Source organism: Neobacillus thermocopriae (assembly GCF_010975035.1).
GTDB lineage: Bacteria > Bacillota > Bacilli > Bacillales > Cytobacillaceae > Neobacillus > Neobacillus thermocopriae.
Genome location: NZ_JAAIUV010000002.1, coordinates 115,343 through 173,013 on the forward strand (window position 1 = coordinate 115,343; position 57,671 = coordinate 173,013).

56 protein-coding genes (2 of these 56 running past the window's edge) are annotated in these 57,671 nt (G+C 37.8%); all 56 read left to right on the plus strand.

Going from position 1 to position 57,671, the window contains the following annotated elements:
• Positions 1–380 carry the 3' portion of an L-serine ammonia-lyase, iron-sulfur-dependent subunit beta gene (gene sdaAB, locus G4Z05_RS01955; RefSeq protein ID WP_163250225.1) on the plus strand. Its footprint begins 283 nt before the window's first position, so only the last 380 of its 663 coding nucleotides appear in the window; its start codon lies off the left edge, out of view; its stop codon occupies positions 378–380.
• A 27-nt stretch (positions 381–407) separates the two neighbouring features.
• Positions 408–1,292, plus strand: coding sequence for an L-serine ammonia-lyase, iron-sulfur-dependent, subunit alpha (sdaAA, locus tag G4Z05_RS01960; RefSeq protein ID WP_163250226.1), 885 nt, complete (start codon positions 408–410; stop codon positions 1,290–1,292).
• Entirely contained in the window at positions 1,289–3,337 is a 2,049-nt protein-coding gene (recG, locus tag G4Z05_RS01965) for an ATP-dependent DNA helicase RecG (RefSeq protein ID WP_163250227.1), read from the plus strand. Before sdaAA ends, recG begins: the two co-directional genes overlap by 4 nt.
• A 107-nt stretch (positions 3,338–3,444) precedes the next feature.
• On the plus strand, positions 3,445–4,041 hold the full coding sequence (fapR, locus tag G4Z05_RS01970; protein WP_038541044.1) for a transcription factor FapR: 597 nt from the start codon (positions 3,445–3,447) through the stop codon (positions 4,039–4,041).
• A complete protein-coding gene (plsX, locus tag G4Z05_RS01975) occupies positions 4,025–5,029 on the plus strand; it encodes a phosphate acyltransferase PlsX (protein WP_163250228.1) in 1,005 nt (334 codons plus the stop codon). Before fapR ends, plsX begins: the two co-directional genes overlap by 17 nt.
• 13 nt (positions 5,030–5,042) lie before the next feature.
• On the plus strand, positions 5,043–5,990 hold the full coding sequence (fabD, locus tag G4Z05_RS01980; RefSeq protein ID WP_163250229.1) for an ACP S-malonyltransferase: 948 nt from the start codon (positions 5,043–5,045) through the stop codon (positions 5,988–5,990).
• Entirely contained in the window at positions 5,987–6,730 is a 744-nt protein-coding gene (gene fabG, locus G4Z05_RS01985) for a 3-oxoacyl-[acyl-carrier-protein] reductase (RefSeq protein ID WP_163250230.1), read from the plus strand. Before fabD ends, fabG begins: the two co-directional genes overlap by 4 nt.
• An 82-nt stretch (positions 6,731–6,812) precedes the next feature.
• Positions 6,813–7,049: an acyl carrier protein gene (acpP, locus tag G4Z05_RS01990; protein ID WP_038541056.1), complete on the plus strand. Its 237-nt coding sequence runs from the start codon at positions 6,813–6,815 to the stop codon at positions 7,047–7,049.
• A 158-nt stretch (positions 7,050–7,207) separates the two neighbouring features.
• Positions 7,208–7,945 (plus strand): ribonuclease III, encoded by a 738-nt coding sequence (rnc, locus tag G4Z05_RS01995; protein WP_163250231.1) that lies wholly within the window; start codon positions 7,208–7,210, stop codon positions 7,943–7,945.
• Positions 7,946–7,999: 54 nt separating this feature from the next.
• The gene (gene smc / locus G4Z05_RS02000) at positions 8,000–11,566 is read left to right on the plus strand and encodes a chromosome segregation protein SMC (protein ID WP_163250232.1); all 3,567 of its coding nucleotides are present in this window, start codon (positions 8,000–8,002) and stop codon (positions 11,564–11,566) included.
• A 19-nt stretch (positions 11,567–11,585) separates the two neighbouring features.
• On the plus strand, positions 11,586–12,578 hold the full coding sequence (ftsY, locus tag G4Z05_RS02005) for a signal recognition particle-docking protein FtsY (RefSeq protein WP_163250233.1): 993 nt from the start codon (positions 11,586–11,588) through the stop codon (positions 12,576–12,578).
• Positions 12,579–12,672: 94 nt separating this feature from the next.
• Positions 12,673–13,005 (plus strand): putative DNA-binding protein, encoded by a 333-nt coding sequence (locus tag G4Z05_RS02010; RefSeq protein WP_038541068.1) that lies wholly within the window; start codon positions 12,673–12,675, stop codon positions 13,003–13,005.
• Between the two features lie 12 nt (positions 13,006–13,017).
• Positions 13,018–14,370 (plus strand): signal recognition particle protein, encoded by a 1,353-nt coding sequence (ffh, locus tag G4Z05_RS02015; protein WP_163250234.1) that lies wholly within the window; start codon positions 13,018–13,020, stop codon positions 14,368–14,370.
• Positions 14,371–14,478: 108 nt separating this feature from the next.
• The gene (gene rpsP, locus G4Z05_RS02020) at positions 14,479–14,751 is read left to right on the plus strand and encodes a 30S ribosomal protein S16 (RefSeq protein ID WP_038541074.1); all 273 of its coding nucleotides are present in this window, start codon (positions 14,479–14,481) and stop codon (positions 14,749–14,751) included.
• Positions 14,752–14,763: 12 nt separating this feature from the next.
• Positions 14,764–14,994, plus strand: coding sequence for a KH domain-containing protein (locus G4Z05_RS02025; RefSeq protein WP_163250235.1), 231 nt, complete (start codon positions 14,764–14,766; stop codon positions 14,992–14,994).
• 83 nt (positions 14,995–15,077) lie between these two features.
• Entirely contained in the window at positions 15,078–15,464 is a 387-nt protein-coding gene (locus G4Z05_RS02030; protein ID WP_163250236.1) for a YlqD family protein, read from the plus strand.
• 15 nt (positions 15,465–15,479) lie between these two features.
• Positions 15,480–15,998 carry a ribosome maturation factor RimM gene (rimM, locus tag G4Z05_RS02035; protein ID WP_163250237.1) on the plus strand — a complete coding sequence of 173 codons (519 nt, stop codon included), beginning with the start codon at positions 15,480–15,482 and terminating at the stop codon, positions 15,996–15,998.
• The gene (gene trmD / locus G4Z05_RS02040) at positions 15,995–16,738 is read left to right on the plus strand and encodes a tRNA (guanosine(37)-N1)-methyltransferase TrmD (RefSeq protein WP_240465289.1); all 744 of its coding nucleotides are present in this window, start codon (positions 15,995–15,997) and stop codon (positions 16,736–16,738) included. Before rimM ends, trmD begins: the two co-directional genes overlap by 4 nt.
• Before the next feature lie 140 nt (positions 16,739–16,878).
• On the plus strand, positions 16,879–17,223 hold the full coding sequence (gene rplS / locus G4Z05_RS02045; RefSeq protein WP_038541088.1) for a 50S ribosomal protein L19: 345 nt from the start codon (positions 16,879–16,881) through the stop codon (positions 17,221–17,223).
• A 186-nt stretch (positions 17,224–17,409) separates the two neighbouring features.
• Positions 17,410–17,967 (plus strand): signal peptidase I, encoded by a 558-nt coding sequence (lepB, locus tag G4Z05_RS02050; protein ID WP_163250238.1) that lies wholly within the window; start codon positions 17,410–17,412, stop codon positions 17,965–17,967.
• A 53-nt stretch (positions 17,968–18,020) separates the two neighbouring features.
• On the plus strand, positions 18,021–18,896 hold the full coding sequence (ylqF, locus tag G4Z05_RS02055; protein ID WP_163250239.1) for a ribosome biogenesis GTPase YlqF: 876 nt from the start codon (positions 18,021–18,023) through the stop codon (positions 18,894–18,896).
• 58 nt (positions 18,897–18,954) lie between these two features.
• Positions 18,955–19,740, plus strand: coding sequence for a ribonuclease HII (locus G4Z05_RS02060; RefSeq protein ID WP_163250240.1), 786 nt, complete (start codon positions 18,955–18,957; stop codon positions 19,738–19,740).
• A 317-nt stretch (positions 19,741–20,057) separates the two neighbouring features.
• The gene (sucC, locus tag G4Z05_RS02065) at positions 20,058–21,218 is read left to right on the plus strand and encodes an ADP-forming succinate--CoA ligase subunit beta (protein ID WP_038541097.1); all 1,161 of its coding nucleotides are present in this window, start codon (positions 20,058–20,060) and stop codon (positions 21,216–21,218) included.
• Between the two features lie 31 nt (positions 21,219–21,249).
• Positions 21,250–22,152, plus strand: coding sequence for a succinate--CoA ligase subunit alpha (gene sucD / locus G4Z05_RS02070; protein WP_038541100.1), 903 nt, complete (start codon positions 21,250–21,252; stop codon positions 22,150–22,152).
• Positions 22,153–22,241: 89 nt separating this feature from the next.
• Complete coding sequence (gene dprA / locus G4Z05_RS02075) at positions 22,242–23,123, plus strand: DNA-processing protein DprA (RefSeq protein ID WP_163250241.1); 882 nt, start codon at positions 22,242–22,244, stop codon at positions 23,121–23,123.
• A gap of 323 nt (positions 23,124–23,446) precedes the next feature.
• Positions 23,447–25,525 (plus strand): type I DNA topoisomerase, encoded by a 2,079-nt coding sequence (gene topA / locus G4Z05_RS02080; protein ID WP_163250242.1) that lies wholly within the window; start codon positions 23,447–23,449, stop codon positions 25,523–25,525.
• Between the two features lie 152 nt (positions 25,526–25,677).
• A complete protein-coding gene (gene trmFO / locus G4Z05_RS02085; RefSeq protein ID WP_163250243.1) occupies positions 25,678–26,985 on the plus strand; it encodes an FADH(2)-oxidizing methylenetetrahydrofolate--tRNA-(uracil(54)-C(5))-methyltransferase TrmFO in 1,308 nt (435 codons plus the stop codon).
• Positions 26,986–27,303: 318 nt separating this feature from the next.
• Positions 27,304–27,846: an ATP-dependent protease subunit HslV gene (gene hslV, locus G4Z05_RS02090; protein ID WP_163250244.1), complete on the plus strand. Its 543-nt coding sequence runs from the start codon at positions 27,304–27,306 to the stop codon at positions 27,844–27,846.
• Positions 27,847–27,869: 23 nt separating this feature from the next.
• Positions 27,870–29,273 (plus strand): HslU--HslV peptidase ATPase subunit, encoded by a 1,404-nt coding sequence (hslU, locus tag G4Z05_RS02095; protein WP_163250245.1) that lies wholly within the window; start codon positions 27,870–27,872, stop codon positions 29,271–29,273.
• An 89-nt stretch (positions 29,274–29,362) separates the two neighbouring features.
• Complete coding sequence (gene codY, locus G4Z05_RS02100) at positions 29,363–30,142, plus strand: GTP-sensing pleiotropic transcriptional regulator CodY (protein WP_163250246.1); 780 nt, start codon at positions 29,363–29,365, stop codon at positions 30,140–30,142.
• 190 nt (positions 30,143–30,332) lie between these two features.
• Positions 30,333–31,037 carry a 30S ribosomal protein S2 gene (gene rpsB / locus G4Z05_RS02105; protein WP_038541119.1) on the plus strand — a complete coding sequence of 235 codons (705 nt, stop codon included), beginning with the start codon at positions 30,333–30,335 and terminating at the stop codon, positions 31,035–31,037.
• Positions 31,038–31,287: 250 nt separating this feature from the next.
• Positions 31,288–32,172 carry a translation elongation factor Ts gene (gene tsf, locus G4Z05_RS02110; RefSeq protein WP_038541122.1) on the plus strand — a complete coding sequence of 295 codons (885 nt, stop codon included), beginning with the start codon at positions 31,288–31,290 and terminating at the stop codon, positions 32,170–32,172.
• A 123-nt stretch (positions 32,173–32,295) separates the two neighbouring features.
• Positions 32,296–33,021: a UMP kinase gene (gene pyrH / locus G4Z05_RS02115; RefSeq protein ID WP_163250247.1), complete on the plus strand. Its 726-nt coding sequence runs from the start codon at positions 32,296–32,298 to the stop codon at positions 33,019–33,021.
• Complete coding sequence (gene frr / locus G4Z05_RS02120; RefSeq protein ID WP_163250248.1) at positions 33,021–33,578, plus strand: ribosome recycling factor; 558 nt, start codon at positions 33,021–33,023, stop codon at positions 33,576–33,578. The genes pyrH and frr overlap by 1 nt, the downstream gene beginning before the upstream one ends.
• A 236-nt stretch (positions 33,579–33,814) precedes the next feature.
• On the plus strand, positions 33,815–34,591 hold the full coding sequence (locus tag G4Z05_RS02125; protein WP_163250249.1) for an isoprenyl transferase: 777 nt from the start codon (positions 33,815–33,817) through the stop codon (positions 34,589–34,591).
• 29 nt (positions 34,592–34,620) lie between these two features.
• Complete coding sequence (locus G4Z05_RS02130) at positions 34,621–35,409, plus strand: phosphatidate cytidylyltransferase (protein ID WP_163250250.1); 789 nt, start codon at positions 34,621–34,623, stop codon at positions 35,407–35,409.
• 30 nt (positions 35,410–35,439) lie between these two features.
• Entirely contained in the window at positions 35,440–36,582 is a 1,143-nt protein-coding gene (dxr, locus tag G4Z05_RS02135) for a 1-deoxy-D-xylulose-5-phosphate reductoisomerase (RefSeq protein WP_163250251.1), read from the plus strand.
• A gap of 17 nt (positions 36,583–36,599) precedes the next feature.
• The gene (gene rseP / locus G4Z05_RS02140; protein WP_163250252.1) at positions 36,600–37,862 is read left to right on the plus strand and encodes an RIP metalloprotease RseP; all 1,263 of its coding nucleotides are present in this window, start codon (positions 36,600–36,602) and stop codon (positions 37,860–37,862) included.
• Between the two features lie 153 nt (positions 37,863–38,015).
• Positions 38,016–42,341: a PolC-type DNA polymerase III gene (locus G4Z05_RS02145; protein ID WP_163250253.1), complete on the plus strand. Its 4,326-nt coding sequence runs from the start codon at positions 38,016–38,018 to the stop codon at positions 42,339–42,341.
• Between the two features lie 169 nt (positions 42,342–42,510).
• Positions 42,511–42,981 carry a ribosome maturation factor RimP gene (gene rimP, locus G4Z05_RS02150; protein ID WP_163250254.1) on the plus strand — a complete coding sequence of 157 codons (471 nt, stop codon included), beginning with the start codon at positions 42,511–42,513 and terminating at the stop codon, positions 42,979–42,981.
• Positions 42,982–43,019: 38 nt separating this feature from the next.
• A complete protein-coding gene (gene nusA / locus G4Z05_RS02155) occupies positions 43,020–44,147 on the plus strand; it encodes a transcription termination factor NusA (protein WP_163250255.1) in 1,128 nt (375 codons plus the stop codon).
• Between the two features lie 17 nt (positions 44,148–44,164).
• A complete protein-coding gene (gene rnpM / locus G4Z05_RS02160; protein ID WP_163250332.1) occupies positions 44,165–44,449 on the plus strand; it encodes an RNase P modulator RnpM in 285 nt (94 codons plus the stop codon).
• Complete coding sequence (locus G4Z05_RS02165; protein ID WP_163250256.1) at positions 44,446–44,748, plus strand: YlxQ family RNA-binding protein; 303 nt, start codon at positions 44,446–44,448, stop codon at positions 44,746–44,748. The genes rnpM and G4Z05_RS02165 overlap by 4 nt, the downstream gene beginning before the upstream one ends.
• A 19-nt stretch (positions 44,749–44,767) precedes the next feature.
• On the plus strand, positions 44,768–47,044 hold the full coding sequence (gene infB, locus G4Z05_RS02170) for a translation initiation factor IF-2 (RefSeq protein WP_163250257.1): 2,277 nt from the start codon (positions 44,768–44,770) through the stop codon (positions 47,042–47,044).
• Positions 47,041–47,322: a DUF503 domain-containing protein gene (locus G4Z05_RS02175; protein WP_163250258.1), complete on the plus strand. Its 282-nt coding sequence runs from the start codon at positions 47,041–47,043 to the stop codon at positions 47,320–47,322. The genes infB and G4Z05_RS02175 overlap by 4 nt, the downstream gene beginning before the upstream one ends.
• A gap of 16 nt (positions 47,323–47,338) precedes the next feature.
• A complete protein-coding gene (gene rbfA / locus G4Z05_RS02180) occupies positions 47,339–47,710 on the plus strand; it encodes a 30S ribosome-binding factor RbfA (protein ID WP_163250259.1) in 372 nt (123 codons plus the stop codon).
• A 196-nt stretch (positions 47,711–47,906) separates the two neighbouring features.
• Complete coding sequence (gene truB / locus G4Z05_RS02185; protein WP_163250260.1) at positions 47,907–48,821, plus strand: tRNA pseudouridine(55) synthase TruB; 915 nt, start codon at positions 47,907–47,909, stop codon at positions 48,819–48,821.
• Positions 48,822–48,877: 56 nt separating this feature from the next.
• Positions 48,878–49,831: a bifunctional riboflavin kinase/FAD synthetase gene (gene ribF / locus G4Z05_RS02190; RefSeq protein WP_163250261.1), complete on the plus strand. Its 954-nt coding sequence runs from the start codon at positions 48,878–48,880 to the stop codon at positions 49,829–49,831.
• A gap of 172 nt (positions 49,832–50,003) precedes the next feature.
• Positions 50,004–50,273: a 30S ribosomal protein S15 gene (gene rpsO / locus G4Z05_RS02195; RefSeq protein ID WP_038541169.1), complete on the plus strand. Its 270-nt coding sequence runs from the start codon at positions 50,004–50,006 to the stop codon at positions 50,271–50,273.
• A gap of 236 nt (positions 50,274–50,509) precedes the next feature.
• The gene (pnp, locus tag G4Z05_RS02200; RefSeq protein WP_163250262.1) at positions 50,510–52,627 is read left to right on the plus strand and encodes a polyribonucleotide nucleotidyltransferase; all 2,118 of its coding nucleotides are present in this window, start codon (positions 50,510–50,512) and stop codon (positions 52,625–52,627) included.
• A 122-nt stretch (positions 52,628–52,749) separates the two neighbouring features.
• Positions 52,750–53,697 (plus strand): polysaccharide deacetylase family protein, encoded by a 948-nt coding sequence (locus G4Z05_RS02205; RefSeq protein WP_163250263.1) that lies wholly within the window; start codon positions 52,750–52,752, stop codon positions 53,695–53,697.
• A 97-nt stretch (positions 53,698–53,794) separates the two neighbouring features.
• Positions 53,795–55,033, plus strand: coding sequence for a M16 family metallopeptidase (locus G4Z05_RS02210; protein ID WP_163250264.1), 1,239 nt, complete (start codon positions 53,795–53,797; stop codon positions 55,031–55,033).
• Between the two features lie 169 nt (positions 55,034–55,202).
• The gene (locus tag G4Z05_RS02215; RefSeq protein WP_163250265.1) at positions 55,203–55,454 is read left to right on the plus strand and encodes a YlmC/YmxH family sporulation protein; all 252 of its coding nucleotides are present in this window, start codon (positions 55,203–55,205) and stop codon (positions 55,452–55,454) included.
• 173 nt (positions 55,455–55,627) lie between these two features.
• Complete coding sequence (gene dpaA, locus G4Z05_RS02220; protein ID WP_163250266.1) at positions 55,628–56,524, plus strand: dipicolinic acid synthetase subunit A; 897 nt, start codon at positions 55,628–55,630, stop codon at positions 56,522–56,524.
• A gap of 3 nt (positions 56,525–56,527) precedes the next feature.
• A complete protein-coding gene (locus G4Z05_RS02225; RefSeq protein WP_163250267.1) occupies positions 56,528–57,127 on the plus strand; it encodes a dipicolinate synthase subunit B in 600 nt (199 codons plus the stop codon).
• A 188-nt stretch (positions 57,128–57,315) separates the two neighbouring features.
• On the plus strand, positions 57,316–57,671 hold the start of the coding sequence (gene asd / locus G4Z05_RS02230) for an aspartate-semialdehyde dehydrogenase (RefSeq protein ID WP_163250268.1). Its footprint extends 691 nt past the window's final position; only the first 356 of its 1,047 coding nucleotides appear in the window; the start codon lies at positions 57,316–57,318; its stop codon lies beyond the right edge, outside the window.

Sequence of the window (57,671 nt, forward strand, 5' to 3'; positions counted from 1 at the left end):
TTGAAGAGGATGCCGTTCCAGACCATCCGAATACAGCAAGAATCATTATTGGAGATCATAATGGAGAACTTGAATTAGTAGGTATTTCGATTGGCGGAGGCAAAATTGAAATAACCGAACTCAATGGATTTGAATTAAAGCTATCAGGTAATCATCCTGCTATTCTCGTTGTTCATAATGACCGCTTTGGTGCTATTGCAAGTGTCGCTAATACTCTTGCCAAATATGAAATTAATATCGGTCATATGGAAGTTTCTCGTAAGGAGAAAGGGAAAATGGCTCTTATGACCATCGAAGTAGACCAGAATATTGATGATAATATTATTAAGGAACTAGAAGAACTACCGAATATACTAAAAGTAACAAAGATAGTCGATTAAACATCAAAGAAAAAGGAGATTAACAACATGTTTCGCAATGTAGCTGAACTAGTGGAGCTGGCAAATAGCCAAAATAAGAAAATCTCGGAAATCATGATCGAGCAGGAAGTTTCTGTTACAGGCCGGTCAAGGGAAGAAATCATAAATCAGATGGATCGAAACTTAAAAGTGATGGAAGATGCGGTTGAACGAGGTATCAAAGGAGTAACTTCCCATTCAGGTCTAACAGGCGGAGATGCTGTTCTATTGCAAAAGTATATTGAAAAAGGTAATTTTTTATCGGGTGAAACTATTCTTGATGCAGTAAGTAAAGCGGTTGCAACAAACGAAGTAAATGCAGCCATGGGTACTATTTGTGCAACACCAACTGCGGGGTCCGCTGGTGTCGTACCTGGGACCTTATTTGCTGTAAAGAATAAGCTTAATCCTACTAGGGAACAAATGATTTCGTTCTTATTTACTGCCGGTGCATTTGGATTTGTAGTAGCCAATAATGCTTCAATCTCAGGGGCTGCTGGAGGTTGTCAAGCAGAGGTAGGATCAGCGGCAGGAATGGCGGCAGCAGCCATTGTTGAAATGGCTGGAGGTACGCCAGAGCAATGTGCTGAAGCGATGGCTATTACGTTGAAAAATATGCTTGGTCTAGTCTGCGACCCAGTTGCAGGGCTGGTTGAAGTGCCTTGTGTAAAAAGGAATGCGATGGGAGCTGCAAATGCTATGGTTGCAGCAGATATGGCCTTGGCAGGAATAAAAAGTCGTATACCATGTGATGAAGTCATTGATGCCATGTTTAAAATAGGACAATCAATGCCAACTGCATTAAAAGAAACAGCGCAAGGAGGACTAGCGGCCACACCGACAGGTCGGGAACTCGAAGCGAAGATCTTTGGGATGCCGCTAAACGAAAAGTGAGTTTAGAATTAAGCCAACCAGTAACGATATTGAAAGGTATTGGGAAAGAGACAGCTGAGATTTTATCAGAGATGAAAATTTTTACGATTGGGGATTTATTGGAGTATTTTCCCTATCGTTATGAGGATTACCGTTTACGTGATTTAACTGAGGTTAAACATGAAGAAAAAGTAACCGTGGAGGGGAAGGTTCACAGTGAGCCTTCTCTTGCCTATTATGGACGAAAAAAATCTAAGCTGACTATTCGTTTATTAGTTGGAAATTATTTGATTAAAGTAGTTTTTTTTAACCAGCCCTATTTAAAAAATAAAATACACATGAATAATACAATTACCGTAACAGGGAAATGGGATGCACATAGGCAAACAATCACGGCTAGTGAATGTCAGATTGGTTCGAACACGAAACAAGATGTTTTTGAGCCGGTATATTCAATAAGAGGTAAATTAACGAGTAGAGGTATGAGAAAATTTATACATCTAGCGATCCAACAATATAGTCATTTTATTGAAGAATCACTGCCCGCCTCTCTCCTACAAAAATATCGATTATTGAATAGAGCTGATGCGATAAAATTGATGCATTTTCCAAAAAGTCAAGAAGAGGTAAAACAGGCCAGAAGGCGTTTGGTTTATGAGGAATTTCTTTTGTTCCAATTAAAAATGCAAGCATTAAGAAAGTTTGAAAGGGAACATTCACCTGGTATTGTCCAAAATTATGACTTGAAAAAATTAAAAAATTTTATCGACCAACTTCCTTTCCCATTGACAAATGCACAAAACCGAGTAGTGAATGAAGTGCTAACCGACTTAAAATCCCCATACAGGATGAACCGTTTACTTCAAGGAGATGTTGGATCAGGAAAGACGGTTGTTGCAGCCATCGCATTATATGCAACGGTAACCGCTGGATACCAAGGTGCATTAATGGTACCTACTGAAATTTTGGCTGAACAGCATGCTAAATCACTAAACTCTCTCTTAAAACCATTTGGAGTCAGATGTGAGTTACTCACAAGCTCTGTTAAAGTTAAGCGGAGAAAAGAAATCCTTCATGAATTGGAAGAAGGATTCATTCAAATTATTATTGGTACCCATGCATTAATTCAAGAAGAGGTCTCTTTCAAAAAGTTAGGTCTATGTATTACGGATGAACAGCACCGTTTCGGAGTAGAGCAAAGGAGAATTTTACGGGAAAAAGGAGAAAATCCTGACGTATTATTTATGACTGCTACACCAATACCGCGCACCTTGGCGATTACCGTTTTTGGAGAAATGGATGTTTCAATTATCGACGAAATGCCAGCTGGTAGAAAAAGGGTTGAAACTTACTGGGCTAAACCGGAAATGTTGGAAAGGGTTTTGGCATTTGTTGAAAAAGAATTGCAAAAGGGTCATCAAGCATATATTATCTGTCCGCTAATTGAGGAATCAGAAAAACTTGATGTTCAAAATGCCATTGATGTACATACATCTTTAACCTATTATTTTGCTAACCGATTTCAAGTTGGTCTTTTACATGGAAGATTAAACCCTGAGGAAAAAGAATCAGTAATGAAGGCATTTAGTGAAAACAAAATTCAAGTACTTGTATCAACTACTGTGGTTGAAGTGGGAGTAAACGTTCCAAATGCAACAGTCATGGTTATTTATGACGCTGAGAGATTTGGTTTATCTCAGCTTCACCAACTGCGCGGACGTGTAGGCCGGGGGAGTGAACAGTCATACTGTATTTTGCTTGCTAATCCTAAATCGGAAACAGGTCAAGAAAGAATGAGAATTATGACAGAAACCAATGATGGTTTTGTTTTAAGTGAAAAGGATTTGGAACTAAGAGGACCTGGTGACTTTTTTGGTAAAAAACAAAGTGGAATTCCAGAATTTAAGGTTGCCGACATGGTGCATGATTATCGTGCCTTAGAAACGGCAAGAAGTGATGCGGCCAAACTTATCCAATCTGAAGCATTCTGGACATCTCCTGAGTATGTCTATATAAGAAAACAACTTGAACAATCTGGTGTTCTTGAAGGCGAGAAACTAGATTAAGGAAAAAAGCAGATTTGCAAGATAAAAACTTATCCTTGCAATCTGCTTTTTTAAATTATATACTACTACTAGTACCTAGTCATAAGTTCGGATGGTGTGTGAGAGAAATGAGAAGAAGCAAAAAAGAACGCCAGCAATTATTAACTGCAACGATAAATGATAATCCCTTTATAACGGATGAAGAGCTGGCTGAAAAATTTCAGGTGAGTGTTCAAACCATTCGATTAGACCGATTAGAATTATCGATACCTGAATTACGGGAACGGATCAAAAACGTTGCGGAAAAAAGATTTGAAGATGAAGTTCGCTCTTTGCCTCTTGAAGAGGTGATTGGAGAAATCATTGATATGGAATTAGACAAAAGTGCGATTTCTATTTTTGAGGTAAAGAAAGAGCATGTTTTTAAACGGAATGGTATCGCTCGTGGACATTATGTTTTTGCACAAGCCAATTCCTTGGCTGTTGCTGTAATAAATGATGAGTTAGCATTAACGACAAAAGCAAATATCCAATTTAAACGATCTGTTAAATTGAATGAACGAGTGATTGCAAAAGCTAAGGTTATGAAAATTGATGAAAGTACCGGTAGAACATTAGTGCAGGTTTCGAGTTTTGTAAATAATGAACTTGTATTTACCGGAGAATTTGATATGTACCGTTCGAAATTTCGGTTAAAGGATGAGACTAATGAAGCTTGCGATTGATGCAATGGGCGGAGATCATGCTCCAAAGGAAATTGTTTTAGGCGCGTTGAAAGCGGTGGAGGAATTTCCTGATTTATATATTACCCTTGTCGGTGACGAAACGAAAATCAAAGAAACATTTGTAGGTCACGACAGAATTTCAATCATACATACAACAGAAGTCATTTTAGGAACGGATGAACCAGTGAGGGCTGTCCGTCGTAAAAAAAATGCTTCAATGGTACTTGCAGCACAGCAAGTTACAGATGGTCTGGCAGATGCTTGTTTATCTGCAGGAAATACAGGTGCTTTAATGGCGGCTGGACTGTTTGTAGTAGGTAGAATTGAGGGAATCGACCGACCAGCACTTGCTCCAACATTACCTACTATTGGTGGAGAAGGTTTTTTACTGATGGATGTTGGTGCCAATGCTGATGCAAAACCAGAGCATTTGTTGCAATATGCGATCATGGGCTCCATATACAGTGAAAAAGTTAGAGGCATTAAAGAACCACGTATTGGTCTTTTAAATATTGGTACTGAAGAAAAGAAAGGAAATGAGCTAACAAAACAAGCATTTGATCTTTTAAAAAATGCTCCAATAAATTTTGTTGGCAATGTGGAAGCGCGTGATTTACTTGATGGTGTAGCAGATGTTGTCGTAACCGATGGATTTACTGGCAATATGGTATTAAAATCAATTGAAGGTACTGCAATATCTATGTTTAAAATGCTTAAGTCAACATTAATGAGTAATTTTACAAGTAAGCTTGCCACTGCAGTACTTAAACCAAATTTAATGCGATTAAAAAATAAGTTGGATTATTCAGAGTATGGGGGAGCAGGATTGTTTGGGTTAAAAGCTCCGGTTATTAAAGCACACGGATCATCAAATGCCCAGGCCATTTATAGTGCAATCCGGCAAACTAGGGAAATGGTTGCGAATGACGTAGTAAGTCTGATTAAAGAAACCATTGAAAAATCCACTTCTGAACGATTAGTCCAATAAGGAGGAAATCACAATGGGTAAATTAGCTTTTGTATTTCCCGGACAAGGATCACAATCTGTTGGTATGGGCAAAGACCTTGCAGATCAGTATCCGGAAGTAATGAACTATTTTCAAAAGGCAGATGAAAAGTTGGAATATCCGTTAAGTAATTTGATTTTTAACGGTCCGAAGGAAGAGCTAACACAAACATTTAACACACAACCTGCATTATTAACAACTAGCATTGCCATTTTGAGCTATTTTCAAAAGTCAGGTATTCAACCCGATTATGTTGCTGGTCATAGCCTAGGAGAATATACAGCACTAGTTGCAGCAGGTGTTCTTTCTTTTGAGGATGGAGTGTATGCCGTTCGTAAAAGAGGAGAATTTATGGAAAATGCAGTTCCTAACGGTCAAGGGTCAATGGCGGCCGTACTAGGACTTGATAGAGAACCTCTTTTTCAAATAACGAATGAGGTTACAGAATCTGGGTTTCCAGTTTCTCTTGCCAATTTAAATTGTCCTGGACAGATTGTTATTTCTGGATCAAAAAAGGGTGTTGAATTAGCAGGAGTGAAAGCGAAAGAAGCTGGTGCGAAAAGAGTGTTGCCATTAGAGGTAAGTGGACCATTCCATTCCCCTTTAATGCAGCCGGCTGCTGATAAGCTTCTTCATGTATTGGACGGAATTGAACTGAAGGATGCAAAGGTTCCAGTAGTGATAAATGTTACTGCTGAACCAGTTTCTTCTGCTACAGAAATAAAAGAAAAACTAATTGAGCAGTTATATTCTCCTGTATTATGGGAAGACTCGGTCAAAACAATGATTTCTCTTGGTGTAGATACATTTATTGAAATTGGCCCTGGAAAAGTTCTTTCTGGCCTAATTAAAAAGATTGATAAAACGGTAAAAGTATTTTCCGTATCAGACCAAGAAAGCTCTCTTACAGTACTGGAGGCACTTAAGGAGGAGAAACAATGAATTTAGCAGGGAAAATTGCCCTTGTTACAGGGGCATCTCGAGGAATCGGAAGAGAAATTGCCCTTGAATTGGCTAGACAAGGTGCAAATGTAGTTGTTAATTTTTCTGGTAGTGAGGCTAAAGCAGGCGAAGTTGTGGATGAAATAAAGTCTCTTGGACAAGATGCTTTTGCCATTAAATGTAATGTTGCAAATTCTGAAGAAGTTGCCGAAATGGTGAAAGCTGTAATAGATCGTTTTGGCCGTTTGGATATTCTTGTTAATAATGCTGGGATTACTAGGGATAATTTATTAATGAGAATGAAAGAGGAAGAATGGGACGATGTTATTAATATTAACTTAAAAGGTGTCTTCCTCGTAACTAAGGCTGTTACACGTCAAATGATGAAGCAGCGTTCAGGTAGGATTATTAATATTTCCTCCATTGTAGGAGTAAGTGGAAATCCTGGACAGGCTAACTATGTGGCAGCTAAAGCTGGGGTAATTGGCTTGACAAAAACAACGGCAAAAGAATTGGCATCACGAAATATTACTGTCAATGCCATTGCGCCTGGTTTTATTACTACCGATATGACAGATAAATTGCCTGAAGATGTAAGAAATGAAATGTTAAAGCAAATTCCATTGGCTCGCCTTGGTGAGCCGAAAGATATTGCCAAAGCTGCTGCATTTCTAGCTTCTGATGATGCAGCTTATATCACAGGGCAAACCATCCATATTGATGGCGGAATGGTTATGTAATAGGATAGTAGGAAAATTTTTAGTATGTAGGTGTAATTTTCGACAAAATCCTCTATAATAGCTTGAGGGGAGGTGAGCAAGCATGGCAGCAGATACTTTAGCACGTGTTACTAAAATTATTGTTGATCGCTTAGGTGTAGATGAGTCTCAAGTTACACTTGAAGCTTCATTTAAAGAGGATCTTGGTGCTGATTCCCTAGACGTAGTAGAACTAGTTATGGAATTAGAAGATGAATTTGAAATGGAAATTTCCGACGAAGATGCAGAGAAAATCACTACTGTTGGTGATGCTGTGAATTACATAGAAAGCCAGAAGTAATCTTGTTGGAATTCTAAAAAAGCTCCGTTTTCAAACGGAGCTTTATTTTGTATGATAGAACTTGGCAAGTTTTTGGCCAGGTTTCTTTGCGTTTTAATATCAATAAACGTAAACTAGCATTATGAGTTGTTTAATTTAGTTACAAGGTGGAGAATACAATGCGCAGAAATGGAAAGGAAAAGGATTTTTATCATAGCGCAAACGAAAAATTTAAAGAATTTCAAAATTCCATTGGAATTAAGTTTAATAATGAGAAATTATTAAGACAAGCTTTTACCCATTCATCCTATGTGAATGAGCATCGTAGAAAGCCTTTTGAAGACAATGAAAGGCTAGAATTTTTGGGAGACGCTGTTCTCGAATTGACTATTTCACATTTTCTTTTTAAAAAATATCCTACGATGACAGAAGGAGAGTTAACCAAGTTAAGAGCTGCTGTTGTTTGTGAACCTTCACTTGTCACATTTGCTGGTGAACTCGGCTTTGGAAAACTAATCTTGCTCGGTAAAGGAGAAGAGATGACAGGTGGAAGGGAACGTCCAGCCCTCTTAGCTGACGTGTTTGAAGCGTTCATTGGGGCTCTTTATTTAGACAAAGGAATTGAAATAGTCATCCAATTCTTAGAAAAATATGTTTTTCCAAAAATAGATGCCGGTGCTTTTTCTCATGTGATGGATTTTAAAAGCCAATTGCAGGAACTCATTCAACGGGATGGAACTGGAGTCATTGAATATCGGATTCTTCAAGAAAAGGGTCCGGCACATAATAAAGAATTTGTTTCTAGGGTTACTTTGAATGGGGAAGAACTTGGTATTGGAACTGGTAAATCGAAGAAAGAAGCAGAGCAACATGCTGCTCAAATGGCGTTGGAAGTACTGAAATCAAAAAGATCTTAGTATAACAAATGTTTAGGAGGAGAAATCCCGGGCATTAACAGGGAGGATAAAGGAATGTATTTAAAACGGTTGGACATCATTGGATTTAAATCTTTTGCAGACCGTATTGGAGTAGATTTTGTTCCTGGAATTACCGCTGTTGTTGGTCCAAATGGCAGTGGAAAAAGTAATATTACCGATGCCATCCGCTGGGTTTTAGGTGAGCAATCTGCTAAATCTCTTCGTGGCAGTAAAATGGAGGATATTATTTTTGCTGGAAGTGATACGAGGAAGGCCCTAAATTTTGCTGAAGTAACCTTAACACTTGATAACCAGGATCAAGGGCTGGGGATTGATTATAATGAAGTGAGTGTAACTAGAAGAGTATCCCGTTCAGGAGAAAGTGAGTTTTATATTAATAATCAGCCTTGTCGATTAAAAGATATTATTGATTTATTCATGGATTCTGGCCTTGGACGGGAAGCTTTTTCTATTATCAGCCAAGGAAAAGTCGAAGAAATATTAAACAGCAAAGCGGATGAACGCCGTACGATCTTTGAAGAAGCAGCCGGGGTATTAAAATATAAAAATCGTAAGAAAAAAGCAGAATTTAAACTCACAGAAACACAGGATAACTTAAATCGTGTCAATGATATTCTGCATGAATTAGAGAGTCAGGTTGAACCGTTAAAAATTCAAGCATCTATTGCAAGAGAATATATTGAGAAGAAAGAAGAACTTGAAAAGTACGAAGTTGCATTAACTGTCCATGAAATAGAAGAACTGCATAAACAATGGGAAACTCTTTCAAAACAGGTTGAGGAGCGTCAACAAGAGGAATTAAAGCTTTCCTCAGAAGTACAGCTGAAGGAAGCAAAAATAGTAGAGACAAGAGATCAAATGGCTGCGTTAGATGAATCCATCACTGATCTTCAAAATGTTCTTCTTCATGTAAGTGAGGAGTTAGAAAAACTGGAAGGACGAAGAGAAGTTTTAAAGGAACGGAAGAAAAACGCAGCTCAAAATAAAGATCAATTGAAACTATCCATCACTGAAATGAACGAAAGATTAATACAGCTCCATAAAAATCATGATCTGCATGAGGATGCTGTTAAACAACTTGAAGGACAAGTAAAAACCCTTCAAGCAAAACTGGCGGAAAAGCAGGAAAAATTGCAGCTTTACGCAGAAAATTTAGATGAGACCATTGAAAGTTTAAAAAGTGAATATATTGATTTGTTAAATGAACAAGCGGGAACGAAAAATGAATTAAAAAATATTGATGAACAGCTAATGCATTTGGAAAGGAAAAGTGCTCGGCTTGATTCGGAAAATGAAAAGTTTATTCAGGAACGTGAAGACATACAAAAAAACAAGCTAAACGTAATCAATGACTTAAAAGAAATTCAGCAAAAGCTAGAGGAACAGGTTGTCACATACCGGGAACAGCAAAGAAAATTAGAAGTAGTTAAAGCTAATTATCAAAAACAGGAGAAAACGCTCTATCAAGCTTATCAACTTATACAGCAAGCAAAGTCTAAAAAAGAAATGCTTGAAGAAATGGAAGAGGATTATTCAGGGTTCTTTCAAGGGGTTAAAGAAGTTCTGAAAGTTCGTGGGAAAAAGCTTCAAGGAATTGAAGGAGCTGTTGCTGAACTTGTCACTGTTCCAAAGGAATATGAAGTTGCTCTCGAAACGGCTTTTGGCAGTGCCTTACAACATATTGTTGTCGATACGGAACAAAATGCCCGAATAGCAATCCAATATTTAAAACAAAACGGTTATGGACGAGCTACATTTTTACCTTTAAGTGTTATTAAGGGAAGGTCCCTTTCTTCAGCTCAAATTGCTTTAATCCAAGACCATCCTTCTTATATTGGAACAGCTGTAAGTCTTATTCAATTTGATAAGAAATATTCAGAGGTAATGAATAACCTATTAGGTAGTGTGGTTATTGCTAAAGATCTTAAAGGAGCCAATGAACTTGCAAAAATTCTCCAATACAGAGTTCGCTTAGTAACATTAGATGGAGATATCGTGAATCCTGGAGGATCTATGACGGGTGGTTCTGTAAAACAGAAAACTTCTTCCCTTTTATCTAGAAAGGGAGAGTTGGAAGACTTAAAAGCTAAGCTTGTCATAATGGAAGAAAAAACAAAGGGTTTAGAAGAAACGGTTAAGTCCTTAAAGGAAGAAGTTCGGAAAACAGAGGCAAAGCTCGAGGAAATACGTGAACATGGAAATGAGCTAAGATTAACCGAACAGTCTATTAAAGGAAATCTTCGTGAAGCTGAGCTTGAAGAGAAAAGTATTAATGACCGTTTGGCCATTTACGATATGGAAAAATCACAAATGGCAGAGGAACAACGTTCTCTTGAGAAAAGGAAATCACAAATAGAAGAAATGATGGGAGCTTTTCAAGAAAAAATTACTGAACTTGACAGTCAAATACTGGCATTGACGGAGCAAAAAAACAAGGATGCGACCTCCAAGGAGGCTCTCGCTTCAGAGATCAATGATCTAAAGGTAGAGTTTGCCTCTAAAAATGAACAGTATCTAAATGCAAAAGAACGTTTTACACAAACCGTAAATGATATTCGTGAACATAAAGAAAAGCTTAAGATTCTTGAAGAGGATCTAAAACTACTCCAATCAGAAATGACAACAAGCTCTACCGGTGAAGAGCAGCTAGAAGCAGCAGCCAGAGAAAAACAAAAGGATAAAGAATCCACTTTACAATTAATTGCCTCCAGAAGACAGGAGCGAATGGAACTTCAACATTTGCTTGAGGATCTCGAGATGGAGACCAAGGAACTTAAAAGACTTCATAAAGGATTAACGGTTGTTTTAAAAGACGAGGAAGTGAAATTGAATCGGTTAGATGTGGATCTTGAAAATAGGCTCACTCACTTAAGAGAAGAGTACTTATTATCTTTTGAAGGAGCAAAAGAACAGTATCCGTTAACGGTCTCACCAGAGGAAGCCAGAAAAAAAGTTAAACTGATTAAACTCGCCATAGATGAGCTTGGACATGTAAATCTTGGGGCAATTGAAGAATATGACCGTGTCTCTGAACGTTATGAATTCTTAAAGGAACAGAGACAGGATTTGCAAGAAGCAAAGGACACTCTTTTTCAAGTCATTGAAGAGATGGATGAAGAAATGAAAAAACGCTTCAAGCATACGTTTAATGGAATTAAGGAACATTTTGAACCTGTATTTCAAACTCTTTTTGGGGGCGGAAGAGCAGATTTAATTTTGACAGAGCCGGATGATTTATTAAATACCGGAGTAGAAATTGTGGCACAACCTCCTGGTAAAAAACTTCAAAATCTAGGTTTGTTATCTGGTGGAGAAAGAGCATTAACGGCAATTGCTTTATTATTTTCTATTTTAAAAGTTAGACCCGTACCGTTTTGTATTCTTGATGAAGTAGAAGCAGCCTTGGATGAAGCTAATGTTCATCGCTTTAGCCAATATTTAAAGCGATATAGTAAAGAAACCCAATTTATTGTTATTACCCATCGAAAAGGGACGATGGAAGGGGCTGATGTTCTTTATGGTGTTACCATGCAGGAATCAGGTGTTTCTAAACTGGTATCAGTACGTTTAGAAGATACAAAAGAACTAGTTGAATCTTAGAAAAAGGAATGTGAAAAAGATGAGTTTTTTTAAGAAATTAAAAGAAAAGATTACAAAATCTACAGATTCAGTGACAGAGAAATTTAAGGCAGGACTATCCAAAACAAGGGATAGTTTTACGGAGAAAGTGAATGACCTTATTGCTAGATATCGCAAAGTGGACGAAGAGTTTTTTGAAGAATTGGAAGAAGTGTTAATCCAAGCAGATGTTGGCTTTGAAACTGTTATGGAATTAATTGATGAGCTTAAAATGGAGGTAAAGCGCCGAAATATTCAGGACCCAGTGGAAGTTCAAAGTGTTATTTCTGAAAAGCTGGTGGATATTTATAATGCGGGAGAAGAAGCATCCTCTAAATTAAATATTCAACAGGATGGGTTGACGGTTATCCTCTTTGTCGGTGTAAACGGAGTTGGTAAAACAACGACTATTGGGAAATTGGCCCATAAGTTTAAATCAGAAGGAAAGAAAGTATTATTAGCAGCTGGTGATACATTCCGGGCAGGAGCCATTGAGCAGCTGGAAGTTTGGGGGAACCGTGTCGGAGTGGAGACGATTAAACAAACGGAAGGATCCGATCCGGCAGCCGTTATGTACGATGCGATTCAGGCTGCTAAATCCCGAAAAGTGGATATATTATTATGTGATACTGCAGGTAGGTTACAAAATAAAGTTAACTTAATGAAAGAACTTGAAAAGGTGAAGCGAGTAATCGAACGGGAAGTTCCAGGCGCTCCACACGAAGTATTGCTCGTATTAGATGCAACCACTGGGCAAAATGCCCTTGTTCAGGCGAAAACTTTCAAAGAAGCAACGAATGTCAGTGGGATTGTTCTGTCAAAATTAGATGGAACTGCAAAAGGAGGAATTGTTTTAGCTATTCGTAACGAATTAAATATCCCTGTTAAATTCGTCGGTCTTGGTGAGAAAATGGATGACCTTCAAGAATTTGATGCGGAGAAATATGTCTACGGCTTATTTGCTGACCAAGTAGAAAAGACTGAAACAGAATAACGAGTGTAAAGTTTTTTTCTTGACAGTATAAGTGGGACTGTGTAAACTACATTGTAAAGGCTTTTCACTTAACAAGTAGGGAGGGTTCTTTGGCATGCTTGAAAAGACAACAAGAATGAATTATTTATATGATTTTTATCATTCCTTGTTAACCCCAAAGCAGCAAAACTATATGTCTCTCTATTATTTGGATGATTACTCGCTTGGGGAAATTGCCGAAGAGTATGATGTTAGCCGTCAAGCCGTTTATGATAATATTAAACGGACAGAAGCAATGCTTGAGGAATATGAGGCAAAACTACTACTTTTTCAAAAATTCCAAGAACGCTCCATACTTATTCGTCAATTGAAAGAGTTATTAAACGAGGAAAACCCTTCAAAGCAGGCACTCCAAGATGTGGTTGCTGAGCTTGAGAAATTAAACTAGGAGGCGGCATAAATGGCATTTGAAGGATTAGCCGACCGACTGCAGAAAACGATCCAGAAAATCCGTGGAAAAGGGAAAGTATCAGAATCAGATGTAAAAGAAATGATGCGTGAAGTGCGCCTGGCTCTCCTTGAGGCTGACGTTAACTTCAAGGTCGTAAAGGATTTTGTAAAAAAAGTTAGTGAACGTGCCGTAGGTCAGGAAGTATTAAAAAGCCTAACGCCTGGGCAACAAATCATAAAAATTGTTAATGAAGAATTAACAGAGCTAATGGGGGGAGAGCAAAGTAAAATTGCGGTCTCTAACCGACCTCCAACCGTCATTATGATGGTCGGCCTTCAAGGGGCAGGTAAAACAACAACTACTGGGAAATTAGCTAACTTGCTTCGAAAGAAGTATAATAGGAAACCATTGCTGGTTGCTGCAGATATTTACCGCCCGGCTGCTATTAAGCAGCTTGAGACTCTAGGAAAACAATTAAATATGCCCGTTTTCTCACTTGGAGACCAGGTAAGTCCTGTAGAAATTGCAAGACAGGCAATTGCTAAAGCTAAAGAAGATCATCATGATTATGTGCTGATTGATACTGCAGGTCGACTTCATGTTGATGAAGCTTTAATGAATGAATTAAAAGACATTAAAGAATTGACCAAGCCTGATGAAATTTTCTTAGTTGTTGATGCGATGACTGGTCAAGATGCTGTGAATGTGGCACAAAGTTTTAATGAACAGCTGGATATTACCGGAGTTATTCTAACAAAACTTGATGGTGATACAAGAGGTGGGGCCGCATTATCCATTCGTGCTGTAACCCAGACACCAATTAAATTTGTTGGTATGGGAGAGAAAATGGATGCTTTAGAGCCTTTCCATCCAGAACGCATGGCATCAAGAATTTTGGGTATGGGTGATGTGCTTACATTGATTGAAAAGGCCCAAGCGAATATTGATGAAGAGAAAGCAAAAGAGCTGGAACAAAAGATGAGAACAGCATCATTTACGCTTGACGACTTTCTTGAACAGCTTGGCCAAGTTCGCAAACTCGGCCCACTTGATGAATTATTAAAAATGATGCCAGGGGCTAATAAGATTAAAGGTTTAAATAATCTTCAAATTGATGAAAAGCAGATTGCTCACGTAGAAGCTATTATTCGTTCGATGACAAAGGAAGAAAAACTACATCCGGAAATCATGAATTCCAGTCGCAAGCGCCGTATTGCAAAAGGAAGCGGACGTACGGTAGCAGAAGTGAATCGTCTTTTAAAGCAGTTTGAAGATATGAAGAAGATGATGAAGCAGATGACTGGTATGCAGCAAAAAGCTAAGAAAAAAGGCGGATTTAAATTCCCCTTTAAACCGTTTTAATTTGTAATAAATGGAAATACTACTATGTAAAGAAAAAACACTTTACAAATAAAAGAACAATTGGTATTATACTATCTTGTGTGAAACTATTCGGAGGTGCTTTTTTAAATGGCAGTAAAAATTCGTTTAAAACGTATGGGAGCAAAGAAATCTCCTTTCTATCGTATTGTAGTAGCTGATTCTCGTTCACCACGTGATGGACGTTTCATTGAAACAGTTGGAACTTACAATCCAGTGGCAGAACCTGCTCAAGTTCAAATTAACGAAGAATTAGCTCTTAAATGGTTACAAAACGGTGCAAAACCATCTGATACTGTACGTAACCTGTTCTCAAAACAAGGCATTATGGAAAAATTCCACAATGCAAAATTAAACAAATAATCGAAGGTTCCTATGAAAGAACTGATCGAAACAATTGTTAAGCCCCTTGTTGATTTTCCTGATGATGTCCTTGTTCAAATAAAAGAGGACGATTCAAAAATAACGTATCATCTGTCTGTCAATAAAGCAGATATAGGAAAGGTAATCGGCAAGCAAGGGCGTGTTGCAAAGGCCATTAGGACTGTTGTATATGCAGCAGGATCATCACAACAAAAGAAAATTTTCTTAGAAATTGGTGAATAGCTTTTTGCATCTAAAGAAAGGGAGGGTCAAGAAACCTCCCTTTTTTGGTATTTAAAGCTTCATGCTTGAAGGAGGCAATCATTATGCAAATAATCCAAACTGTTGTGGTGAAACAAATCCTAACAGAAAAAAGTAAACAACAGCTATTTGAAAAATATAATTCTAAAAAGCTGCAGTTACAAAAAGAATGTGATCAGTTACAGTTCGAATTAAAGCGTTTGGAAAAAACGAAAAATTTTTCACAAGTTTCCCTCAAAAATCAATTTGAAAAAGAAATTCAATTTCGTAAGGAAAAAATTAAGCTACTTGAGTTTCAAATCGAACAACTACATATCCTACCTTTAGGAAGTGAATTAAAAGAGCGGGAAGTTCAAGCTCTTGTTGAGATTAATGTAGGTGATACATGGGACGTAAGCTTAGGACAACCCACGATCATCATTAAAGACGGTATTGTAGAAGAAATACGTTAGAGGGTGAGAATTAGTATGGCAAAATGGTTTAATGTCGGTAAAATTGTCAATACACATGGCATAAAGGGCGAAGTAAGAGTAATTTCAAGAACAGACTTTCCCGAAGAGCGTTATAAAGTAGGGAATAAATTGTATTTGTTTTTACCAAATGAGGCTCAGCCTATCGAGTTAACCGTCAAAAGCCACCGTACTCATAAAAATTTTGATCTACTTGTTTTCGAAGGTTATGAAAACATCAACTTAGTGGAGAAATTCCGTGATGGGATTTTAAAGGTTCCTGAATCCCAGTTGAAGGAACTCGAAGAAGATGAATTTTATTTTCATGAAATAATTGGCTGTCTCGTTAAAACGACTCAGGGTGAAGTAATTGGAAAAATAACAGAAATTCTTACACCAGGTGCGAACGATGTGTGGGTGGTAAAAGGGGAGAATGGAAAAGATATATTAATCCCATATATCCACGATGTAGTGAAAGAAGTCGATGTACAAGAAAAAATGGTTCTAATTGAGCCAATGGAAGGGCTTCTATCATGATGCAGATTGATATTCTTACACTATTTCCTGAAATGTTTACTGGTGTACTAGGAACTTCGATATTAAACAAGGCAGCCGAGAAATCAGCCGTTCAGTACAATGTTGTCAATTTTAGAGATTTTGCTGATAATAAGCATGCAACTGTGGATGATTATCCTTATGGGGGCGGAGCAGGGATGGTTTTAAAGCCGCAACCAATTTTTGATGCAGTTGCCTTTCTTAAAAAAAAGGCAGAAAGTAAAAAGCCAAGGGTGATCCTTCTTTGTCCTCAAGGTGAAAGGTATGATCAGAGAAAAGCAGAACAATTAGCCCAAGAGGAGCATCTTATTTTTATTTGTGGACATTATGAGGGATATGATGAGCGTATTCGTGAAAACATCGTTACCGATGAAATCTCGATTGGCGATTATGTTTTGACTGGCGGTGAATTAGGAGCGATGGTGGTAATAGATAGTGTTGTGCGTCTATTGCCAGAGGTTTTAGGTAATCAAGAATCACACATGAAGGATTCATTTAGTACAGGGCTTTTAGAGCATCCTCATTATACTAGACCTGCTGATTTTCGCGGTTTAAAGGTTCCTGAAGTACTATTATCCGGAAATCATAAATTAATAGAGGAATGGCGCAATAAAGAGGCATTAAGACGGACATTTTTAAGAAGACCGGATTTATTAGATAAAATTGAACTTACTCCAGATCAACAAAAATGGCTTTCTGAAATAAAAAAAGAATATGAGTAGTATTGCAGACTATAAACAATTATGTTATTATATTTCTTGTGACTTAAGCCGATGTAGGTTGGTTTTAGTCTTAAAACGATGTTCCGCTGCATTGAAGTTTATTAGTATGTAAGAGCATCTGTTGGAAGGAGTTGAAAACGATGCATAAATTAATCGAAGATATCACAAAAGAACAACTTCGTACTGACCTTCCTGAGTTCCGTCCTGGTGACACTGTACGTGTACACGTAAAGGTTATCGAGGGTACTCGCGAGCGTATTCAGCTATTTGAAGGTGTAGTAATTAAGCGTCGTGGTGGTGGAATTAGCGAAACTTTTACAGTTCGTAAAGTTTCTTACGGGGTAGGCGTTGAGCGTACATTCCCATTACACACACCAAAAATTGCGAAGCTAGAAGTAGTTCGTCGCGGTAAAGTTCGCCGTGCTAAGCTTTACTACTTACGTAACCTTCGCGGTAAAAAAGCTCGTATTAAAGAAATCCGATAATAACAAAAAAGAGCTTGCATTGCAAGCTCTTTTTTCATACATAAATGATAACCGAATTTATTGCTAAAACTTAAATAATGTATTAAAGTTTTATTAAAAAATTTTCCCCTCGTGTTAAATGGAGTTAAGTTTTTGTAAAATAGTCTTTATAATAAGATTTTAAAGGCGAGAATGGTGGGGATTGAGATGGCAAAAAAGAAAAATGAATTATGGGAATGGACAAAAGCACTCTTAATCGCTGTGGTACTGGCAGCCGTTATTAGGTATTTTCTATTTGCGCCAATTGTCGTAGATGGCTTATCGATGATGCCGACATTGAAAGACCAAGACCGAATGATTGTGAATAAGCTTAGCTATAAAATAGGTGAACCGAAGCGTTTTGATATTGTTGTTTTCCATGCGCCTGAGCAAAAGGATTATATAAAAAGAGTAATTGGTTTACCAGGTGACACGATTGAGTATAAAAATGATACTTTATACGTAAATGGAAAACCGTATGATGAACCGTATTTAGATGAATATAAAAAACAGGTAGAGGACGGTCCACTAACAGAACCTTTTACATTGGAAGAAAAAATTGGCCGGAAAACAGTACCGGAAGGTGAATTATTTGTAATGGGGGATAATCGGCGATTTAGTAAGGACTCTAGACATATTGGAACGATACCGATGAGTAAAGTGATCGGGAAGACAAGCATTATATACTGGCCGATTCATGATGCCCGAATTCTTTCTAATAAATAACCCTACTTCAACTTCTGACTAGAACACTAAAGTTTTAAAGGGAGGATTCTCCTATGACGATACAATGGTTCCCAGGGCATATGGCCAAAGCTCGTAGGGAAGTCACAGAAAAATTAAAATTAGTGGATATTATTTTTGAACTGGTGGATGCGAGAATTCCTTATTCATCGAGAAACCCAATGATCGATGAAATTATTCAGCATAAACCAAGATTAGTTCTATTGAACAAAGCGGATATGGCAGATCCTGAGGTTACTAAAGAATGGATTGCTTATTTTTCGGAGAAAGGAATTAAAGCTTTGGCGATTAACTCTCAAGCTGGACAGGGAATGAGAGAAATCACTCAGGCTTCTCAAGAAATCTTAAAGGAAAAATTTGATCGTTTAAGAGCTAAAGGAGTAAAACCAAGGGCTATTCGAGCGATGATTCTTGGGATACCAAATGCAGGAAAATCGACACTGATTAATCGTTTAGCCAAAAAAAATATAGCTAAAACTGGTAATACACCTGGTGTTACAAAAGCACAACAGTGGATTAAAGTCGGAAAAGAAATGGAGCTACTGGACACACCAGGTATTTTATGGCCGAAGTTTGAGGATCAAGAGGTCGGAATGAAATTAGCGATCACAGGTGCCATAAAGGATACAATCTTAAATCTGCAAGATGTGACAGTATATGCATTAAGATTTTTAGAGCGAGTATATCCAGAGCGATTAAAAGAACGATACAAATTTTCTGAAATCCCTGAGGAAATTGTAGAAGTCTTCGACCATATTGGAAAACTAAGAGGCTGTTTAATGGGCGGAGGTATGGTTGATTATGATAAAGTAGCGGAACTGGTTATTAGGGAAATCCGTTCCGAAAAGTTTGGCCCACTTTCTTTTGAAAGACCGAGGGATATTCAGTTAGGGAAGGTAGATGAAAAATAGTAAAGCTCTCCACTAAGGGGAGCTTTATTTAAGTAGAAATTCTTTAGGGGGTGAGATTGTGAGCAAATTTTCAATAGCAGAAATTGAAACAAAAATTCGTACAATAATAGACGATCATGATCCTTTTATTCTCGAATTAGAAAAGGATGAGCGAAAAGGCGTACAAGCACTTCTTGCCAAATGGAAAAAAAGGCGGGACTATGAGAGAAATCTTGAAGCAAAGTTTTTTGAAATGGCTGAATTTGAACGAAAATACCGTGAACAAGGATTTAAATATATTGCAGGGGTGGATGAGGTTGGAAGGGGCCCCATTGCCGGTCCTGTTGTGGCTGCGGCGGTCATTTTGCCGGATGACTTTTTCTTACCAGGTATTGATGATTCCAAAAAGCTTTCTGAGAAAAAACGTCTGGAATATGATGAAATCATAAGAAAAGAAGCTCTTGCGGTTAGCATCTCCATGGTTCATGCACAAGAGATAGATGCAATCAATATTTATGAGGCAGCTAAGAAAGCGATGTTATCATCCATTGCTTCATTAAAGCAAAAACCGGATGTATTGCTGATTGATGCTATGAAACTTGAAACCCCTTATATTTCTGAATCTATTATAAAAGGGGATGCTAGAAGTATTTCTATTGCAGCTGCTTCCATCATTGCTAAAACAGCTAGAGATCAACTCATGAAAGAATATGGAGCATCAATGCCAAATTATGGTTTTGAAAAACACATGGGTTACGGAACAAAGGAACACCTTCAAGCATTAAAACAGTATGGAATCACCCCTATTCATCGGAAAAGTTTTGCACCGGTAAAGGAATTGGTACAAACATCAGTTTTAAAATAGGTTCATTACATAAAATGAATGGTAAAAAACAGGCAAATTGCCTGTTTTTTTTGTATCGAAATGAGAATCTAAATCAAGTGTTTTAGCAATTAGATTCTTTTGCTTTCCTTTCAGCCAAAATTTCATGCGATTTTTAAAAATATTTTAATAAAATTTTTAATTTACATTCATTAGTAGGAAAGTGTTCATTTCTACGGTTGGTTGAAAATAATGAATATGAAGATAATTTTTGTTTTAATGGTGGACAAGGTATGTCTCATTATATAAAATGAAAACGGAGTCAATTTTTTGAAGAGTAAGATTTAGGAGGATGGGAAATGAATATCCATGAGTATCAGGGGAAAGAAATCCTCAGAAAATATGGGGTTACTGTTCCAAATGGCAAAGTAGCATTCACGGTTGAAGAGGCGGTTGAAGCTGCTAAAGAACTTGGTACACAAGTATGTGTAGTAAAAGCACAAATTCATGCAGGTGGTAGAGGAAAAGCCGGTGGTGTTAAGGTTGCAAAAAACCTTGATGAAGTACGTACATACGCTAGTGAAATTCTGGGGAAAACGTTGGTTACACACCAAACAGGCCCTGAAGGAAAGGAAGTTAAGCGCCTCCTAATCGAAGAAGGCTGTGATATTAAGAAAGAATACTATATTGGTTTAGTATTAGATCGTGCTACTTCTCGTGTTGTATTAATGGGCTCCGAAGAAGGCGGTACAGAAATTGAAGAGGTTGCCGCAAAAACGCCTGAAAAAATATTTAAAGAAGAAATTGATCCAGTACTTGGTTTAATGCCATATCAAGCACGTCGTTTGGCATTTAATATCAATATTCCTAAAGAACTTGTGAATCAAGCAGTGAAATTCATGATGGGCTTATATAACGCCTACATCGATAAGGATTGTTCTATCGCTGAAATTAACCCATTAGTGGTTACTGGTGATGGTAAGGTAATGGCACTAGATGCGAAATTAAATTTTGATTCCAATGCTCTCTACCGTCAAAAGGATGTTTTGGAATATCGTGATCTAGATGAGGAAGATCCAAAAGAGATTGAAGCATCAAAATACGATTTAAGCTATATTGCTTTAGATGGTAATATCGGTTGTATGGTTAATGGTGCAGGTCTTGCAATGGCAACAATGGATATTGTTAAGCATTATGGCGGAGAGCCTGCTAACTTCCTTGATGTCGGCGGCGGTGCAACAGCTGAAAAGGTAACTGAAGCATTTAAAATTATCCTTTCTGATCCAAATGTTAAAGGTATTTTTGTTAATATTTTCGGCGGAATCATGAAGTGTGACGTAATTGCTGAAGGTGTTGTAACAGCAGCGAAGCAGGTTGGATTAAATATTCCTCTAGTTGTTCGCTTAGAGGGAACAAATGTTGACTTAGGTAAGAAAATCCTTGCTGAATCAGGTTTAAATATTATTGCTGCTGAATCAATGGCTGATGGTGCACAAAAAATTGTCGAGCTAGTTAAATAGGATCGTAGGATCATATGAAAGGGGAATTATCGTGAGCGTTTTTATTAATAAAGATACAAAGGTTATTGTTCAAGGTATTACAGGCGGTACAGCTCGTTTCCATACAAAGCAAATGCTTGAATATGGAACAAAAATCGTCGGCGGTACTTCACCTGGTAAAGGTGGAATGGAAGTAGAAGGTGTACCTGTCTTTAATACGGTGAAAGAGGCTGTCGAAGCTACAGGTGCTAATGCATCCGTTATATATGTTCCTGCCCCATTTGCAGCTGATTCCATTATTGAGGCAGTGGATGCAGAACTAGATCTTGTGATTTGTATTACAGAGCATATACCAGTATTAGATATGGTGAAAGTAAAACGCTATATGGAAGGCAAGAAGACTCGTCTTGTAGGTCCAAACTGCCCAGGTGTTATTACTCCAGATGAATGTAAAATTGGTATTATGCCTGGTTATATTCATACAAAAGGTCATGTTGGCGTAGTTTCTCGCTCTGGAACTCTAACCTATGAAGCAGTACATCAATTATCACAAGCAGGTATCGGCCAATCTACAGCTGTTGGGATTGGTGGCGACCCTGTTAACGGTACAAACTTTATTGACGTATTAAAAGCTTTTAACGAAGACCCTGAAACTTATGCGGTTATTATGATCGGGGAAATCGGTGGTACAGCTGAAGAAGAAGCTGCTCAATGGATTAAAGCTAACATGACAAAACCTGTTGTCGGCTTCATTGGTGGTCGTACAGCGCCTCCAGGAAAACGTATGGGGCACGCAGGTGCGATTATTTCCGGAGGAAAGGGAACAGCAGATGAAAAAATTCGCGTTATGAACGAATGCGGAATTAAAGTTGCAGAAACTCCGTCTGTTATGGGAGAAACTTTAATAAATGTTCTTAAAGAACATGGTTTATACGAAAAGTGTAAAACACATTAATACGTTCTATACATCAAGACTCTTACGGATAGTCCCTCATAAGATGAGGGGCTATTTTGCTTATTATAAATTAGGAGGGATTATATTTAATGGATGATTTCAGAGAAAAATTTATAACATTACTGCATTATCCGAATATGACATGGAATAATGTTTATAACATCCTAAAAAAGGACCCTAAACTTGAAGGATTTTATCGAGAATATATTAAAAAGAATCATCAGGAAACATTATATTCCCCGATACAAAACCCTTCCATAACCCCTTCCCTTACAACCTTCTATCCTGAAATCATTTATGATCAAATCCGCCAGTACAAAACAAATGATATAGCTGTTATTACCATCTTCGATAAACAATACCCTCCATATTTGAAAGAAATTTTTCAGCCGCCATGGGCGCTATTTGCTAAAGGAGATCTTTCCATTTTGGAACAGGAACCTAAGCTGGCTGTCGTCGGATCGCGTCAAGCTACACAATATGGTAAAAATGCTATTCGCATGATTTTTCCGGAATTAATTGAAAAGGGGGTTGTCATCGTAAGTGGTTTGGCAAAAGGAATTGACGCACTTGCTCATGAATGTGCGATGAAACATGGAGGGAGGACGATTGCGGTTCTTGCTGGGGGATTCTATCATATTTACCCAAAGGATAATATGAATCTCGCATTAAAAATGATGAAAACGCAATTAGTTCTCTCTGAATATCCACCAGATACAAAACCACAAAGGTGGCAATTTCCAGCTAGAAATCGTATAATAAGCGGACTATCCCGTGGCACACTAATCATTGAAGCTAAACGAAAAAGCGGATCTTTAATCACGGCCAATTACGCAGTGAATGAAGGAAGAGAAGTGTTTTCACTCCCAGGAAGTATATTTAATCCCTATTCCACTGGTGCAAATGAGTTAATTCAACAAGGTGCGAAATTAATTACAAAAGCTTCAGATATTTTAGAGGAATTAATTTAATGATTACTTTTTATGAAAAAATAGAACTTTTGCAGGTTTTTTTGAATAAATGAAGAAAAAAATAGCATAAAAGCTTGAAATTAATTCTAATATGTATTACATTTTCCATCAGATGTTTGAAATAGGAAAATGGAAATTGAGTTATTAATAAGGTTATTAATATATCGAAAATTTTGGGGTATGGGAGTTTTGTAAAGTATTATATTAACCAAAGTTGTCATAACTAGTATTTGGAAAACTTCTTAAATAGTAGGCAACTTAGAAACAGGCTTTTGCCGGATTCGAGTCGCTCTCACAGTTTCCCTCTAAGGAGGATTTAAGGAATGTCAGATTTTCTTGTAATCGTAGAATCGCCAGCAAAAGCGAAGACGATTGAAAGATATTTAGGAAGAAAATATAAAGTGAAAGCTTCAATGGGACATGTTATAGACTTACCTCGTAGCCAAACGGGTGTAGATGTTGAAAATGGATTTCAGCCAAAATACATTACGATTCGTGGTAAGGGACCCATTTTAAAAGAGTTAAAAACGGCTGCAAAAAAAGCGAAGAAAGTATTTCTGGCAGCCGACCCTGACCGCGAGGGAGAAGCAATTGCTTGGCATTTGGCACAAAGTTTAGGTGTTGATACAAATTCTGATTGCCGCGTTGTTTTTAATGAAATCACGAAGGATGCAATTAAAGAATCCTTTAAACACCCACGTCCAATTAATATGGATTTAGTAGATGCGCAGCAAGCAAGAAGAATATTAGATCGACTTGTAGGCTATAACATAAGTCCAATCCTTTGGAAAAAGGTGAAAAAAGGATTAAGTGCAGGCAGGGTACAATCTGTTGCCGTTCGATTAATCATTGATAGGGAAAATGAAATTAAAGCGTTTACCCCGGAAGAATATTGGACAATCGAAGCAGAGTTTATTAAGGGAAAAGAGTCATTTAAAGCTGTTTTTCATACGTTAGCGGGAAAAGAGAAAACGGAGCTGAAGTCAGAACAAGATGTTCAAAAAGTATTACAAGAGATAAATGATAATAAGTTTAAGGTTATTTCTGTTACGAAAAAAGAACGGAAAAGAAATCCTGCTCCGCCATTTACTACGTCTTCTTTACAGCAGGAGGCAGCCAGAAAATTAAATTTCCGTGCTAAAAAAACAATGATGCTTGCCCAACAATTATATGAAGGGATAGAACTCGGAAAGGAAGGGACAGTTGGTCTCATTACTTATATGAGAACAGATTCAACTAGAATTTCCGAAGTAGCGCAAAACGAAGCGGCAGATTACATTCGTTCAGTATTTGGAGAAAATTATTTAAAAACGGAGCAAAAGAAAGAGAAAAAGCAGACTAATGCACAAGATGCTCATGAAGCCATTCGTCCAACTAGCGCATTTAGAGATCCTAATAGTTTAAAGGAATTTTTATCAAGGGACCAATTAAGGTTATATAAATTAATTTGGGAACGGTTCCTAGCCAGCCAAATGGCTCAAGCGGTAATGGACACTATGAGCGTAGATTTACAAAATGGAAGTGCCATTTTCCGTGCAACAGGTTCAAAGATCAAATTTCATGGCTTTATGAAGTTATATGTAGAAGGAACAGATGATCAAGTTGAGGAAGTAGGCAAAATGCTTCCAGAACTTAATGAAGGTGACGAAGTTTTCAAGAAGGATATAGAGCCTAAGCAGCATTTTACTCAGCCGCCTCCACGATATACAGAAGCGAGGTTGGTAAAAACTCTTGAAGAGCTAGGCATCGGTCGTCCATCCACCTATGCACCTACTTTGGATACGATTCAAAAGCGTGGATATGTTAGCCTTGAAAATAAACGCTTTGTTCCGACAGAGCTCGGGGAAATTGTCCATGAATTAATGTTGGAGTTTTTCCCGGAAATCGTCGATGTAGAATTTACTGCTAAAATGGAAGAAGGGCTGGATCATATTGAAGAAGGCCAGATCCGATGGGTGGAATTAGTTGATGAGTTTTACAAAGAATTTAAAGTACACTTAGAAAAAGCCGAGAAAGAAATGCAGGAAGTAGAAATAAAAGATGAACCTGCAGGGGAAGATTGTGAAATCTGTGGCAGTCCGATGGTATTTAAAATGGGCCGGTATGGAAAATTCATGGCCTGCAGTAATTTCCCTGATTGCCGTAATACAAAACCAATTGTTAAAGAAATCGGTGTAACTTGTCCTAATTGTAAAGAAGGGACCATTGTTGAAAGGAAAAGTAAGAAAAAAAGAGTTTTTTACGGCTGCAGTCGTTTTCCTGAGTGTGAATTTTTATCTTGGGATAAGCCGTTGCCAAGATCCTGTCCAAAATGCGACGGTCTTCTTGTAGAAAAGAAATTAAAGAAGGGCGTCCAAGTTCAATGTGTTGCTTGTGATTATAAAGAAGAACCACAAAGCTAGGGAGTGGGCATTGCCTACTCTTTTTATTTCGTTAATGTATAAAACTTTTTTCTTTTTCAAACGTATAGTACAATGCAAGATGGACTTCATTGAGGGAAAGTTATATGTAATACTATTTTTATTTGATGTTGGAGTATTTCAGGAGGTTCAATATGACTGAACGAATAATAACAGTAGTTGGTGCCGGATTGGCAGGTAGTGAAGCAGCTTGGCAAATAGCTAAGCGGGGAATAAAAGTCCATCTATACGAAATGAGACCAGTTAAGCAAACTCCCGCTCATCACACAGATAAATTTGCTGAATTAGTATGCAGTAACTCTTTACGGGCAAACACATTAACCAATGCAGTTGGTGTGTTAAAAGAGGAAATGAGAAAACTTGATTCAGTAATCATTCATGCGGCGGATTCCTGCTCAGTTCCAGCAGGTGGAGCTCTAGCAGTCGATCGTCATGAGTTTGCGGCCAAGGTTACAGATATGGTAAAAAAACATGAAAATGTTACCGTATTTCATGAGGAAATAACTGAAATTCCAGAAGGCCCCACTATTATCGCGACAGGTCCATTAACAAGCCCAGGGCTATCAGCAAAGTTGAAAGAGTTAACGGGCGAAGAATATTTATATTTTTATGATGCAGCCGCCCCAATTATTGAAAAAGACAGTATTAATATGGACAAGGTCTATTTAAAATCTCGTTATGATAAAGGCGAAGCGGCGTATTTAAACTGTCCAATGACAGAAGAGGAATTTAACCGATTTTATGACGCCCTCTTAGCAGCGGAAACGGTTCCTTTAAAAGAATTTGAAAAGGAAATCTTTTTTGAGGGATGTATGCCGATTGAAGTTATGGCTGCTAGAGGAAAAAAGACCATGCTTTTTGGTCCTTTGAAACCAGTGGGCTTAGAAGACCCTAAAACGGGAAAGCGACCATATGCAGTTGTCCAGCTCCGTCAGGATGATGCCGCAGGAACGCTTTATAATATTGTTGGATTTCAAACACATTTGAAATGGGGCCCGCAAAAAGAAGTGATTCGTCTAATTCCAGGTTTGGAAAATGCGGAAATCGTCCGTTATGGAGTAATGCATCGAAACACTTTTATTAATTCTCCAAAGGTATTAGAGCCTACTTATCAATTTAAAAAGCGTAAAGACTTATTTTTCGCGGGGCAAATGACTGGCGTAGAAGGTTATGTGGAATCAGCAGCCAGTGGATTAATTGCAGGTATTAATGCCTCAAGACTTGTTCAAGGGTTGGAGCCGCTTATATTCCCTGCTGAAACAGCAATTGGAAGTATGGCAAGGTATATTACGAGCGCTAATCCTGACAATTTTCAACCAATGAACGCAAACTTCGGGCTGTTTCCTGAACTGCCTGTGAAAATAAAAGGGAAACAGGAAAGAAATTTACAACATGCCAATCGAGCATTGGAAACAATTCAGAACTTTGTGAAGGTTTTGTAAAATTTATTGCAAGGGCTACTGAATTATGATAAGATTTAGTAGCCCTTGCGAATGTAAATATGGAAAATGTTAAGTTTTTTTAAAATCTCTCAAATAAGTATTTACAAACAGGTTTTATTTGATTAAAAATACAATTTGGTGTGCATGAATACTGTTTGTTCATACTTGAACAAATCATGAATGTCTTCAAAATGTTTAGGGATGAACAACTGAGGACATAAATGGTAATAATTATCATATTATTTTAAACGACTGTTTTTTTACATATTCTACTGCATCGTGAAGGAGAAAACTCCAACATTAAAGGAGGATAATCTGATGGAACAATTTCATGCAACTACGATTTTTGCGATCCACCATAATGGGGAATGTGCCATGTCCGGTGATGGTCAAGTTACTTTTGGAAATGCAGTTGTGATGAAACACACTGCAAAAAAAGTAAGAAAGATATTTAATGGGAAGGTATTGGCTGGTTTTGCAGGATCTGTTGCTGATGCTTTTACCCTTTTTGAGTTATTTGAAGGGAAACTTGAGGAATTTAACGGAAATCTTCAAAGGGCAGCGGTAGAGCTAGCAAAAGAATGGCGAAGCGATAAAGTTCTTCGAAAATTAGAAGCTATGCTTATAGTAATGAATCGTGAACACTTGCTGTTAGTGTCAGGTACCGGTGAAGTCATTGAGCCTGACGATGGAATTCTAGCAATTGGATCCGGTGGGAATTATGCCTTGGCAGCGGGACGTTCACTTAAGAAATATGCTGGGGAACATTTATCGGCTAGAGAAATTGCAAAGGCATCGTTAGAAATAGCAGCAGAGATTTGTGTTTATACCAATCACAATATTATTGTGGAAGAACTCTAAGGGGAAAGGAGATTGTAAGAATAATGGGCAGAACGACCAATTTAACTCCCCGTCAAATTGTTGAAAAGCTTGATCAATATATTATTGGACAAAAGGATGCAAAAAAAGCAGTTGCTGTTGCCCTCAGGAACCGTTATAGAAGAGGTTTATTAAATGAAAAATTAAGGGATGAAATTAACCCGAAAAATATCTTGATGATTGGTCCGACAGGGGTAGGTAAAACAGAAATTGCGAGAAGGATTGCAAAACTGGTTGGTGCTCCTTTCGTTAAAGTGGAAGCGACAAAATTTACAGAGGTAGGATATGTTGGCCGGGATGTAGAATCGATGGTTCGAGACCTGGCAGAGACAGCGGTTCGCTTAGTAAAAGAAGAGCGTATGCAAAGTGTGAAAGAACGGGCAGAAGAAAATGCGAATAATAGGTTGGTAGAACTTTTAGTACCATCAGCAAAAAAATCTGCAAATTATAAAAACCCTCTGGAAATGTTGTTTGGTGGTGGAAATTCTTCTACAGAACAGGATACCCAACAAGAGGATTACACCATCCAAGAAAAAAGAAAAATTGTAAAAGAAAAGCTTGCTTTAGGTCAATTAGAAGATGAAATCGTAACTGTTGAAGTAGAAGAACAAACTCCTTCCATGTTTGATTTGCTTCAAGGTTCAGGTATTGAACAAATGGGAATGAATATGCAGGATGCTCTAAGCAGCTTAATGCCTAAAAAGCGGAAAAAAAGAAAACTTACTGTCCGGGATGCAAGAAAAGTATTGACAAATGAAGAAGCAGCCAAGCTAATTGATATGGATGAAGTAACTTCAGAAGCGATTTACCGTGCTGAACAAACTGGAATTATTTTTATTGATGAAATTGATAAAATAGCAAGCCGTAACTCTGGCGGATCTTCCGCAGATGTTTCAAGGGAAGGTGTCCAGAGAGATATTTTACCTGTAGTTGAAGGTTCGACTGTTGTAACAAAATATGGCCCTATTAAGACAGACCATGTGTTATTTATTGCTGCCGGGGCATTCCATATGGCAAAACCATCAGATTTAATTCCAGAATTGCAAGGGCGCTTCCCAATCAGAGTTGAGCTTTCAAAACTTACAGTTGAGGACTTTTTCAGGATTTTAATTGAACCGGATAATGCATTAATTAAGCAATATCAAGCATTATTGGAAACAGAAGGTATAAAAATAGAATTTTCTGACGATGCTATTCGTAGAATAGCTGAAGTAGCATATGAGGTGAATCAAAATACGGACAATATCGGTGCTAGACGGCTTCATACCATTCTAGAAAAGCTTTTAGAGGATTTATCTTTTGAAGCACCAGATATTACTTTAGAAAAAATTACGATCACTCCTCAATATGTTGATGAGAAACTTGGAGCGATTTCTAAAAATAAAGACTTAAGTCAATATATTTTATAGAAATCTATACTTTGTACCTATCATGTGTCAATAGATCAAACCAAACAAAAAATTTAATAATGGTTGTAGTTAATTAGGAGGAAGAAAAAATGGACTTACTTTCAAAAACTAGAAGAATTAATGCTTTACTTCAAAAATCAGCAGGAAAGCCAGTAAACTTTAAGGAAATGGCTGATACTTTAAGTGAGATCATTGAGTCTAATATTTATATTGTTAGCCGCCGTGGAAAACTATTAGGATTCTCTATTTATCAGCAGATTGAAAATGAAAGAATGAAAAAAATGTTTGAGGAACGTCGTTTCCCTGAAGAATATACAAAAAGTTTATTCAATATTACCGAAACCTCATCAAATCTTGATATTGAAAGTCAATATACGGCTTTCCCTGTTGAGAACAGAGATTTATTCCGTGAAGGCCTTACAACAATTGTCCCAATCATTGGTGGCGGTGAGCGTTTAGGTACACTTATTCTTGCTCGTCTGCATGAGAAATTCCATGATGATGACCTTCTTCTTGCTGAATATGGAGCAACGGTTGTTGGTATGGAAATTTTACGTGAAAAATCTGAAGAAATTGAAGAAGAAGCTAGAAGCAAAGCGGTTGTACAAATGGCAATCAGTTCTTTATCATACAGTGAGCTTGAGGCGATTGAACACATTTTTGAGGAACTTAATGGTAATGAAGGTCTATTAGTAGCTTCAAAGATCGCTGACCGTGTAGGAATTACTCGTTCAGTTATTGTCAATGCATTAAGAAAGCTTGAAAGTGCAGGAGTAATTGAGTCTCGTTCACTTGGTATGAAAGGAACTTATATTAAAGTTCTAAATGATAAGTTCCTAGTTGAGCTAGAAAAGCTTAAATCTCACTAAGAAAATAAGATTCCCAGTGTAGACTGGGAATTTTTTTGTGCTAATCCTTGATTGTTTATATTGTCTATGCTATATTATTTCATGGTGTTATTACACACGCTTGTTGATTTAAGCAGATGGTGCTGTTTATACAGTTTCTGCTTAAAAATGAGGCGAGCGGAGGAAATCAAAACCATTAGGAGGAAAAATCATGTCAGTTATTTCAATGAAGCAATTGCTTGAAGCTGGTGTACATTTTGGACACCAAACTCGCCGTTGGAACCCTAAGATGAAAAAATACATCTTTACGGAGCGTAACGGTATTTACATCATCGATCTTCAAAAAACTGTTAAGAAAGTTGAAGAAGCATACAACTGGGTAAAAGAACTTGCAGCTAACGGAGGAACAATTCTTTTCGTTGGTACAAAGAAACAAGCTCAAGATTCTGTGAAAGAAGAAGCAGAACGTTCAGGTATGTTCTATGTAAACCAACGTTGGTTAGGTGGTACTTTAACAAACTTTGAAACCATTCAAAAACGTATCGGCCGTTTAAAAGAAATTGAAAAAATGGCAGAAGACGGTACTTTCGAAGTATTACCTAAGAAAGAAGTTGTTCAATTAAAGAAAGAACAAGAACGCCTTGAAAAATTCTTAGGCGGTATTAAAGAAATGAAGCAACTTCCAGATGCATTATTTATTATCGATCCTCGTAAAGAGCGTATCGCCGTTGCTGAAGCGAAGAAATTAAATATTCCTATCGTTGGAATTGTTGATACAAACTGTGATCCAGATGAAATCGATGTTGTAATCCCTGCTAATGACGATGCAATCCGTGCAGTTAAACTATTAACTAGTAAAATGGCAGATGCGATCCTTGAAGCTAAACAAGGTGAAGAGGTAGCAGTAGAAGCTTAATTAAGTAAACTGGTTATTGGTAATAAGCACTAGTTGTGTCGGCCAAAAGGTTAATTTTTACTTTTTGGAAGATTAGGCTTATGGCCTTGAACCAAGGTTTCTGCAACTAGACATATCTAATAGTTTGATCTGTTAAAAAGGTGATAAGAGGGAGACCCTTTATCACCTTTTTTTAAAGAATGAGAGTTTATCTTGGCACTTGTTGGTAAAGATAAATATACATAGGTGAATTAAGGAGGAAATAAAGATTATGGCAATTACTGCTCAAATGGTCAAAGAACTTCGTGAAAAAACTGGCGCTGGTATGATGGATTGTAAAAAGGCGCTTACTGAAACAAACGGCGACATGGATAAAGCAATTGATTACCTTCGTGAAAAAGGTATTGCTAAAGCTGCAAAAAAAGCAGACCGTATTGCTGCAGAAGGTTTAACTTCTATTTTAACAGAAGGAAACGATGCGGTAATCCTTGAAGTGAACTCTGAAACTGACTTCGTTGCAAAAAATGAAGCTTTCCAAACTCTTGTTAAAGAGCTTGCTGAACATCTGCTTAAAAACAAACCTGCTACTGTTGAAGAGGCATTAAGCCAAACTATGGAAAATGGTTCAACTGTGGAAGCACATATTAATGCTGCTATTGCAAAAATTGGAGAAAAACTTACTCTTCGTCGCTTTACAGTAGTATCAAAAACAGATAACGATGCATTTGGTGCCTATATTCACATGGGCGGACGTATTTCTGTATTAACTGTTCTTGAAGGTACAACTGATGCAGATGCTGCAAAAGATGTATCTATGCATATCGCAGCATTAAATCCAAAATACGTGTCTCGTGACCAAGTATCAAAAGAAGAAGTAGAGCATGAGCGTCAAGTATTAACTCAACAAGCATTAAATGAAGGTAAGCCAGAAAACATTGTTGCTAAAATGGTTGAAGGTCGCCTAGGAAAATACTTTGAAGAAGTTTGTGTTCTTGACCAGGCGTTTGTTAAAAATCCAGATCAAAAGGTTCGCCAATTCGTGGAATCAAAAGGTGCAACAATTCGTGAATTCATTCGTTATGAAGTAGGCGAAGGCATCGAAAAACGCGAAGATAACTTCGCTGAAGAAGTTATGAACCAAGTGAATAAAAAATAGTCAATGATTCTCGGACTAATCGAAGATTCAAGATTGCATTAATGAATTTATAATAGGGGACACAATGTGTTCCCTATTTTTAAAGGTAAAGATAATGATAATACATACGATCTGGAGGTTTATATGAGCAATCCTAAATATAAACGCGTGGTATTAAAATTGAGCGGGGAGGCCCTTGCTGGTGAAGAGGGCTTTGGTATTAAACCTTCTATTATAAAATCGATTGCCACACAAATAAAAGAAATAGCAGATCTTGGTGTTGAGGTTGCGGTTGTAGTTGGTGGCGGTAATATTTGGCGTGGGAAAATTGGCAGTGAAATGGGTATGGATCGTGCGACTGCTGATTATATGGGCATGCTGGCTACGGTCATGAATTCACTCGCTCTCCAAGACAGCCTAGAGCATCTCGGGGTTGAATCAAGGGTACAAACTTCTATTGAAATGAGGCAGGTTGCAGAGCCTTATATTAGACGCCGGGCAATAAGACATTTGGAGAAGAATAGAGTCGTCATTTTTGCCGCTGGGACAGGAAACCCATACTTTTCGACAGACACTACTGCTGCTTTAAGAGCTGCCGAAATTGATGCGGAAGTTATTTTAATGGCGAAAAACAATGTGGATGGAGTTTATTCTGCAGATCCTCGGGTTGATGCGAATGCCCAAAAATATGATGATCTTTCATTCTTAGATGTTTTAAAAGAGGGTCTACAGGTTATGGATTCAACTGCCTCCTCTTTATGCATGGATAATGATATTCCGCTCATTGTTTTCTCTATTATGGAACAAGGCAATATTAAAAAGGCCGTTATGGGCGAAAAAATTGGTACTATTGTTAGGGGGAAAAAATAATGCCGAAACAAGTTATTAGCTCAGCTAAAGAACGTATGACAAAAGCAATTCAAGCTTATACTCGTGAACTTGCTGGAATTCGTGCAGGTAGAGCCAATGCGTCTCTTCTAGATAGAGTGACTGTGGATTATTATGGTGCACCAACACCAGTAAACCAATTAGCTGGAATCACCACACCAGAACCACGTCTCCTTGTGATCCAGCCATATGATAAATCTATTATCGGTGACATTGAAAAGGCAATTTTAAAATCTGATTTAGGATTAAACCCAACAAGTGACGGTTCTGTTATCAGAATTACGATTCCGCAACTAACAGAAGAACGTCGTAAAGAACTTGTTAAAGTGACTAAAAAAGAGTCAGAAGATGCAAAAGTTGCGATCAGAAATATTCGCCGTGATGCCAATGACGAGTTGAAGAAGCTTGAAAAAAATGGTGAGATTACAGAAGACGCATTACGTGGATATTCTGATGATATTCAGAAATTGACAGATGAACATATTCAGAAGATCGATCAATTAACAAAAGAGAAAGAAAAGGAAATTATGGAAATTTAATTTGTGATGAGACCCTCTTTTTAGGGGGTTTTTTCACTATCTAGGTAGTTAATAGAATAGCTAGGAATAAAGAATTTTGAACATTATTCTTAATTGATTATAATTTACATAAGTATAAAAAGAGATATCTTTTTGCTTTTTTGATATGATAAAAGCATGATTAATATATTACATATCCATTCGCATAATCAATTTATTATCGGAGGAATTGAAAACTATTTTGGAGGAGCAATGTTATGTTAAATAAAATAAAGATTTGGAAGAACCAAAATAACTCTTCCACACTCCGAGATAAAATAGAAGAAATAAAAAAACTTCCCGTCCCTGAACATGTAGCCATTATTATGGACGGAAATGGACGTTGGGCTAAAAAAAGAGCCCTTCCAAGGGTTGCCGGGCACCATGAAGGAATGAAGGTTGTTCGGAAAACTACGATGCTAGCCAATGAATTAGGAATCAAAACATTAACACTATATGCTTTTTCAACAGAAAACTGGAAACGGCCAAAAAATGAAATAGATTTTATTATGAAGCTTCCGGAAGAATTTTTAGATACCTTTCTTCCAGAACTAGTGGAGAATAACGTACAAGTGAAAATGATGGGCTATAAAGATCAGTTGCCTGTCCATACATTAAATGCCATTGAAAAGGCAATCAATGAAACGAAAGACAATACTGGTCTTGTTCTAAATTTTGCTTTGAATTATGGGAGCCGTGCTGAAATTATTGATGCGGTAAAGGAAGTCTTAATTGATTATAAATCAGGAATAATAGATGAAAAAGATTTGGATGAAGAAACGTTTTCTTCTTATCTAATGACATCTGATTTTTCAGATCCAGATCTCTTAATCCGGACAAGTGGTGAAATTCGCTTGAGCAATTTTATGCTTTGGCAATTGGCCTATTCGGAGTTCTGGTTTACAGACGTTTTATGGCCAGATTTTAGGGAAGAGCATTTGCTTGATGCGATTGAATCTTTTCAAAAACGCCAGCGTCGGTTTGGAGGCATATAAATAGCAATAAAAAGGTGTTGAACTTTTAGATGAAGCAAAGAATTTTAACAGGAGTCATCGCAGCAGCTCTTTTTTTACCCATCGTATACTTTGGTGGACTGCCATTCGTGATTTTAACGTATTTACTCGCGAGTATTGGGCTCTATGAGCTATTTAAGATGAAAAAACTTACTATATTTTCACCTTATGGGTTCCTATCACTTTTATTTTTATGGGTATTGTTATTTCCACCGCAATACGAAAAGTTTTTTAATGAATTTTATTATTCTAAAACAGAGCTAGGGATTGCATGTATCCTCCTATTATTAGCTTATACAGTCATAACAAAAAATCGATTTACATTTGAAGAGGCTGCTTTTTCTCTGCTCTCGGCCATTTATGTGGGAATAGGATTTTATTTCTTCATGGAAGTTCGTGAAGCAGGTCTTGTCTATATTTTGTATTCATTATTTCTAATCTGGGCAACAGACTCTGGAGCCTATTTTGTTGGAAAGGCAATGGGCAAGAAAAAACTTTGGCCAGAAATTAGTCCTAATAAAACCGTAGAGGGTTCAATCGGCGGGATTGTTTGCGCCGTATTAGTAGCCGTCATTTTTAGCTTATTGACTGAAATCAATGCAACAACCTTTTCATTAATTGGGATAACGATTGTATTATCAATGTTTGGACAAATTGGGGACCTTGTACAGTCCGCCTATAAACGTCATTTTGGTGTAAAGGATTCGGGAAATATCCTACCAGGACATGGGGGAATCTTGGACCGATTTGACAGTTTATTATTTGTTTTGCCATTACTGCATTTTTTCCATCTTTGGTAAGTTTGTGTGTGAAATGAGGAGTTGACCGTTTTGAAAAGAATCAGTTTACTTGGGGCATCTGGTTCAATAGGAACTCAGACGATTGACATCATCCGAGAGCATCCCTCAGAATTTCAATTAACCGCTTTTTCTGTTGGCAAAAATATCCCATATGCACGAAAAATTATCAATGAATTTCAACCTGAACTTGTATGTGTACAAGATCAACAGGATTACTATACATTAAAAACAGAGTTTCCTCATATAAAATGTACATATGGTGAGGAAGGACTAATTGAAACAGCGGTTTATGACAAGTCAGATATTCTTGTCAATGCCGTGATCGGGAGTGTAGGACTAAATCCTACTTTACAAGCAATTGAATGCGGAAAAACGATTGCTATTGCCAACAAAGAAACACTAGTAACCGCAGGGCATTTAATTATTGAAGCTGCCAAAAGAAATCAGGTCGTCCTTTTACCTGTTGATAGTGAACACTCCGCAATTTTTCAAGCTCTCCAAGGAGAAAAGGAGAAGAATATAGAAAAATTAATATTAACTGCATCCGGAGGAAGTTTCCGTGATAAATCAAGAAATGAATTAGAAAATGTTACGGTTGAAGAGGCACTTAATCATCCAAACTGGTCTATGGGGGCAAAAATTACCATCGATTCAGCAACTATGATGAATAAAGGATTAGAAGTGATAGAGGCACATTGGTTGTTCCAAATGCCTTTTGAAAAAATTGAGGTTTTACTTCATAAGGAGAGTATTATCCACTCGATGGTAGAATTTCATGACTCAAGCATTATTGCTCAGCTTGGAACACCGGATATGAGGGTTCCGATCCAATATGCGCTTACCTATCCAGACAGGATCCCTCTTCCTTCAGCTAATCGATTAAATTTAGCCAGTGTGGGAAAACTTCATTTTCAAGAAATGGATTTTGAAAGGTTTCGTTGTTTGCAATTTGCCTATACGGCTGGTAAAATTGGCGGCACAATGCCAACTGTCTTAAATGCCGCAAACGAAGCGGCAGTTGCAGCATTCTTGGAAGGAAAAATTCGCTTCTTGCAAATTGAAGATTTGATAGAGAAGGCATTAACTGCTCACCATGTAATTGAAAATCCAAGCCTGCAGCAAATTCAAGAGGTAGATAGGGAAACAAGGCAGTATGTTATGTCACTTCTATAAAAAAGGTGGTTTTATTTTTGACGACAGTTATAGCCTTTATTGTCATTTTTGGCGCACTAGTCTTCTTTCATGAATTAGGACATTTTATTTTTGCTAAGAGAGCAGGTATCCTTTGCCGAGAATTCGCCATTGGTATGGGACCAAAAGTGTTCTCCTACAAAAAGGGAGAAACCGTTTATAATATTCGCCTATTACCAATCGGCGGCTATGTTCGCATGGCAGGCGAAGATCCGGAAATGATTGAAATAAAACCAGGATACCGTATTGGATTATTATTTAATAAGGAAGAAATAGTCACCAAAATTATTCTAAACAATAAAGAAAAATATCCCGATTGCCGAATTGTCGAAGTAGAATACGCAGATATTGAAAAAGATTTGATCATTAAAGGTTACCCGGATGATGATCAAGAAAATTTACAAACTTTTTCTATCGATCCTAAGGCAGTTATTGTTGAAAATGGAGTAGAATCACAAATTGCTCCACTGGATAGACAATTTGCTACGAAAACATTAGGCCAACGATTTATGGCGATTTTTGCCGGGCCAATGATGAACTTTGTACTTGCCTTCGTAGTCTTTGTTCTTATTGCTTTGTTACAGGGGGTACCAACGAATGAGCCGAAATTAGGTGAGATTACCCCTGATGGCGCAGCGAAAGCAGCTGGTCTGAAAGAAGGGGATATTGTTCAAAGTATCGATGGTTCCGAAATTTCCAGTTGGTCTGATGTTGTTGAAATCATCCGTAAAAATCCAAATGAAAAGCTTGAATTTTCCGTCATTCGAAATGGGGAAGAGATGGAATTATTCGTAACACCTGATGCAAAAACAGTTGATGGTCAAAAAATAGGAATTATCGGCGTATTCAGCCCTGTAGAAAAATCGCCTATACAAGCTGTCACAGCCGGCGCTAAAGAGACTTATTTTTGGACAACACAGATTTTTGTCATGTTAGGGAAATTAGTAACAGGGCAATTCTCTATTGATGCTTTGTCTGGACCAGTGGGAATTTATTATTCTACTGATGAGGTAGCCAAGTCTGGAATCTTTTATTTAATGAAATGGGCTGGTATTTTAAGCATTAACTTAGGAATCATGAATTTATTACCAATTCCAGCACTTGATGGTGGCAGACTTATGTTTTTTGTAGTCGAAGCATTAAGAGGAAAGCCGATAGATCGTCAAAAGGAAGGAATGGTTCATTTTATCGGATTTGCCCTTCTTATGCTTCTAATGTTAGTCGTAACATGGAACGATATTCAAAGATTTTTCCTAAAATAAGAAAAAAGGAACCTGATAGTGGTTCCTTTTTTTATGTAAATATTTGCTCATTTTTTTCGTCGAATATCCCCGAAAATTTAAGAATGATATGGTATAATATCTTTTTAATATAAAGAAGAATAGTTTTTACTTAATAGATGGGAGAGATGTCGGTTGAGCGAACATGCCTTAGGCAAAAAAGAGCGATTCCTACTCTTGCTCCAGCAGCTACAACTAACAGAAGATGCTGTGGTATCGCACTTTCAAAATGCAGAAATAGATCGATTAGTCGTAGAAAAAAAAGCGAGAAAATGGCATTTTCATTTTTTACTTGAAAACATTCTTCCCTTTCATGTCTATACCCGTTTTACTACCCAACTTAAAAGGGCGTTTTCCAATATTGCGACAGTTTCCTATGATATAAAGGTAATTAATCAACAAGCATCCGAGGAATTAGTAAGGGAATATTGGAGTCATTGTATTCAACAGCTTGATGGGATCTCTCCACCACTTTTAAAGCTTTTAAATGAGCAGATGCCAGAGGTAAAAGGAAATAAATTAATTGTTTTTGTAAGAAATGAAGCGGAAGGTCTGGCTTTAAAACGTAAATATGGTTCTATCATTGGAGATATCTATCAGAAATTCGGTTTTCCTTCTTTTTCATTTGACATTGTTTTGAAAAAAGAAGAGAAAAACGAAGAGTATGAACAGTTTTTATTAGCGAAGCAAAAAGAAGATCAAGAACGGGCTTTAATGGCAATGGTAGAAATGCAAAAACAAGAAGAAGAAAATGAAGCTTCAACTTCTGATCTCCCTGAAGGACCGCTAACCATTGGATTGACGATTAAGGATGACAGTGATCTTCGCAGTTTAATTGATATTGTTGATGAAGAAAGAAGAGTTACTGTTGAAGGATACATTTTTGACACAGAAATTCGTGAGCTTAGAAGCGGACGTTCCCTCTTAACCTTTAAAATTACCGATTACACAAGCTCTATTTTGGTCAAAATGTTTTCACGGGATAAAGAGGATGCATCCCTTTTTCAACGTGTTAAAAAAGGGATGTGGGTCCGTGTTAGAGGTAGTATTCAAAATGACACCTTCGTACGCGATCTTGTGATGATTGGTAATGATATTAACGAAATCAAACCAATCGAGCGTAAAGATACAGCACCAGAGGGTGAAAAACGCGTCGAACTTCATTTGCATACCCCAATGAGTCAAATGGACGCTGTTACCCCTGTAGGGACACTTATTGCCCAAGCTAAAAAGTGGGGGCATAAAGCCATTGCTATAACGGATCATGCGGTTGTCCAATCTTTTCCTGAAGCTTATAGTGCGGGTAAAAAAAATGATATGAAAATTCTCTATGGGGTTGAAGCAAATTTAGTTGATGATGGTGTACCAATAACCTTTAATGATGCCCACCGATTACTAGCTGAAGACACTTATGTTGTATTTGACGTGGAAACAACAGGGCTTTCGGCAGTGTATGATACCATCATTGAACTGGCTGCTGTTAAGGTAAAAGGTGGAGAAATCATTGACCGATTCGAATCGTTTGCTAATCCTCACCACCGGTTATCTGCTACAACGATTAATTTAACCGGGATTACAGATGATATGGTGCAAAATGCACCAGAAGTAGAGGAAGTACTCCGTAAATTCCATGAATGGATGGGAGATTCCATTTTGGTTGCCCACAATGCATCTTTTGATATGGGGTTCCTTAATGTAGGTTTTAAGAAGATAGGATTGGATAAAGCGAGTAACCCGGTAATCGATACACTAGAACTTGCACGTTTTCTGTACCCGGATTTAAAAAATCACCGCTTAAATACATTGGCGAAAAAGTTTGATGTCGAATTAACCCAACATCACCGTGCCATCTATGATGCGGAAGCAACCGGATATTTATTGGTGAAAATGTTAAAGGATGCTGCGGAAAAAGGAATTACTTATCATGATGAATTTAATGATCATATGGGGAAAGGAAATGCATATCAGAGGGCCCGCCCATTCCACTGTACATTGCTGGCACAAAATGAGATAGGTTTAAAAAATTTATTTAAATTAGTTTCCATTTCTCATGTTGATTATTTTTATCGTGTTCCGAGAATTCCTAGATCTGTTTTACAAAAATATCGGGAAGGCATTTTGGTTGGTTCTGGGTGTGATAAAGGAGAAGTATTTGAAGGCATGATGCAAAAGTCTCCAGATGAAGTAGAGTCCATTGCATCCTTCTATGACTATATTGAGGTCATGCCGAAACCGGTCTATGCACCATTGCTAGAAATGGAGCTAGTACGTGATGAAAAGGCATTAGAGCAAATTATAAAAAATATTGTTGACCTCGGGGATAAACTTGGGATTCCTGTAGTGGCAACAGGTAATGTTCATTATTTAAATGAAAATGATAAAATTTACCGGAAAATTTTAATTAGCTCGCAAGGCGGAGCCAATCCGCTGAATCGGCACGAATTGCCAGATGTCCATTTTAGAACGACCAATGAAATGCTGGAAGCTTTTTCGTTCTTAGGAGAAGAAAAAGCAAAAGAAATTGTTGTTACGAACACCAATAAAATTGCGGATATGATCGAACCGATTAAACCAATTAAGGATGATTTGTATACTCCGAGAATTGAAGGGGCCGAGGAAGAAATACGGGAAATGAGTTATGCTATGGCCCGAAAAATTTACGGTGACCCGCTTCCGGAAATTGTTGAAGCACGATTGGAGAAGGAATTAAAAAGTATCATTGGTCATGGATTTGCAGTTATCTATTTAATTTCACATAAACTAGTAAAAAAATCATTAGATGATGGTTATCTTGTAGGATCACGTGGATCAGTTGGATCATCGTTTGTTGCTACGATGACTGAAATTACAGAAGTTAATCCTTTGCCACCACATTATGTATGTCCGTCATGCAAGCATTCGGAGTTTTTTGATGACGGATCTGTTGGGTCAGGGTTTGATTTGCCTGATAAAGATTGCCCTAAATGTGGAACAAAGTATAAGAAGGATGGCCATGATATTCCGTTTGAAACGTTCCTTGGCTTCAAAGGGGACAAGGTTCCGGATATCGATTTAAACTTTTCTGGTGAATACCAGCCACGGGCCCATAACTATACTAAAGTTCTGTTCGGTGAGGACAATGTTTTCCGTGCAGGAACCATTGGCACGGTTGCCGATAAAACAGCATTTGGCTATGTAAAAGCCTATCAGCAGGATCACAACCTGCAATTTCGTAATGCTGAAATTGAACGGCTTGCATCTGGCTGTACGGGTGTTAAAAGAACTACTGGTCAGCACCCTGGTGGAATCATCGTTATCCCTGATTATATGGATGTATATGATTTTACCCCTATTCAGTATCCTGCTGATGATAAAACATCTGAATGGAGAACCACTCATTTTGATTTCCATTCTATTCACGATAACGTCCTTAAGCTTGACATACTTGGGCACGATGATCCGACCGTTATTAGAATGCTTCAGGACTTGAGTGGAATTGATCCTAAAACCATACCAGTGGATGACCCTGAAGTAATGAAAATATTTAGTGGCACTGAATCACTTGGTGTAACACCTGAACAGATTATGTGTAAAACCGGAACACTTGGCATTCCTGAATTTGGTACCCGCTTTGTGCGACAGATGTTGGAGGATACAAAGCCGACAACATTTTCAGAGTTGGTTCAGATTTCAGGTTTGTCACACGGAACAGATGTATGGTTAGGAAATGCACAGGAATTAATCCAAAATAATATCTGTACATTAAGTGAAGTAATCGGCTGCCGGGATGATATCATGGTTTATCTCATTTACCAAGGACTCGAGCCATCTTTTGCCTTTAAAATTATGGAATCTGTCCGAAAAGGTAAAGGGTTAACAGAGGAAATGGAAGCAGAAATGAGGAAGCATGATGTACCGGAATGGTACATCGACTCATGTAAAAAAATTAAATATATGTTCCCGAAAGCGCACGCTGCAGCATACGTATTAATGGCAGTTCGGATTGCTTACTTTAAAGTGCATATGCCGCTTTATTATTATGCAGCCTATTTTACTGTTCGGGCAGAAGATTTTGATATAGAAACAATGTCACGTGGATCGGAAGCGATTCGTGCAAAGATTGAAGAAATTAATGCAAAGGGCCTTGAAGCTTCCAATAAAGAGAAAAACTTATTAACCGTATTAGAAATTGCCCTTGAAATGACTGAAAGAGGGTTCAGTTTCCAAAACTATGATTTATATAAATCAGCTGCGTCTGAATTTATTATCGAAGGGAATTCATTAATTCCACCGTTTGATTCTATTCCAGGTCTTGGAACAAATGCAGCATTAAATATTGTGAAAGCAAGAGAGGAAGGAGAATTTCTTTCTAAGGAAGACCTACAGCAGCGGGGGAAAGTTTCGAAAACCATTATGGAGTACTTGGAAAAACAGGGCTGCTTAAAATCTCTTCCTGAACAAAATCAGCTATCTTTGTTCTAGTTTGCATATCGATGCTGGTTATGTTATAGTTTTATTGGAAATACTAAGACATACTCTCATGCACAAGAGTGGGGATTTTTCCCACTCTTTCGTGTTGTTTAAAGTGGATTTCATTGTATTTACAATCTTTCGGCTGCTACATAGGAATAGGTGAAAAAGGAGGTATAGCATGAGCAAAATTACAGAGGTAGTCGAAGAACTAGCTGCGCCCATTATTCAGGAGCTTGGCTTGGAATTGGTCGATATTGAGTATGTGAAAGAAGGAAAAAGCTGGTTTCTTCGCGTATATATCGATAAAGACGATGGTGTGGATATTGAGGATTGCGGAAGTGTTAGTGAACGGCTTAGCGAAAAGCTGGATGAAACGGATCCAATTCCTCATAATTATTTTTTGGAGGTATCCTCACCCGGTGCGGAACGTCCTTTAAAAAAGACAAAGGATTTTGAAAAAGCGATTGGAAAAAATGTCTTTATTAAAACATATGAGCCTATTGATGGTGAAAAAAGCTTCGAAGGAACGTTGCTGGAATTTGATGGCCAGACCGTGAAAATCGAAGTGAAAATTAAAACAAGAAAAAAAGTAATTGAAATTCCCTATGAAAAAGTAGCTAATGCACGATTAGCAGTCACTTTTTCATAAGAATGAAAAATATAACAAGATTAGGGGGATACACCAAAATGAGCAGCGAATTATTAGATGCTCTTATTGTACTGGAAAGAGAAAAAGGTATTTCCAGAGATGTTTTAATTGAAGCCATTGAAGCAGCCCTTATTTCTGCTTATCGCCGTAACTTTAACCAGGCCCAAAATGTGAGAATAGATTTTAATCTGGAAACTGGGTCTATAAGGGTTTTTGCACGTAAAGAAGTAGTGGAGGAAGTATTTGATCCTCGTCTGGAAATTTCCATTGAAGATGCTAGAAATATTAATCCGAACTATCAAGTTGAGGATATTGTAGAGTTGGAAGTTACCCCAAAAGACTTTGGAAGAATTGCTGCGCAAACGGCGAAACAGGTAGTTACTCAGCGTGTAAGAGAAGCCGAAAGAGGAATTATTTATTCTGAATTCATTGATCGGGAAGAGGATATCATGACTGGCATTGTCCAAAGGTTGGATTCTAAATTTATTTATGTCAGTCTTGGAAAAATTGAGGCATTACTTCCTGTGAATGAACAAATGCCAAATGAACGATATAAACCGCATGACCGAATTAAGGTATATATTACGAAAGTGGAAAAAACAACGAAAGGGCCTCAAGTTTTTGTCTCACGTACTCACCCGGGCTTATTAAAGCGATTATTTGAAATTGAAGTACCAGAAATTTATGATGGTACAGTAGAAATCAAATCTGTCGCTCGTGAAGCAGGCGATCGTTCAAAAATTTCGGTTCATTCCGATAATCCTGAAGTGGATCCGGTTGGGTCATGTGTCGGTCCAAAAGGGGCAAGGGTACAAGCGGTTGTAAATGAATTGAAAGGTGAAAAAATCGATATTGTAAAATGGTCTGATGATCCAGTCGTTTTTGTTGCAAATGCCCTTAGTCCATCCAAAGTTCTGGACGTAATGGTGAATGAAGAAGAAAAAGCTACTACAGTTGTCGTACCAGATTATCAACTTTCCTTGGCCATCGGAAAGCGTGGACAAAACGCACGCCTTGCAGCAAAATTAACTGGCTGGAAAATCGATATTAAATCAGAGACGGAAGCCCGTGAATTAGGTATCTATCCACGTGAAGAGGTCATTAGACTTTTTGATGATCAGGTTGAAACTGATTTCGATTTTGAAGATGATGATGAAATCGAATAAAGGAGAGGGGAATGACTGTGAACAAAAAAAGAAAAGTTCCTATGCGTAAATGTGTAGCAACCGGTGAAATGAAGCCGAAAAAAGAACTCGTTCGCATCGTTCGCTCCAAAGAAGGCGATGTATCCATCGATTTAACCGGTAAAAAATCCGGGAGAGGTGCATACCTTTCAAAAGATAAAGAGGCTGTCCTTTTGGCTAAGAAAAAAAATATTTTATCAAACCATTTAGAGGTTCCTATTAGTGATTCAATTTATGATGAGCTCCTAGAGCTGATCGAGAAGGAGAACATTACATCCAAATGAAAGAAAATCGATGGATGTCATTACTAGGACTTGCCAATCGAGCACGTCAAATTACCTCAGGTGAGGAGTTAACCGTAAAGCAGATCCAAAGGGGAAATGCAAAGCTCGTTTTATTATCCGCAGATGCATCTCGTAATACGACAAAAAAAATTACAGATAAATGTAATTCGTATGAAGTACCATTAAAAGTGGTAGAAAATCGTTATATTCTTGGTCAAGCAATTGGCAAAGATGCCCGCGTTGTTGTAGCTGTTTTGGATGATGGATTTGCCAAAAAATTGGTAACGTTGCTCGATTAAATTTTGCGGGGGTGAAATTATGAGTAAAATGCGTGTTTATGAGTATGCAAAAAAACATAATCTTTCAAGTAAAGAAATTATTACTAAATTAAAAGAAATGAATATTGAGGTTTCTAATCATATGGCAACGCTTGAAGCAGCAGATATTAAGAAACTAGATGCAGCTTATACGAAAAAGGAAAGCGGCCAACAACAAAAAGCTGGAAATACGTCCAATCAAAAACGACCAAATGAACGTCAAATCCAACAAAATCATGCTAAAAAACCACATGTTCAACCAAAAACTACACCTAAAGCTTTTGAGGATGATGACGACCACTTGGTAATTCCAAACAAAGTAAAAGTTACAGGTGCGCCTAAAAATAAAGAGGGGAAAAAGCACGAACAAGAATACCAATCAAAAGAAAATAAGGCTTTCCAAAAGGGTAAAAATAAATCAAAAAATCAACATCAAAATCGTAACAATCAGAATAAGAAGAATAAAAATCAGCAAAATCATGGACAGCAGCAAAATGTACCGCAAAAGAAAAAGGAAAAAGAACTTCCTGCAAAAATTACATTTAGTGAATCACTAACAGTTGCAGAATTAGCTAAGAAGCTCCACCGTGAGCCTTCTGAAATCATTAAAAAGCTATTCTTGCTCGGTGTTATGGCAACCATAAACCAAGATTTAGACAAAGATGCAATCGAATTAATTGCAAGTGAGTATGGTGTAGAAGTAGAAGAAGAAATTAAAGTGGACACAACGGATCTAGAAGTGTATTTCACAGAAGATGCACCAGAAGATCTTGAGGAACGCCCTGCCGTTGTAACGATTATGGGACACGTAGACCACGGTAAAACCACTTTACTTGATTCGATCAGGAATACAAAAGTAACCGAAGGAGAAGCTGGTGGTATTACTCAACATATTGGTGCGTATCAGGTTGTGGAGAATGGTAAGAAAATTACCTTCCTAGATACACCTGGCCACGCAGCATTTACAACCATGCGTGCTCGTGGTGCTCAAATTACAGATATTACCGTACTTGTTGTGGCAGCGGATGATGGTGTAATGCCTCAAACAGTAGAAGCTATTAATCATGCAAAAGCTGCAGAGGTGCCGATCATTGTTGCTGTGAATAAAATAGATAAACCAACAGCAAATCCTGACCGTGTTATGCAAGAGTTAACAGAACATGGGTTAGTAGCTGAAGCGTGGGGTGGAGATACCATCTTTGTTCCTATTTCCGCAAAAAGAGGCGATGGAATCGACAATCTTTTAGAAATGATTTTACTTGTTAGTGAAGTCGAGGAATTAAAAGCAAATCCAAATCGCCGCGCTTTAGGTACAGTTATCGAAGCTAAACTTGATAAAGGACGTGGCTCTGTCGCTACGTTATTAGTACAAAATGGTACATTGAGAGTCGGTGATCCAATTGTAGTCGGAAATACATTTGGACGTGTACGTGCTATGGTTAATGATAAGGGTCGCCGTGTTAAAGAAGCAGGTCCTTCAACTCCGGTTGAAATCACCGGCCTAAACGAAGTACCACAAGCTGGAGATCGATTTGTTGTTTTCGAAGATGAAAAAACAGCCCGTCAAATTGGGGAAGCTCGTGCACAACAAGCACTTGCTGCACAGCGCGGTGAAAAATCTCGCGTAAGCTTAGATAACTTATTTGAACAATTAAAGCAAGGTGAAATGAAGGAATTGAATGTCATCTTGAAGGCTGACGTTCAAGGTTCTGCAGAAGCATTAGCCGCTTCCTTGCAAAAAATCGATGTTGAAGGTGTCAATATTAAAATTATTCACAGTGGTACAGGTGCTATCACTGAATCTGATATTACCCTTGCTGCTGCCTCTAATGCTATTGTTATTGGATTTAATGTACGTCCGGATGCCAATGCAAAACGTGCTGCGGAAGCCGAGAATGTAGATATTCGCCTTCACCGGATCATTTATAAAGTTATTGAAGAAATGGAAGCAGCCATGAAAGGATTGCTTGATCCTGAATATGAAGAGAAAGTTATCGGCCAAGCAGAAGTTCGTCAAACCTTTAAAGTTTCAAAGGTTGGTACGATCGCAGGCTCTTATGTAACAGATGGTAAAATTACTCGAGACAGCGGAGTTCGTGTCATTCGCGATGGCGTTGTCATCTTCGAGGGTGAAATTGACGCATTGAAACGATTCAAAGATGATGCGAAAGAAGTTTCACAAGGATATGAGTGCGGTATTACCATTAAAAACTTCAATGATATAAAAGAAGGAGATATCATCGAAGCATTTGTAATGGAAGAAGTGGAACGTAAATGATCATCGGCTCTGCCGAAGTGGAATGTATCATCTACAATGCCCATTCCTTAAAAGAGAAACGAGCTGTTTTGCAAAGAATACTTAGCCGGTTAAAGCAGAAATATAATGTCGCTGTAGCTGAGGTTGACTATCAGGACATCTGGCAACGAACAAAAATTGCCATTGTGAGTGTCACTCAGTCGAAAACTTCAACCGAGCAAGAACTGCAAAAGGCTTTAAAAATGATTGACTCATTTCCAGAAATAGAAAGAACAATCACCGAAATCGAATGGCTTTAAATAAGAGGTGAATAGGATGAGCCACAGACCTAATCGTGTTGGAGAACAAATGAAAAAGGAATTAAGTGACATTATCGGACGAAAAATTAAAGATCCGCGTATTGGATTTGTTACAGTTACGGATGTCCAAGTCACAGGTGATCTTCAACAAGCAAAAGTATTTATCTCCGTTTTAGGTGATGATGAGCAAAAGGAAAATACGTTAAAAGGACTTGCTAAAGCTAAAGGATTTATCAGATCTGAAATAGGACATCGAATCCGTCTGCGCAAAACACCTGAGATTATCTTTGAATTCGATGAATCCATTAATTATGGCAATCGAATTGAAACACTTCTTCATCAACTCCGTTCTGAAGAAAAACCAACGGAGAAAAATGAAGAAGAATAATTTGAAACGTTCATCAGCTGGGACATTGTCGACCTGGCTGATGATCAGTTGAACGAATTGTGCTTTAATGGGCAGTCACCCCTTCTACCGTTTTCATAAAAGTTATAGGAGGGGAATTACTACCCATTTATGCGTGATAAGTGGATAGACATTTGTCTATCCTTTTTTTATAAAATGATAAGATCGGAGAGATTGAATGGAAGGAATTATACCATTATATAAACCAGCAGGAATGACTTCTCATGATTGTGTTTATAAACTCCGGATGATTTTAAAAACGAAAAAAGTTGGTCATACGGGAACGCTTGATCCCGATGTAACAGGGGTGCTTCCAATTTGTGTCGGAAAAGCAACAAAAATTGCTGAATATATCACTGATGCTGGAAAGGCGTATGAAGGAGAAGTGACCATCGGTTTTTCAACAACAACCGAAGACGCTTCAGGTGAAGTGATTGAACGAAAAGTGGTTGATCGAACGATTTCTCGTGAGGAAATTGAACAAGTTCTTCAATCATTGCAAGGGGAAATTCAGCAGACCCCTCCTATGTATTCAGCAGTAAAGGTTGGCGGTGTCCGCCTTTATGAATACGCAAGGAAAGGAATTGAAGTCGAAAGGCCAACTCGCCAAATTACCATCTATTCTATTGAGCTCCTTGACGAGAGAAAAGAATTTTCAGGTGAAACCATCACATTTCGCTTTAAGGTCCAATGCAGTAAAGGAACTTATATTCGCACTTTGGCTGTAATGATTGGTGAAAGATTGGGATATCCGGCCCATATGTCATGGTTGAAAAGAACGCAATCTGCTTCCTATACATTGGAGGATTGCCTGACCTTTGAAGAAATTGAAAATAAAATGGAAGAGGGAAGGCTGGATGAAATCTTAAAGCCTTTAGAATCGGCGCTTTCTCATTTGCCGAAAATGCGGATAAATGATAAAGTAGCAGAGAAAGTAAAAAATGGTGCATTATTAAAAGAACCTCCATATTTAAAATCAATAAACGGACCCATTATTGCTGAAACGGCAGATGGCTTGGCTTTAGCGATTTATGAGAAACATCCGAACAAGCCAGGACTTCTAAAGCCAGTAAAGGTATTAAGAAATGAATAGAGAACCTTGACAGTTATAGAATAATAGGTTGCGGTATAGAAAAGGTGAGAGTCAAATTGGAAGTAAAGAAGCTAAGTTTTCCACCAGACATAAATAAGGAAGTATTTCCTCCATTAGCGATGGCACTAGGATATTTTGATGGTGTTCATCGTGGACATCAGCAGGTGATTCTTAAGGCGAAACATCAAGCAAAAATGGCAGGCCTTTATAGTGCGGTTATGACATTTGATCCTCATCCTTCTGTTGTATTATCTAAAACAGAAAAACATGTTCGATATATTACCCCACTAAATGAAAAAATTAAATTAATTGAGAAGTTGGGGATTGACTACTTATTTATCGTTGAATTTTCAGCCGAATTTGCTAACCTTCTTCCTCAGGAATTTGTTGATCAATATATTATTGGGCTTAATGTAAAACATGTCATTGCCGGGTTTGATTTTACTTATGGCAGAATGGGTAAAGGAACAATGGAAACATTGCCTTTCCACTCAAGGGAACAATTTACCTTTACTGTCGTTCCAAAATATTGCGAAGGAAATGAAAAGGTTAGTTCCACGAGGATTCGAAACCTCTTAAAAGAAGGAAAAGTGGATGAGCTTCCGTCATTACTAGGGAGATTTTATACAACGAGAGGAAAGGTAGTTCATGGAGATAAACGCGGGAGGACAATAGGATTTCCGACTGCTAATATAAACATTGAAAATGATTATATCATTCCACCAACTGGTGTATATGCAGTGAGAATGATGGTTAATAATGAATGGTATACAGGTGTTTGTAATATTGGATACAAGCCAACCTTTAATAAGGAAGCTTTTATGCAATCTGTTGAGGTGCATTTGTTTGATTTTGATCAAGATATTTATGGAAAAGAGGTATTGGTTGAATGGCACCTTTACCTGCGACAAGAGCAGAAATTTTCTGGGATAGAAGAACTAGTCACCCAGATAGAGAAAGATAAGCAAAAAGCACTTCAATATTTTGCCGAAGTTCGACAAACATCCTAGAAGTTATCGAACACCAAAAAGAATTTCCTGTAATATTTTGATGGTTATAGCTTGCATTTTGCAGAGAAACATTGTATTCTTAAATACGTATTAAATGAACCATTGCTTGGCAAGTCGATTCACCGACGCTTGCTCAGTAATAGGGGATTGAATTATTAGGAGGTGAATATGGATGGCAATCACACAAGAACGCAAAAATCAAATCATCAATGAGTTCAAAACTCATGAGAACGACACAGGCTCACCAGAAGTTCAAATCGCTGTCCTTACAGAACAAATTAACAATTTGAACGAGCACTTAAGAACTCACAAAAAAGATCACCATTCACGCCGCGGTCTTTTAAAAATGGTTGGTAAACGTCGTAATCTTTTGACATACCTTCGTAACAAAGATGTTCAACGTTACCGCGAGCTAATTAATAAGCTTGGTCTACGTCGTTAGTATTACAGAAGCGGGAATTTTCCCGCTTTTTTGTTAGCTTTTTTAAGAAGAATGAATAATTCGCTTTAATACATATTTTTATCTCACAGCTTTTGGAGCATACTATTATTAATTTTAATAACAAATTAAGCTTATTAGGCTTTTATCATAATGTATTTTCTTTTTAGAAAGATGATCCTTGCGAAGTAACTCGCATCATCCTCCTAAGTGATTTAGATAGAGAGGGGCAAAAAATTATGGAACAACAGAAATATGAGTATTCCATAGATTGGGCTGGTCGGAAGTTAACTGTTGAAATTGGGCAATTAGCCAAACAGGCTAACGGTGCTGTCTTGGTTCGCTATGGTGATACTGCCGTATTAAGTACGGCTACAGCTTCAAAGGAACCAAAAAATTTAGATTTTTTTCCATTAACTGTAAATTACGAGGAACGTTTATATGCAGTTGGGAAAATACCAGGTGGTTTCATTAAACGGGAAGGACGACCTAGTGAGAAGGCGATTTTGGCTAGCCGTTTGATTGACCGTCCAATTCGTCCATTATTTGCTGAAGGATTTCGAAATGAAGTTCAGATCGTTAGCATCGTGATGAGTGTGGATCAGGATTGTTCAACAGAAATGGCGGCTATGTTTGGATCTTCCTTAGCACTTTGTGTATCGGATATTCCGTTTGAAGGCCCAATTGCTGGGGTCGTAGTTGGCCGGGTAGACAATGAATTTGTTATTAATCCAACGGTAGAACAGTTAGAGAAAAGTGATATTCACTTAACGGTTGCTGGTACAAAAGATGCAATCAATATGGTTGAAGCAGGTGCTGATGAAGTTCCTGAAGAGGTTATGCTTGAAGCCATTATGTTCGGTCATGAAGAAATCAAGCGATTAATAGAATTTCAGGAAAAAATTGTCGCAGAAATCGGCAAAGAAAAAATGGAAGTGACCTTATATGAAATTGATAAGGAGCTTGAAGAAGAAGTAAAGGCAGCCTGTGAAGCGGATCTAATAAAAGCGATCCAAGTTCAAGAGAAACATGCTCGTGAAGATGCTATTAATGAAGTGAAAAATCGAGTGTTGGCTCAATATGAGGAACAAGAAGCAGATGAAGAAGTACTAAAACAAGTTAAACAGATTTTGGATAAAATTGTTAAAGCGGAAGTCCGTCGCTTAATCACAGTTGAGAAAATACGTCCTGACGGGCGCAAGATTGATGAGATTCGTCCATTGTCTTCACAAGTAGGTATTCTGCCTCGTACCCATGGATCAGGTTTATTTACCCGTGGTCAAACACAGGCATTAAGCATTTGTACTTTAGGTGCCATGGGAGATGTTCAAATTCTTGATGGCCTTGGAATTGAAGAAGAAAAACGCTTTATGCACCATTATAATTTCCCTTCCTTTAGTGTAGGAGAAACGGGCCCGATTCGCGGACCAGGTCGTCGTGAAATTGGTCATGGAGCACTTGGTGAGCGTGCATTGGAACCTGTTATCCCATCTGAAAAGGAATTTCCATATACGATCCGTCTAGTATCTGAAGTTTTGGAATCGAATGGTTCCACTTCACAAGCGAGTATTTGTGCAAGTACACTAGCCATGATGGATGCAGGTGTACCTATTAAAGCCCCAGTAGCAGGTATTGCAATGGGCCTTGTTAAATCAGGTGAGCACTATACTGTTTTAACGGACATTCAAGGAATGGAAGACCATCTTGGTGACATGGACTTTAAAGTTGCCGGAACTGCGAAAGGTGTAACGGCTCTTCAAATGGATATTAAAATTGATGGGCTATCTCGCGAAATTTTAGAAGAGGCTTTACAGCAGGCGAAAGTTGGAAGAATGCAGATTTTGGAATCTATGACTGCTACTATTGCTGAGCCTAGAGCAGAACTTTCCAAGTTTGCTCCAAAAATCTTAACCATGACGATTAATCCTGAAAAAATACGTGATGTCATTGGACCTAGTGGAAAACAAATTAATAAGATTATTGAAGAAACAGGCGTTAAGATTGATATTGAGCAAGATGGAACGATCTTTATTGCTTCAAGTGATCCAGCAATGAACGAAAAAGCGAAGAAAATCATCGAAGATATTGTTCGAGAAGTGGTTGTTGGACAAATCTATCTTGGAAAAGTAAAACGCATTGAGAAATTTGGTGCCTTTGTAGAAATTTTTGCAGGAAAAGACGGTCTTGTACACATTTCTGAGCTTGCTGAAGAGCGGGTAGGAAAAGTGGAGGATGTAGTTCAGATCGGGGACGAGATTTTAGTCAAAGTAACCGAAATTGACAAACAAGGCCGTGTAAATCTTTCCCGTAAAGCTGTTCTAAAAGAACAGAAAGAAAAGGCTGGAGAGAAACAATAATTTTGAGAACATCGTTTAAGATAATAGTCAGGGGCCATCATGTCCCTGACTATTTCATTATGAGCATCGTTCTACCTCGTCCATTCTATACATAATCTGTATAGAAGAGGGGGAAAGGTAGAATGAAGAGGATAAGTATAATTATATTGATCTGTATGATGGCATGGTTCTTTGTAAGCAACCCATTGGTAAACAAATATGTTTCCACACTAAAGTTCACCACACTGCCTGCAATTAATGAGTCAGATAAACTTTATCAGACGATTGTAAAAAAGGCAGATACATATGAAATTAAGCCTATTGATGCAAAAATCGATCCTGTATGGAAGGCGATTCCTGGTTATAACGGCATGAAGGTTGATATAGAAGCCTCTTATAAAAATATGAAGAAAAAAGGCGTTTTTGATGAAAAGAAATTAGTCTTTACCCAATGGCGGCCCAATGTCCATTTGGAGGACCTGTCTCCTGCTCCGATTTACAGGGGAAATCCAGAAAAACCAATGGTCTCTTTTATTATTAATGTTGCTTGGGGGAATGAATATCTGACAGATATGCTAGCAACGTTAAAGAAGCATCGTGTTTCGGCTAGTTTTTTTCTTGAAGGAAATTGGGTGAAGAAGAACCCAGATCTAGCGAAAATGATAGTTGATGCTGGACATGAAGTGGGCAACCACTCCTATTCTCATCCGGATATGGCGAAATTGACAGCTGCCCAGGCAAGACAACAAATGATTAAAACGAACGAAATTATCGAGGCCGTAACCGAGAAAAAAGTAAAATGGTTTGCACCACCTAGTGGAAGTTATCGAGAAGAAACAGTGAAAGTGGCACATGAATTAAAGATGAAGACCGTCATGTGGACAGTTGATACAGTAGATTGGAAAAAACCATCCCCTGATGTTCTAATTAACCGAGTAATTTCCAAAATTGATAAAGGTTCCATGGTACTCATGCATCCTACCGATGCCACGGCAAAATCTTTAGATCGTTTAATCACAGCCATTAAACAAAAGAATTTATCAATTGGTACAGTTTCAGAATTAATGAACGAAGAAAGAATCATGAAATAAGATGGAAGTAACATCTCATATTTGGAGAAAATCGTGATAGTAGGTATAATTAACTAATGGATAGTAGCATCTGCTGTTTATAGACAGGAGGAAATCGATGATAAACAAATACACATGCCAAAATGGAGTAAGAATCGTATTAGAACAAATTCCTACGGTACGATCAGTGGCGATCGGTATCTGGATAGGAACAGGTTCTAGGAATGAAAATCAACAAACGAACGGGATTTCCCATTTCCTTGAACACATGTTCTTTAAAGGTACCAAAACTAGGACTGCCAAGGAAATCGCAGAATCCTTTGATAGTATTGGTGGTCAAGTTAATGCTTTTACCTCAAAGGAATATACTTGCTATTATGCCAAAGTCCTTGATACTCATTCCAAAATGGCTTTGGATGTATTAGCAGATATGTTCTTTAATTCAACTTTTGTGGAAGAGGAACTAGTAAAAGAAAGAAATGTTGTCTTAGAAGAAATAAAAATGTACGAGGATACACCGGATGATATTGTCCATGATTTACTAGGAAGAGCTGTGTACGAAGATCATCCGCTTGGTTATCCTATCCTTGGTACGGAAGAAACATTAAACACCTTTACAGGTGAATCCTTAAAGAATTATATTCATGAAAGATATACACCTGAAAATGTGGTGGTTTCTATTGCTGGAAATGTACCTGAAAGTTTTATTAAAGAGGTAGAGAATTATTTCGGATACTATCAAGGAGGAAGTAAGGAAGCGAAGGAAAGTACCCCTGTTTTTCATTCGAATCGGATTTCCCGAAAGAAAGAAACAGAACAGGCGCATCTTTGCATTGGATTTGAAGGTTTAAAAGTTGGCCATGAGGATGTATACAGTCTTATTACTTTAAATAATATTTTAGGTGGCAGCATGAGTTCGAGGTTATTTCAAGAGGTTCGTGAACAAAGGGGCTTGGCCTATTCCGTATTCTCCTATCACTCTGCTTATTTAGATAGCGGTATGGTCACAATATATGGCGGAACGGGTGCCAAACAGCTAGATGTTTTATTTGATACAATTCAAGAAACACTAGAAAAACTCAAACAAACGGGGATTACTGAAAAAGAATTAACAAATAGTAAAGAGCAGCTGAAAGGTAGCTTAATGTTAAGCCTTGAAAGCACGAATAGCCGCATGAGCCGCAATGGGAAAAATGAATTATTATTAAAGCGCCACCGATCCCTTGATGAAATTATTGAACAAATTGACTCGGTAACGAAAGAAAGCGTGGATGAAATGGCGAGAAAGGTCTTTACAGATAAATTTTCTGTTGCCTTAATAAGCCCGAATGGTGAGTTACCAAAGAAATTAACATAATAAAGAGGGTTTCCTAAAAAGTTGAACTTTTAGGAAACCCTTTTTTGTTTATTAAAAACCTTTTCTATAGGAGGCCATACGTCGCTATGCAAGGCGTTTCGCTTTTCTTATTCTAAATAAGATTTTCCTTCTATAGAATGGTAGAAATAAGGTGGAGGTGTGTTCATGAATGAGGTTAAGTGAATTAAGCGGAAAAGAAATTGTTAATGTTAAAAAGGCAGAGCGATTGGGTGTTCTTGGCCAAACAGATTTAGAAATCAATGAAAATACAGGACAAATCCAAGCATTATTAATTCCAACTGTAAAATGGTTTGGTTTTCGGAAACAGGGAGAGGAAGTTAGAGTGCCATGGCAACATATAAAGAAAATTGGCAGTGATATGATTATCATCGATGTACCTGAAGAACAAAAAGAAGATTGAACCTATATTAAATAGTGATTAAAAAAAGCCCAAGCAAACGAATCATTGCTTGGGCTTTTATAATTTTTTAATAAATGGAAAACTCACCGATTTAGGCAATTTTACATAAGATGTTGAAGTGATAAGAGCTATTGAATGCCAAATGGATAATAAAAAAGAAGGTGAATGTTTTCATGCTGACAGGGATGCAAATAGCCGTCATTGGTGGAGATGCCAGGCAGCTGGAAATTATCCGAAAGTTAACTGAATTAGATGCGCGTATTTCACTTATTGGCTTCGAACAACTTGATCATGCCTTCACTGGTGCTGTAAAGGAAAAAATAAATGAAGTTGATTTTTCAAATATAGATGCCATTATTTTACCAGTAGCTGGAACGAATTTAGAAGGACAAATAGAAACGATTTTTTCAAATGAGAAGGTTGTTTTAACAGAGGACATTCTCTTAAAAACGCCTGAACACTGTACGATTTATTCAGGAATTAGTAATGCCTATTTAAATGGTATTGTGAAAGCGGCTAAGAGAAAATTGGTTCAATTGTTTTCACGTGATGATGTGGCTATTTATAATTCCATTCCAACTGTGGAAGGAACGATCATGATGGCTATCCAGCATACGGATTTCACCATCCATGGTTCTAACGTAACCATACTTGGACTTGGACGCTGTGGAATGAGTATTGCAAGAGCGTTCCATGGGTTAGGAGCAAAAGTAAAAGTAGGCGCTAGAAGAAGTGAACATCTTGCTAGAATTACCGAAATGGGTGTGACACCCTTTCACTTAAGCAATATTGAAAAAGAGGTAACGGATACCGATATTTTAATCAATACTATTCCGAAACTAGTTGTCAGTGCGGCAGTTATCGCCAAGCTTCCAGCACACACGCTTGTTATTGATATTGCTTCTAAACCTGGAGGTACAGATTTCCGATATGCGGAAAAAAGGGGGATTAAAGCATTACTTGCTCCGAGCCTGCCAGGTATTGTTGCGCCAAAAACGGCTGGGCAAATTTTAGCCGATGTTCTATCTCAACTGCTCCAAGAGGACTTAGTTAACAGAAAGGGGAAATAATTAATGAGTTTAAAAGGGAAGAGAATTGGTTTTGGCTTAACTGGATCTCACTGTACGTATGATGCCGTTTTTCCCGAAATTGAAAAACTAGTTCAAGAGGGAGCGGAGGTAGTACCTATTGTTACATTTACTGTGAAAAATACTGATACCCGGTTTGGAAAGGGGGAGAATTGGGTACAGCGTATTGAGGAATTAACAGGCAATACAGTAATCGATTCGATTGTAAAAGCAGAACCATTAGGCCCTAAATATCCACTCGATTGTATGGTCATCGCCCCATTAACGGGTGTCTCTATGAGTAAATTTGCAAATGCCATCAATGACAGTCCTGTATTAATGGCAGCAAAAGCTACTTTGCGTAACTTAAAACCTGTTGTACTTGGTATTTCTACTAATGATGCACTTGGTCTAAATGGAGTAAATTTGATGCGGCTGATGGCGACAAAAAATATTTACTTCATCCCTTATGGACAGGATGATCCAATTAATAAGCCCAATTCGATGGTAGCGAGAATGACTCTGTTAATAGATACAGTAAAGGCAGCTTTAGAGGGTAGGCAACTCCAACCTGTTTTAATTGAAAGATATAAAGATGGAGAGTAAAATCCTTTTCCCCAAGTACTTAAATGGTTATTTCTTCATTGGAATATGTTAAAATAAATTAATCATGAATCAGTGGGTTTTTTCCTTAACCGACTGAGATGGTTTACCAATACAATAAAATAGTATGCTGGCATCAAAACTATTTTCAGTGGAAATAACCAGCGTAGAGATTGGAAAGGGGAACTAGAATGAGTCAAAAAGGGTTTCATGTCGCAGTAGTTGGAGCAACTGGTGCAGTAGGGCAACAAATGATTCAAACTTTAATGAAGGAAAAATTTCCTATTGGAAAATTAACCTTACTTTCTTCCGCTCGTTCTGCTGGAAAAAAGGTAAATGTGAACGGTGAGGAATATACCGTACAAGAGGCAACTCCTGATAGTTTTGAAGGAGTGGATATTGCCTTGTTCAGTGCGGGTGGCAGTGTATCTAAGGAACTTGCTCCTGAGGCTGTTAAGCGCGGTGCCGTTGTGGTTGATAATACAAGTGCCTTTCGTATGGAAACTGATGTACCTTTAGTTGTACCAGAAGTGAACGAAAGTGACTT

Bases quoted from the DNA above. Each gene is read 5' to 3' on its own strand.
- sdaAA (WP_163250226.1), top strand. From the start codon at position 408: ATGTTTCGCAATGTAGCTGAACTAGTGGAGCTGGCAAATAGCCAAAAT.
- fapR (WP_038541044.1), top strand. From the start codon at position 3,445: ATGAGAAGAAGCAAAAAAGAACGCCAGCAATTATTAACTGCAACGATA.
- plsX (WP_163250228.1), top strand. From the start codon at position 4,025: ATGAAGCTTGCGATTGATGCAATGGGCGGAGATCATGCTCCAAAGGAA.
- fabD (WP_163250229.1), top strand. From the start codon at position 5,043: ATGGGTAAATTAGCTTTTGTATTTCCCGGACAAGGATCACAATCTGTT.
- fabG (WP_163250230.1), top strand. From the start codon at position 5,987: ATGAATTTAGCAGGGAAAATTGCCCTTGTTACAGGGGCATCTCGAGGA.
- acpP (WP_038541056.1), top strand. From the start codon at position 6,813: ATGGCAGCAGATACTTTAGCACGTGTTACTAAAATTATTGTTGATCGC.
- rnc (WP_163250231.1), top strand. From the start codon at position 7,208: ATGCGCAGAAATGGAAAGGAAAAGGATTTTTATCATAGCGCAAACGAA.
- smc (WP_163250232.1), top strand. From the start codon at position 8,000: ATGTATTTAAAACGGTTGGACATCATTGGATTTAAATCTTTTGCAGAC.
- ftsY (WP_163250233.1), top strand. From the start codon at position 11,586: ATGAGTTTTTTTAAGAAATTAAAAGAAAAGATTACAAAATCTACAGAT.
- G4Z05_RS02010 (WP_038541068.1), top strand. From the start codon at position 12,673: ATGCTTGAAAAGACAACAAGAATGAATTATTTATATGATTTTTATCAT.
- ffh (WP_163250234.1), top strand. From the start codon at position 13,018: ATGGCATTTGAAGGATTAGCCGACCGACTGCAGAAAACGATCCAGAAA.
- rpsP (WP_038541074.1), top strand. From the start codon at position 14,479: ATGGCAGTAAAAATTCGTTTAAAACGTATGGGAGCAAAGAAATCTCCT.
- G4Z05_RS02025 (WP_163250235.1), top strand. From the start codon at position 14,764: ATGAAAGAACTGATCGAAACAATTGTTAAGCCCCTTGTTGATTTTCCT.
- G4Z05_RS02030 (WP_163250236.1), top strand. From the start codon at position 15,078: ATGCAAATAATCCAAACTGTTGTGGTGAAACAAATCCTAACAGAAAAA.
- rimM (WP_163250237.1), top strand. From the start codon at position 15,480: ATGGCAAAATGGTTTAATGTCGGTAAAATTGTCAATACACATGGCATA.
- trmD (WP_240465289.1), top strand. From the start codon at position 15,995: ATGATGCAGATTGATATTCTTACACTATTTCCTGAAATGTTTACTGGT.
- rplS (WP_038541088.1), top strand. From the start codon at position 16,879: ATGCATAAATTAATCGAAGATATCACAAAAGAACAACTTCGTACTGAC.
- lepB (WP_163250238.1), top strand. From the start codon at position 17,410: ATGGCAAAAAAGAAAAATGAATTATGGGAATGGACAAAAGCACTCTTA.
- ylqF (WP_163250239.1), top strand. From the start codon at position 18,021: ATGACGATACAATGGTTCCCAGGGCATATGGCCAAAGCTCGTAGGGAA.
- sucC (WP_038541097.1), top strand. From the start codon at position 20,058: ATGAATATCCATGAGTATCAGGGGAAAGAAATCCTCAGAAAATATGGG.
- dprA (WP_163250241.1), top strand. From the start codon at position 22,242: ATGGATGATTTCAGAGAAAAATTTATAACATTACTGCATTATCCGAAT.
- topA (WP_163250242.1), top strand. From the start codon at position 23,447: ATGTCAGATTTTCTTGTAATCGTAGAATCGCCAGCAAAAGCGAAGACG.
- trmFO (WP_163250243.1), top strand. From the start codon at position 25,678: ATGACTGAACGAATAATAACAGTAGTTGGTGCCGGATTGGCAGGTAGT.
- hslV (WP_163250244.1), top strand. From the start codon at position 27,304: ATGGAACAATTTCATGCAACTACGATTTTTGCGATCCACCATAATGGG.
- hslU (WP_163250245.1), top strand. From the start codon at position 27,870: ATGGGCAGAACGACCAATTTAACTCCCCGTCAAATTGTTGAAAAGCTT.
- codY (WP_163250246.1), top strand. From the start codon at position 29,363: ATGGACTTACTTTCAAAAACTAGAAGAATTAATGCTTTACTTCAAAAA.
- rpsB (WP_038541119.1), top strand. From the start codon at position 30,333: ATGTCAGTTATTTCAATGAAGCAATTGCTTGAAGCTGGTGTACATTTT.
- tsf (WP_038541122.1), top strand. From the start codon at position 31,288: ATGGCAATTACTGCTCAAATGGTCAAAGAACTTCGTGAAAAAACTGGC.
- pyrH (WP_163250247.1), top strand. From the start codon at position 32,296: ATGAGCAATCCTAAATATAAACGCGTGGTATTAAAATTGAGCGGGGAG.
- frr (WP_163250248.1), top strand. From the start codon at position 33,021: ATGCCGAAACAAGTTATTAGCTCAGCTAAAGAACGTATGACAAAAGCA.
- G4Z05_RS02125 (WP_163250249.1), top strand. From the start codon at position 33,815: ATGTTAAATAAAATAAAGATTTGGAAGAACCAAAATAACTCTTCCACA.
- G4Z05_RS02130 (WP_163250250.1), top strand. From the start codon at position 34,621: ATGAAGCAAAGAATTTTAACAGGAGTCATCGCAGCAGCTCTTTTTTTA.
- rimP (WP_163250254.1), top strand. From the start codon at position 42,511: ATGAGCAAAATTACAGAGGTAGTCGAAGAACTAGCTGCGCCCATTATT.
- nusA (WP_163250255.1), top strand. From the start codon at position 43,020: ATGAGCAGCGAATTATTAGATGCTCTTATTGTACTGGAAAGAGAAAAA.
- G4Z05_RS02165 (WP_163250256.1), top strand. From the start codon at position 44,446: ATGAAAGAAAATCGATGGATGTCATTACTAGGACTTGCCAATCGAGCA.
- infB (WP_163250257.1), top strand. From the start codon at position 44,768: ATGAGTAAAATGCGTGTTTATGAGTATGCAAAAAAACATAATCTTTCA.
- G4Z05_RS02175 (WP_163250258.1), top strand. From the start codon at position 47,041: ATGATCATCGGCTCTGCCGAAGTGGAATGTATCATCTACAATGCCCAT.
- rbfA (WP_163250259.1), top strand. From the start codon at position 47,339: ATGAGCCACAGACCTAATCGTGTTGGAGAACAAATGAAAAAGGAATTA.
- truB (WP_163250260.1), top strand. From the start codon at position 47,907: ATGGAAGGAATTATACCATTATATAAACCAGCAGGAATGACTTCTCAT.
- rpsO (WP_038541169.1), top strand. From the start codon at position 50,004: ATGGCAATCACACAAGAACGCAAAAATCAAATCATCAATGAGTTCAAA.
- pnp (WP_163250262.1), top strand. From the start codon at position 50,510: ATGGAACAACAGAAATATGAGTATTCCATAGATTGGGCTGGTCGGAAG.
- G4Z05_RS02205 (WP_163250263.1), top strand. From the start codon at position 52,750: ATGAAGAGGATAAGTATAATTATATTGATCTGTATGATGGCATGGTTC.
- G4Z05_RS02210 (WP_163250264.1), top strand. From the start codon at position 53,795: ATGATAAACAAATACACATGCCAAAATGGAGTAAGAATCGTATTAGAA.
- G4Z05_RS02215 (WP_163250265.1), top strand. From the start codon at position 55,203: ATGAGGTTAAGTGAATTAAGCGGAAAAGAAATTGTTAATGTTAAAAAG.
- dpaA (WP_163250266.1), top strand. From the start codon at position 55,628: ATGCTGACAGGGATGCAAATAGCCGTCATTGGTGGAGATGCCAGGCAG.
- G4Z05_RS02225 (WP_163250267.1), top strand. From the start codon at position 56,528: ATGAGTTTAAAAGGGAAGAGAATTGGTTTTGGCTTAACTGGATCTCAC.